This is a genomic window from Nocardia violaceofusca NBRC 14427, assembly GCF_963869435.1.
In the GTDB taxonomy this organism is placed as follows: Bacteria; Actinomycetota; Actinomycetes; order Mycobacteriales; family Mycobacteriaceae; genus Nocardia; species Nocardia aobensis.
In genome coordinates this window covers 1-56,328 of sequence record NZ_CAWMPM010000012.1, presented here as the reverse complement: position 1 = coordinate 56,328, position 56,328 = coordinate 1, and the positions used below count along the sequence as shown (strand labels likewise).

The window sequence follows — 56,328 nt, the reverse complement described above, 5'->3', positions numbered from 1 at the left end:
GTGCGGGCGGTGCGCGAGTTGTATCGGCGGCATCGCGCCGGCAACGCCGCGCCCGGACCGGGCGGGGTGCGGGCGGGAGAGTTCGCCGCGGCGGAAGTCTCGACGGCGGTGCAGGTTTCCGAGCAAGTCGCGGCCGCGCTGATCGATATCGGGCTGGCACTGGACGCGCTGCCGCATACGCGGGAGGCGTTCGGATCCGGCCGCATCGATCTGTCGCGGGTGCAGGTGATCGTCGACAATGCGCGCGGACTGTCCAGCGATCTGCTGGCCGATCTCGAAGTCCCGCTCGTCGAGGCCGCCGCACGAACCACACCGGCCCGGCTACGGCAGACCGCGCGGCGCTGGTTGAGCCGACTCGACGGCCCGGGTGAGCAGCGGCGGCGCGAACAGCGTGAGGACTGTCGCGATATCCGCCTGACCGCGGTCCAGGACGGCGCCGCGGTCGTGGCGGGTCTTCTGCCCGCGGACGGGGCAGAAACGGTCGCGATGCGACTGCGGGACATGGCATACGAGGTGTGCCCCGAGGACCCGCGCACCATGCCGCAACGCCGCGCGGACGCGCTCGTCGCCCTCGCCGAGGGGGCGCAGCGGCTCGACTGTGCCTGTGGACGCGGAAAGCGCTGTACCGCAACAGTTTCCGAGAACCTCGCGTCGGATGCGCTACGCACGGCCGGACGTGCCAGGACTCGCCGCCCGCTGATCCAGGTCGGCGTCAGCGCCGAAGCTCTGAGCGGGGAGAGCGAGGAACCCGCCTATCTGGCGGGCTACGGGCCGATCGACGCCGAGCTTGCGCGGCGGATCGCCGAGCGGGGCGAATCGGTCTCCGTGGCCGAATCCGCCGTGCGAATCGACGGCCTGTGCGCATTCCCGGGCTGCGTAATGCCCGCCGCGACAACAGACTTGCCCGTACCGGAGGGGAGCACGGGCAATACCGACGGGAGTCGGCCCGGTGGTGCCGCCGGCAGCCAGAAGAATCGGGATGTCGCGCCCGGAACGGAATCGCCGATCGGGAAATCCGCATACGCCCGCGGCAACGGCCGTACAGCAGCGGGGGCATCCCACGCGAGTTCGCTGAGCGGACAACGGTTTACGTTGTGTTCCCATCATTCCCGCTTGGCGCTGCTCACCGTGCAGCACAGGACCCGGTGGGAGGTGCGCCGGCTCGATGCGGACCGGGTGCGGTGGACGAGTCCGACCGGCGACGTGCACACCACGGTCGACGAGGTGGCTCGCTACCTGTTCCCGCATCGGGATACCGGGACGCCGATGGTCGGCTCGGGCCCGGTATCCACATCCGTTGCGGCATGGCCTGTTTCGACGCTCGACCCGGCATACCCGATCGGGGATCACGCCCTGGTGCATCGACGCCTCGCGGAGGGCACACCGGAGGACTGTCTCCTGGCCGGTGAAAGTTACCGGCGCTGAACATCTTTCGCACCACAACTGCACACACGAGTGATCGGAGGACACCGCGAACACCATGACTTGCCAGGATCGTCCACCCGCGCCGACCGTTATCGACGCCGGTGTGGAACGGGAACGGATCGCCGCGCTCGAGAAGTTGCGGCTCCGGCTGGAATCCGAACTCGACCGCACGGCCGCGGGCACCGGTTATGCCGCCATGGCAGGGCAATTGCGTGACACCGTGAACGCGATCGCGGACGCGCGCAATCGCATCTATGAGGTGCTACTCGGCGACGACGAGATCTGTTGAACGCCGGTACTACGACTCCGGCCCGGGCGGTTGGGGATACCGTCCGGGCCGGGACCTCGACAAGCGCGACAGTGCCGCGCGGAGGTGATCAGCTCACCAGCTTGGTGACCCAATCCGAATTCTCCACGTCGACGTTCTTGCCGCCGTCGAGCACAGTGGGGGTCTGCACCTGGCCGACCGCGTCCTTCAAGGCCGCGAGCGACGACTGGGCGTGGTTACGGGCCGAGTCCACCCGGTCCCCCTTGGCGATGCAGGATTGCACGTCGGCGGGCGCACCGGAATCCTTGGCGATCGCGGCCAATTGATCGTTGGTCAGATTGCCGCCGTCTTCGCTGGGCTGCTTCGTGGTGAACAGCGCCATGTGGAATTTCGAAAACACCGGGCCGTCACCGGCATCGGCCACACATTCGCCGGCGGCCACCGCGCGGGTGGAATAGTCCTTACTGCTCGACTTGGGATCCAGGAAGTTCACGAACCGGTAGCGCACCGCGAGCTTCCCCTGGTCTATCGCTTTGGCGATCTGCTGTCCGTAGTAATGCTCGAGCGCCCCGCAGGACGGGCACATCGGATCCTCGAACATATCGATCGTCTTCGCCGCGGCGGTCTTACCGAGCACGATCGCGCCGTCGGAATCCAGTAGCGCCTGCACGGCGGGATCGTGCGCGGCGCCGTAGCCGTCCTCCTGCACCGTCAGACCATGGTCGCTGTTCCAGCGCACGACGAGCACCACGATCACCGCGACGACGACCAGAGCCACCGCGCCCAGCGCATACGTGGTGCGGTTCGACATCGGTCGCGGTGTGTATTTCGAATCCGAGGAATTCACGGCGTCCACTCTGCCAAAACCGGTCCCTCGCCGGAATCCGGCCGTCCGATTTCCCGGCAACCGGATATCGCCGGCCTACGCCCGCGGTTCCTCCGCCTCGCCTGCGGGCACACCGACCAGTCCGTAGAGGACCAATTCCTCGAGCGAGCGGGCGAACCCCTCCGTATCGTCGATATCCCGGATACACATGGCGAACAGCGCGGCGCCGGCGATCATATCCAGCACGGTGTCCGAATCGACCCCGCCGCGGACGGCCCCGGAATCCAGATATCGCGCTAGTTCGCGCCGGGTCGGCGTATCAAGCCGTGCCGAAAGTTTCTGATACAGACCGGAATCCGCACGCATCTCGGTCATCAGCCCGGGCATCGCCTCGCGCGCGGGCCGCGCCCCGAAGAGCTGGATCGTGCCCCGGATCACCGTGCGGATCTCTTCGACCAGATCGGTCGCCACCTCTTCGCCGCCGACGTCCGGAAAGACCGCTCGCGCGATCAGATGCGCCTTCGACGGCCAGCGCCGGTAGATCGCGGGCCGGCTCACCCCGGCGCGGGTGGCGATCGCATCGATCGACACGGCGGCATAGCCCCGTTCCACCAGCAGCTCGCGGGCAGCCTCGAGGATCGCTCGATCCACCTCCGGATCGCGATGCGGCCCGAGTCGATGGCGAGCGTTCACGACACAACCGTCCTTGTCAGCGCGAGCATCAGTCGTTACAGTCTGTCACATCTGAGTCGTTACATTCTGTAACTGCTGAATTCGAGGAGACGTCGTGTCCACTACCGACCAGCCGATCGCCGCCACGGATACCTATCGGCCACTCCCCCTGCTCGAGGGCAAGGTCGTCGTACTGTCGGGTGTGGGCCCGGGTCTCGGCCGCGCACTGGGCGCCGAGGCCGCCCGGATGGGCGCGGATCTGGTGCTGGTCAGCCGCACCGAGCGCCGGCTGGAGAAGATGGCCGAGGTGGTGCGGTCCCACGGCCGCAAGGCGCTGGTGGTGCCCACCGACATCACCGACGAAGAGCAGCGCAGTGCGCTGGTCGAGCGGGCCCTCGCCGAATTCGGCCGAGTCGACTGCCTGATCAACAACGCCTTCGCCATCCCGCCGATGGAACCGATCACCGGGATCGAGCTGGACGCGCTGCGCACCGCGAACGAGACGAATGTCTTCGCGCCGCTGCGGCTTTCGACACTGTTCGCCGATGCGCTGGCCGCCACGCGCGGCTCGATCATCATGCTGAATTCCTGTGTGAGCTTCGATTCCGAGCCGATCTACGCCGGGTACAAACTGTCGAAGGGCACACTCGCCCATCTCGCCTCGTCGCTGGCCACCGAACTGGGCCCGCGCGGCATCCGGGTCAACAGCGTCGCGCCCTCCTACATCTACGAGGACGTGAACAAGGCCTACTTCGACTGGCTCGCCGCCCAGGACGGCGTCACCCACGAGGAGATCTACCGGCGCAAGGCCGAACCCACCGACCTCAAACGCCTCGCCGCCCCGGAGGAGGTGGCCCGCGCCGCCCTGTTCCTCGCCAGCGACCTCGCCTCCGCCGTCACGGGACAGATTCTCACCGTCGACTGCGGCGAATACCACAACTGAAATAATCACGGCTGCAAGGAGTTCCGGTGACCGACGCGAAGAAGCGAATCGTCCTATGGGGTACCGGAGTGGTGGGCTCGATGGTGCTCGCCGAGATCATCCGCCATCCGGTCTTCGAACTGGTGGGCGTCGGTGTCAGCAACCCGGACAAGGTCGGGCGTGACGCCGGACTGCTGTGCGGCGGCGGCGAAACCGGTATCCGCGCCACGGATTCGGTGGCGGAACTGATCGCGCTGCGCCCCGACGCGGTGGTGCACTACGGGCCGACCGCACAGTTCGCCGACGAGAACATCCGGGTCATCGGGTCGTTCCTGCGGGCGGGGATCGACGTGTGCTCGACCGCGATGACACCGTGGGTGTGGCCGGAGATGGCGCAGACACCCGCCGCCTGGCGCAATCCGATCACCGAGGCGTGCGCCGCTGGTGGCGCGTCCTGCTTCACCACCGGTATCGATCCGGGCTTCGCCAACGACCTGTTCCCGATGACACTGCTGGGCCTGTGCGGGGAGGTGGAGTCGGTGCGCGCCTCGGAGCTGCTCGACTACACCTCCTACGAGGGCGATTACGAAGTCGAGATGGGCATCGGGCGGCCGCCGGAATTCCAGGCCATGCTGGAGATCCCCGAGCTGCTGATCATGGCGTGGGGCGCCACCGTGCCGATGATCGCGACGGCCGTCGGCATCGAACTCGACACCATCACGACCACGTGGGAGAAATGGGTGACTCCCGTGGATCGGCCGTCCGCGAAGGGTGTCGTCGCGGCCGGCGACGTCGCCGCCATCCGGTTCACGATCAACGGGATCTACCGCGGCCGCGAGGTCATCACGCTCGAGCACGTCAACCGCATCGGCACCGACGCGGCTCCCGACTGGCCCGCCGGCACGAAGGACGATGTGTACCGGGTCGACATCGTCGGCTCGCCGTCCATCTCGCAGGAAACCTCCTTCCGGTTCACCGACGGATCGGGGCGCACCCCCGCGGTGGCCGGATGTCTCGCCACCGGGATGCGGGCCCTGAATGCCGTGCCCGCGGTCAACGCCCTGCCGCCCGGTTGGGTGACACCGCTGGACCTGCCCCTCGTCCCCGGCGTCGGCACCATTCGCTGAGATACCGGAAGGCGCTTTCCCGCAGCGTCTTTCGGGGGCAGCTCCGAATTCGCGCCGCAGGCCGAGTAGGCCGGCGACGCGAACTCGCAGCCTGTGCTCACTTCGCCGGCTGCCCCTTCGGGACGAACGGCTCGTTGATTGTGGTGAAGTACTGAATCACCGAGGCGACGGCCACCGGGGCCGCGACCAGCAAGGCGCCCGCGAAGGCGCCGATCCCCGCACCCACGGCGATCCCGGCCAGACAGCCCGCCAGGGGCCCCGCACCGAACAGCGCCGCGAGAATGCCGGTGACGACGGCGCCGACCAGCGCTCCGCCGACACATCCGGCGATACCGCCGATCGCGGTGCCGACCGCGGCGCCACCCGCGGCGGCGGTCGTAATCTGTAGCGCGGCACGGGAAAACGCCGCCTGCTCTCGCTCGTAGCGGGTACGCCACGGCGCCTCGTCCTCGAACGGCAGCGCGACCGGAGTGAGGGTGGCGGTGTGGTCACGAATCGATGCCTCGACCGGATAGGCGACGTCGTCGATACGAATCGTCAGCGGGATCCCCGCCAGCACCGCACCGGCGGCGGATCTTATCCGGAAGATCCCGTCCGAGACGTCCATCGAACCCGAATCGGTGGTGATCACCGCTGCGGCACCGGTATTCACGGCCCGGTAGTGCACGGCGCCGTCCGTGGCAGCACTGTTCGGTGCCGGCGCCGCGGTATCCGGCAGGGCAGGGTCGGCCGCGGCGTACGCGGACGAGGCGGTGACGGTCGCGATGGCGAGCGTGGTGGCGGCGACCCAGCGTTGAACCCTCATCGGTTCTCCTCTCGAAAATCACCGTGGCACTGCACAATTGCAGACATGGCCGACGGTGATACGCAAACAACATGCCTGTGGAACATGTCACAGCGTGGCGCGTGCAGGGAGCGGCCTCTCGTTCAGCGGGACACGGGCGGTGAACCGGGAATCCGCGCCGGATCACCGGCTGTCGGCACACTTCGGTCAGCGCACGACGAATCGCCGCCGACACGGGCCGGCGGCGAGACACTCTGTATCGCAGTGAGTTTCAGTGACCGCAGGAGGTGGCGGTCGGCTCGCCCGCCATCACCCGCGCCACGAAATCCTGAGCGTCGGCCAGTGACGCGGGCACACTGCCGCGATGATCCTGGCCGTCGTAGACCCGGTAGTCGATGCGAACTCCCCTGCCGCACAGCGTTTTCACCAGAGCGTCGGTACCCGGTTTCGCGACGGCGGCATCGGCCGTGCCCTGGGCGATCATCGTCGGCACGGTCGGGGTCACGCGGCTGGGGTCCTGCTCGTCCAGATAGCGGGTCAGCGGTCCGACGTCCGCGTTCGGCGCGAAGACCTGCGCCGGCGGCACCGGTGGCACCGCGCGGATCTGGGCGAGGCAGCCGGTCCGCGCGGCGGTGAGCAGCGGCGCGGCCTGCGGCGTCACCAACGCGTCCGGATCGATGGCCGGTTCGGCGGCGTGCGCGCCCAGCAGAATCACCGGCAGGAAAGCTTCGGCCCCTTCGGCGCCGGGGCGATTCGATCGCAGGTAGTCGACGGTCCCGCTCAGCCCCACCCCACCGGGCGCGATCGACACCGCACCCTTCAGCTCCAGTTCAGGCGCCCGCGCGGCCCCGGCCTGCGCGGTGAACAATGCCGCCTGCCCGCCCTGACTGTGCCCGGCGACGACCCAGCGCTTCCCGATCGTGGGATCCAGCGCCCGGGCCGCGCGCACGATGTCGACGACCGTATCGGCCTCGCTCGCGCCGTTGATGTACGGATGCCCGCCGGGAGTGCCGAGCCCTTCGTAATCGGTCTGAACCACGGCATAGCCCTTGGCGACCCAGCTGCCGAGGATCCGGTTCACCGGTCCCAGGTAGTCGTGATCCGGACCGTCCGCGGTGTCGGCGGAGGGCGCGCAGGTGTCGGCGTAGCCGGTGGTCCCGTGGGCCCAGCTCAGCACCGGCCAGCCGTCCTTCGGCGGTGCTCCCGCAGGCACCGCGACGGTGCCCGACACCACGATCGGCTGCCCGTGCGCATCGTCGGAGACATAGGTGATCAGGCGCGTGCTCGCCGCACCGGACAGGGCGGCGGCACTCGTCAGCGGCCGCGCGGTCAGCAACTGTCCCGCGCGCAGGGTGGCGGGATCGGTCTCCGAGGCGCCGGAGCAGGCGACGGCCGCCAAGCCCACTGCCAGGACACCGACGCCGATCCGAGCCGATTTCCGTATTCGACGAGCCGGCACGGTGATCTCCGTTCTGTGGATCCAGTAGGTCGGCCACAGGGTAGGGCGGTCTCGGCGATCGAAGGCCGATGCTCCCGCCAGGTAGGACCGCGCGGCCGACGTCGCGGCACTCAGTCGGCGGACGCGGTGACCAGATGCCTCCGCAGCGGCTCGCGCACCACCGTCCATCCGGCCGCGGCCACCACCAGCAGCGCACCGGTCACCGTGAGCGCGAATCTGAACGACACCCGCTGCGCCAGCCACCCGATGGCGATCGGCCCCACGACGGTGCCCAGATCGGCGGCCATCTGATAACCGGCCAGCACCGGGCCACCGCGCGCCCGCAGGCCGATCACATCGGCGACCGCAGCCTGCTGCGCGGGTGTGTACATTCCGGAGCCGAGACCGGCCACGAACGAGGCCCCCAGCAGCCACACCACATTCGGCGCGAGCCCCAGCGCGATCGTGCCCGTCGCGCACACCAGGGTGCCGGCGATCAGGAAGGGTCTGCGCCCCCATTGGTCCGACAAGCGGCCGGAGGCGAACAGCACCGCGGCATTCCCCGAGGCGAAGACCGTCAACGCCACCCCCGCGACTCCCGGCGACTCGCCGAGAACCTCCACAACCAGCAGCGGAACCAGCGCCATCCGCACGCCGAACACCGCCGCGCCGTTGGCGAAGTTGGACCACAGCACGGCCCGGTACACCGGATCGGCCAGTGCGCGACCGAAACTCACCACCGGCATCGGCTCGGCGCCCACCGGTTCGGCCAGATGCGAACCGCGCAGCTTCCAGAACACCACGCCACTCGCCGCCAGCAGGGCCACCGCGTAGATCGCGAACGGCGCACGCAGCCCCAGCCCGCTCAGCGCACCACCGAGCAGCGGACCGGCCAGCGAGCCGATCAGGAAACTGGTGGACCACAACCCGGACACCCGCCCCCGCTCACCGGGCGGCGACAGCCGGATGACCAGTCCCAGCGAGGAGACCGTGAACATGGTCGATCCGATCCCGCCCAGCGAACGCAGCACGATCAGCTGCCAATAGGTCTGTGCCAGCGCACACGCGCCGGTGGACAGGGCCACGACCAGCAGACCCGTGAGATACAGCGCGCGCTCACCGAACCGCTGCACCAGCCGCCCGCTCACCGGCGCGAACAGCAGGCGCATCAGCGCGAAACTGCTCACGATCGCCGAGGCGGCCGCGACATCGACGCCGAAGCTGCGGGCGAACTGCGGCAACGCCGGTGCGACCAGCCCGAATCCGAGCGCGATGATGAATGCCGCGCCGATCAGCACCCAGGTCTCGGCGGGCAGCCGGGAACCGGCACCGTGACTGTCGTTCACCACATGCCCGCGAATCAGTCGACCGCGGACTCCTCGATGCCGAGTGCGCGTCCGACCACTTCCTCCGCGGCCGCCTGCACCTGCGCCAGATGTTCGGGTCCCTCGAACGATTCGGCGTAGATCTTGTACTTGTCCTCGGTGCCCGACGGGCGGGCCGCGAACCACGCGTTCTCGGTGGTGACCTTGACCCCGCCCAGCGCCGCGCCGTTGCCGCGGGCGCGGGTCTGCACCGACAGCACCGATTCCCCGGCGATGTCGGTGGTGGTGATGTCGTCCGGTGTCAGTGCGGCCAGCCGCCGCTTCTGCTCGGCATTCGCGACGGCATCGATGCGCGCGTAAGCCGGTGTGCCGTAACGCTTTTCGAGTTCGGCGTAGCGCGCCGACGGACTCTGGCCGGTGACCGCGGTGATCTCGGCGGCCAGCAGCGCCAGCAGGATGCCGTCCTTGTCCGTGGTCCACACCGTGCCGTCGTGGCGCAGGAACGAGGCCCCGGCGCTCTCCTCACCGCCGAAAGCCAGGGAACCGCTGAACAATCCGGGGACGAACCATTTGAAGCCGACCGGCACCTCGTGGGTCTGCCGGCCCAGCACGCCGACCACGCGATCGATCATCGAGGAGGTCACCGCGGTCTTGCCGATCTTGGTCAGCGCGTCCCATCCCATCCGGTTGGCGACCAGATATTCGATGGCGACCGCCAGGAAGTGGTTGGGATTCATCAATCCCGCATCGGGTGTCACGATGCCGTGCCGGTCGGCGTCGGCGTCGTTGCCGGTGGAGATGTCGTAGTCGTCGCGGATCGCCACCAGCGAGGCCATCGCATAGCGCGAGGACGGATCCATCCGGATCTTGCCGTCGCTGTCGAGAGTCATGAACCGCCAAGTGGGGTCGACGAACGGATTGACCACCTCGAGTTCGAGGTCGTAGCGCTGGCCGATCTCCTCCCAGTAGTCGACGCTGGCGCCGCCCATCGGGTCCGCGCCCAACCGGATTCCGGCGCCGCGCACCGCGTCCAGATTCAACACGTTGGGCAGATCGGCGATGTATTGGTCGAGATAGTCGTAGCGCTGCACACCGGTGGCCAGCGCATGCTGCAGCGTGGTGCGTTTGATTCCGGCCAGCCCGCCACGCAGCAGTTCGTTGGCGCGCTCGGCGATGGCGTCGGTCGCGACCGTATCGGCCGGCCCGCCGTGCGGCGGGTTGTATTTGAAACCGCCGTCGCGGGGCGGATTGTGCGACGGCGTGACCACGATGCCGTCGGCCTGATGGCGGGTGCCGCCCCGATTGTGGCGCAGCACCGCGTGACTGAGCGCCGGGGTCGGCGTATAACGCCCGCGGCTGTCGATCACGGCGGTCACATCGTTGGCGGCCAGCACCTCCAGCGCGGTGGTCCACGCCGGTTCCGAGAGCGCGTGGGTGTCGCGAGCCAGATACACCGGGCCGGTGATGCCGCGGGTGGCGCGATACTCCACGATCGCCTGGGTGATGGCGAGGATGTGGGCCTCGTTGAACGCGCAATCGAGGCTCGAACCGCGATGGCCGGACGTGCCGAAGACCACCTGCTGGGCGGGTTCGGCGGGATCGGGGATGCGGCTGTAGTACGCCGTCACCAGATGCGGCAGATCCTCGAGATCGCTGGCCCGCGCCGGTCGGCCGGCTCGATCGTGGGCCATGCTCGGGCCTCCCTTCCTCGGCGCCTGCGCCCGGCTCGTCATCACAATCACGGCGACACCCCGCCCGACTGCCACACCTGGACCGCGGACAGGGTCACGGTCCCGGATTCGAAGAGTTCGGCGTTGGCCACCACGAAATCGCGCAGCAGCTGCGAATCGTCGATGATCATCACCATCACGGGCAGGTTCTCGGCGAGATCCAGCATGCGGCTGGTGTGGATGCGCGAGGAGACGCCGTAGCCCTCCATACCGCGCCAGACGCTGGCCCCGGCCAGGCCGCTGTCGCGCGCCCGCCGCACGATCTCGTGATAGCGGGGCCGATGCTTGTAGTGGTCGTCCTCACCGAGCAGCACCGTCAAGCGGGCCGCGGACCGCCAGCGTGGATCCGGCTGCCACGCATCGGCTTCGGTGACGATCTGCATCGCGGACTCGTCCGGTGCTTCACTCATCGCCAACCCCCTGTCGTCGTGCCGTACCAGTTGTCCGTTCTGCCGCGCCGCGCGCTGTCACCACCACCGCCCACCGATCCGAGCGGCGGACCCACCACACCCGATCCGTGCAGTCTAGAGCGTCGTCCGATCGGGCGGAGCAGCGGTCGCATATGCCACAGAGAGCTGTCCAGACTAACGGATTCGCTTGCGACGAGCAAAAACTCGTCCGGGCCACGCTCGGCCCCTCCGGCGTGACCACCACCGCGGCGCCGGTTCGCGAACCCACCTGGTGCACCTCCCTGCCCGACCGAATGTGTGAAGACATGCTAACTGTCAGCGATCGCGCCGCGGCCCGGCATCCGGGTCGCGCGGGCCCGCCACATCGACTGCGCGGCCCCGACCGGGCGATGTCCGGGCGACGGATTCGGCCTGCCCTGTTCGGCTCCCATCCGCGATCCGCCGGACCGCGCATGACTCGGCAGCCCCCGTCCCGAACCGCTTCACCAGCGCCGCCCTGCCGCTAGCCGTCGGTTTGCTCTCCGGCGGCACGGAGAGGAGTAACCGAATCCGCACCGGTCACTGCCCGGACGGGTGCCGGCGCATCGCGGCCCCGTCCACGGCAGTAGCCACCGAACGACGCTCGGGCGCGTCCCTCGTGTCGCCGCGGCCGGCCGGTGGCTCCGGCGACGAGACGACGCGGCCCGTGCCGTACGCACTCGGGACAGCGGCGGACCCGTTCGCGGACTTCACCCAGCGCGACCCGCACCGAGAGACGACGGTGCCCCGGACTCGTCGAGTCCGGGGCACCTATCCGATTGTCACGCAGGGTGATTCACCCTGTGGCCGCGGTCGTGCTCAGTGCGCCAGCACCGGCTCGCCCTCGGCCGGGGCCGGTGCGGTGCTGGGCATCAGCACCGCCGCGGCGACCGCGCCGACCACGAAAATCGCTGTCGCCCACCAGAAGCTGGTGGTGTAGCTCTTGATCAGCGATTCGGCGACCGCGAGCTGGGTGGGCTGGCGGCCGGACAGGTAGTTCGCCGCCGCCGAGGACGCGATGGTGCTCAGCAACGCGGTACCGATCGAGCCACCGACCTGCTGGCTGGTGTTCACCATCGCCGAGGCCACACCGGCGTCCTCGTGGTGCACACCGGCGGTCGACCCCTGGAAGGCGGTCGACATGGCGCCACCGAGACCCAGGCCCAGCAGGATCAACGCCGGGAGGATGTGCGAGGCGTAGCCGGTGTCCAGTCCGATCCGGGTCAGCCACGCCATCCCGGCGGCCGCGATCAGGAAGCCGGCGGCGACGGTGATCTTCGGTCCGATCCTGGGCAGCAGCAGCGAGGGCACCGTGGTCGAGGAGGCGATCATCGCCGCGATCATCGGCAGGAACGCGACGCCGGTCATGATCGGCGAGTACTTCAGCGTCAGCTGCATGTAGTAGGTCAGGAACAGGAAGATCGCGAACATCCCGATACCCATGACGAAGACCGTCATGTAGGAACCGGCCCGGGTGCGGTCGAGCAGGATCCGCAGCGGCAGCAGCGGGTGCTCGACGCGGGTCTGGAGCCACGCGAACACGCCCAGCAGCACCGCACCGCCGATGAGGAAGGTCAGGGTGAGCCCGTTGGACCAGCCGTGCGATTCCGCGTGCGAGAAGCCGTAGACGATGCCGAACAGGGCGGCACTGACCGTGATCGTGCCCGGGATGTCGAGCTTGGGCCGGTGCTCGGCGGTGTGCTTGGCCAGCAGCAGCACGGCGCCGACCAGCGCGACGGCGGCGAAGATCAGGTTGACGTACATCACCCAGCGCCACGAGGCCCATTCGGTGAGCGCGCCACCGAGCAGCAGGCCGAGCGCGCCACCGGTACCGGCGACGGCACCGAAGATGCCGAAGGCCTTGGCCCGCTCCGACGGTTCGGTGAAGGTCACCGTCAGCAGCGACAACGCGGCGGGCGCGAGGAGAGCGCCGAACACACCCTGGGCGACACGAGCCACCACGAGCATTTCGAAGCCGTTGGCCGCGCCACCGACCGCGGAGGCGACCGCGAAGCCGACCAGTCCGATGATGAAGGTGGTGCGTCTGCCGAACAGATCGCTCAGCCGGCCGCCCAGCAGCAGGAGGCTGCCGAAGGCCAGGGCATAACCGGTGACCACCCACTGGCGGTCGGCGTTGGAGAAGCCGAGGTCCAATTGGGCCTCGGGAAGTGCGATATTCACCACGGTCGCGTCCAGCACGACCATCAGCTGGGCGACGCCGAGCACGGCGAGCACCCACCAGCGCATTGCGTGCGAGCCACGGCGGCCCGCGGAGCCGGACGAATGCCTCGACGGCAGGTCCGACCGGCTCTTTTCGAGATCGATCGCGGAAGTCATGGGGTTCCTTGTCCGACGGCGGTTGAGGTGGAAGTTGAAGTGGAGGAGTCGCCTCCGCTTGCATGGAAAGCTATCACGATAACGGAGAGAGCGCCTCCGGTTAATCCCCGAACTTGGTAATATCGCAGTGTGAATCACGCCACGGCCGCTCCCGCTCCCCGGCGCCTGCGCGCCGATGCCGCCCGCAACCACGCGCGGATCCTCAGAGCGGCCAGAGACCTGTTCGCCGATCGTGGCCTGGAGGTGACCCTCGACGACGTCGCGGAGGCGGCCGGCGTGGGCGTGGGCACGGTCTACCGGCGCTTCGCGAACAAGCAGGAGCTCATCGGCGAGGTCTTCGACCAGACCGTCACCGATATGGCCGAGGCGACCGAGGCCGCCTATGCCGATCCCGACACCTGGCACGGACTGACCGTGCTGTTCGAGTGGTGCTGCGAACATATGGCCAGCAACCGCGGCTTCGGTGAGGTGATGCTCGAGCTGCCCGACGCCATGGAGCGCTTCGTCTCGGTTCGCGAACGGATCAAGCCGATGGTCACCAGGTTGTTCGACAAGGCCGCCGCCGAGGGCGTCCTGCGGCCCGGGATCGCCGCGTCGGACTTCTTCGCGATGATCAACATGGTGGAGGCGATCGCAAGCTTCGCCAAGCCGGTGAATCCCGAGGTCTGGCGCCGCTACATGGCCATCGTCCTGGACGGCGTGCGCGGCGACTGCATCCCGCGGCAACAGCTGACGGTTCCGCCCCTGAACGACGACGACGTCGATCAAGCGAAGGAAGCCGTATTCGCCTGCCGCAGAAGGTAATTCCCTGCCCGGCACCGTGCACCCGCCAACGTTACCGAGCGATCACCCCGCAACGTAAGTACCGCGTCCCGATCGCGGACGTGTGATCGGACACGTTCGCGCTCGAACGAGGGCTGGCGCACAGTTCGGCCATGTTCTAAAGTTGGACGCATGACCAATTCGTGGGTGAACTGGGCCGGCGATCAACGGTGCGCGCCGGCCACCTACGCCGCTCCGCGCACACGTGACGACGTCGCCGAACTTCTGGCCCGGGCCGAGGCCGAGGGCCATACCGTGCGCGTGGCCGGAGCCGGGCATTCGTTCACCGACACCGTGCTCACCGACGGCACCCTGTTGCAGCTCTCGCAGCTGAACCGGATTCTGCAGGTCGACCGCGCCACGGGCCTGGCGCGCGTGGAGGCGGGTGCGACGCTGAACGAGCTGAGTACCGCCCTGCACCCGCTCGGCCTGGCCTTCCCCAACCTCGGCGACATCGATGTGCAGTCGATCGCCGGCGCGACCGCGACCGCCACCCACGGCACCGGCGCGGCGCTGCAGAACATTTCCGCCGCACTGCATTCGGTGGAACTGATGCTCGCCGACGGGAGCGTGATCGAACTCGACGAACGCAGCGACCCCGACGGCTGGCGCGCGGCACGGGTGAACCTCGGCGCACTCGGTGTGGTGACCGCGGTGACGCTGCAGCTGGTGCCGTCGTTCGTCCTCGAGGGAGTCGAGCGGCCCGTTCCGGTCGAGGAGGTGCTGACCGATCTGGACGAATTCGTCGACGGCAACGAACATTTCGAGTTCTACATGTTCGCGCACAGCCCACTGGCGATGACCAAGCGCAACAACCGCGTCCAGCTCGCCGAACAGCCCCGCGCCAAGGCCGTGGACTGGTTCGCCGACATCCTGATGTCCAACCACACCTTCGACGCGCTGTGCCGCCTCGCCCGCCGGCAACCGAGCCTGATCCCGTGGATCCACCGCGGCGCGGCCTATGCCGGCAGCTACCGCCGCCAGATCGACCGCTCCTACCGAGTCTTCGCCTCCCCCAGGCTGTTTCGCTTCACCGAGATGGAATACGCCATCCCGCGCGAATACGCCGTCGACGCCATTCGCGAGATCAAAGCCGTTGGGCAGCACTTCGATTCGCCGATGCCGACCGAGGTGCGATTCGTGGCGCCCGACGACGCGTTCCTTTCCCCCGCCGGAGGTCGCGACACCTGCTACATCGCCGTGCACCAATACCGCGGCATGGACTACGAACCGTATTTCCGTGCCTGCGAAGCGATTTTCGATCGCTACCACGGCCGGCCGCACTGGGGTAAGCGCCACTTCCAGACCGCGGAAACACTGCGCGGGCGCTATCCGGAGTGGGATCGCTTCCAGGATGTGCGACGGCGGCTGGATCCGAAGGGCCGCTTCGCCAACGCTTATGTCGAGCGGGTGCTCGGTCCCCTCGACTGAACGGACCGCCTCGTCCGGCTCCGGGAAACGTTGGCGGCGAGGCTGTTTCGCCCGCTACCGCGCCCGCGCGGTGCGGCCGCGATCGGCGAGCCGCAACTCCAGCGACACCGGCACGGCGTCGACCTCCAGCGCCTGCCGCAGCCGGCCCACCGCATCGGAGAGAATGCGCCGGCGCAGCGCGGTCAGATCGGCGTCGGGCTCCGCCGTGACCACCAGGTGCAGTTCCGGTGCGCGACCCGGACCCGACAGCCTGGCCTGCGCCGACCGCACCTCCGGATAGGACTCGATATCGGTCGCCACCGGGGCGGCCGCGACATTCGAATCCATCAGCGTCTCACCGGAATTACCGACCGTGCCGATATGCCAGCGCATCCGTGCCGGCAGCCGCGCGAACTGGGCGGCCAGCCATCGCAGCGCCGCCAGGCCCACGACCACCGCGCCCGCCACCACCGCCACGAACACCCACTGCGACGGTTCGGCGGTGCCGGGTACCAGCGGCGCGTCCCGATCGACCCAGTGCAGCACCCCGGCGTACGCGAGAATGGCATAGGCGCCCGCGAGAATCAGCGCCAGCCCGATGAGCGCGAGCAACGCCCGATTGAGCCGTGCAGGACGATTGGCCGAGCTCGAACTCACAACACCTCCTGTGACCTGCGGGACACCCGCACCCGGTCGGTGTCGCGAGCCGCTGCGCGATTGTCGCTCACGACACCTCCTGTGACCTGCGGGACACCCGCACCCGGTCGGTGTCGCGAGCCGCTGCGCGATTGTCGCTCACAACACCTCCTTGCGAACATGCACTCGCTTGTCCACCCGCTCCGGCTGCTGCGCCGCGCGCAGGCGGGTGCTGACGGGTGGGGCGGATTTCGGGGCGATGCGGGCCAGGCGGTCGCCGACGGCGGCGTTGACCGTCTGCTCCAGATCGGCGTGGTCGGGGTGGGCGGCGCGGCCGGTGACCCGAATGTTCTTGCGGCCGCGGCGAACTCGCGCCGCTTCGAGGCCGGCGACCGAGCCCGCGGCATCGGTCAGGGCGCCGTCCAGACTGCGCCGGGTGATTCCGGCGTCCATCCCTTCCTCGGCGTCCAGCGCTTCCACCACGCGCCGGCCGGGCAGCAGCGCCGCGAGCAGCAGCACCGCACCGAGCACCACCAGCGCGATGCCGACACCGAGCACCCAGTAGCTGTGCCAGGTCGTGTCGTGCAGACGCACCGCGATGCTGTGGTAGGACACCAACTCCTTCGCGTTGCCCAGGTTCTGGATCAGCGACACCGCCACGAGGACCGCGATCACCAGCAACGCCAGTGCGACCAGTACGGCCGGGGTGATGCGCCGGGGCCTGCGGTTCATCGCAGCCGTCCGGTGGGTTCGATCGTGTTGACCAGTTCGGACACCTCGATGTCCACGCGTGGAACGACCAGTCCGGACAGTTCGTGGGTGCGCTGCATCAGATGCTCGCGGCACGCCTCGGTGACCACCGCGACCGGCGTCGGATAGCTGATCGGCAGGCGTACCCGCAGCACGGCGGTATCGGCCGTCACGCGCGCGGACACCTCGGGGCCGGCGGCGACACCGTCGACCTCACGCGCCGCCCGCGCCGCCAAGCGCCGCACCGCACGCTCGGACACGGTGGTGCGACCCCGGTACTCGGCCGCGGAGAGCAGCGGCGCCGGCGCCGTCTCCGCGGCGGCACTCATTTCCGGCCCCGATCCTGCGCCGAACGGATCAGGCCGGACAGGTCGACATGGCCGTCGAGCCAGCGGCCGATCACCAGTCCCAGCGCACCGAAGATCAGCACCACCGCGAAGGCCCCGAAACCGCCGAACGCCGCGGCGAAACCGAGGGAGAGACCGAAGATCAGGCAGATCGTGGTGGCGTTCATATCACTGCACCCGTTCGCGGGCCGGCGGCTGATCCTCGTCCTCTTCGATGAAGACGTCGTTGACGTTGATGTTCACCTCGACCACCTCGAGTCCGGTCATCTGCTCGATCGCGGTGATGACGTTGCGGCGCACCGCGCGAGCCAATTCGGCGATGGACACGCCGTATTCGACGACGATCTCCAGGTCCACCGCCGCCTGCGTCTCGCCGACCTCGACCGAAACCCCTTGTCCCACACTGGCCGAAGCACCGGGAATGCGATCGCGGAAGGCGCCGAACGCGCGCGCCGCGCCACCGCCGAGGTTGTGCACCCCGCGCACCTCGCGGGTCGCCAACCCGGCGATCTTCTGGACGACGGCATCAGCGATGGCGGTCGTGCCCTGATCGCTGACCAGCGCGCTGCTGGTCCGGGCGGGCGCTTTGGCCGCGGCTCCGCTCTGGCCCGCGCCGCCCCCGGTGTCCTTACCCGCTTCGGCCCTGGCGTTCTCCGCGCCCTTACCGGCTGTCGTGCTGGTCATGATTACCTCCAGTTCAGTTCCCTTGCGGTACAGCGGATAACGAACCTTCACTAGCTACGACACCGCCGACGGCGAAATGTCACGGGCGAGATCGATGATCTAGGTAATCGCGGTGTCGAACGCTTCGGCGTCCAGATCGGTGACCACGATCCGCAGTCGCGCACCGGCCCACCGGGTGGCGTCCTGCAGTTCGCCCACGGCCGCCGCGAGCTTGTCCAGCAGTGGCGGCAGCGGCAGCGCCGAGGCGATCACGCGGATCTCGACGACCTCGGCACTCACGTCCACCGCCGAGCGCGGACCCAGCCGCGGCACCCATTCGGCGAGGTCGACACCCGGCGGCACGGCCGGACGCAATCCCGCCACGGATTCGATCGCGGCGACGATGTCGCCGGCCAGCTCGTCCTCGCTCACGGCCGCCGTCACGACGCTCCCGGTGCGATATCGAGAATCGCCACCGACACCGCGTCGACGAGCATCCCGGTCTGTTGCGCGACCATCCGGACCACCTCCTGCTGTACCGCCTGCCCGACCTCGCCGACCTGGCATCCGCCCCGCACCGACAGGTCGACCTGCACCTTCAGCCAGCCACCGCTGTGGCGGACGCGCACGCCCGCACCGGGTGCGATGTCCTGGCTGCTCCACCACTGCCGTCCCGTCCGGGCCAGATGGCCGAGCAAACCGAGAACACCGGGCTCCAGCCGCGCCACCCCAGGAACCGAGGCCGCGGCCCGAGCCGCTACTGCGGCGATTACCGCATCCGAGGCGATATATTCCGCTTTCTCCGCGAATCCCGCGCTCACGGCTCCTCCTGGTAGACGTCCACCACGGTGATATCGAGCCGCTCCAGCGCCAGACCGGCCCGGGCCGTGGCCGCCGCCCGCACTCGTTCGCGCACCTGCGGAACGACGCGTTCGACCATGGTGTCGCCGTGCCGCAGCGAGATCGACAGCGCCACCGTGATCGCGTGGCGGCCGTCGGGATCGGCCCCGTGGTCGTCGATGCGGCAGCTGCGGGCGCGCACACCCGGCACGGTGTCGGCGGCATAGCGCAGCACCGCCGCGATGGCCTGTTCGCTCACCTCGATCGAGCCCGGATGCGGCGTGGTGAGGCTCACCATGCGTCCGCGCCGGACCTCGGCCCGTACCGCCGACATGATCCGGTCGAACATCGCGGGCGGCGGTGGATCCGGCTCGTCGACGAGTTCGCGGGTGGCGGCGCGCAGCGTGAGCAGACTCTCGCGCGCGGCTCCGCAGTGCGGGCACTCCGATTCGTGTTCGTCGGCCAGCCCCGCCTCCACGGCGTCGAGCCGGTCCCACACCTGTTCGACGCTGCGCCCGCAGGGCAGCGTGTAGTCGCTGTCGGTCATCTCCTTCAGCGCCACGGCTTCATCACCTCCGCCAATTGCGCCCGGGCCCGGGCGATCCGCCCCCGAACCGCGGTGGTGTTGGTGCCGACGATCTCGGCGATCTCCTCGTAGGAGCGGCCGTGCACCTCCCGCAGCAGCCAGCAGGCACGCTGTTCGGGTGTCAGCCGCTGCAACGCCGCGGTGAGCGCGGCCATCTCATCGTGCACCTGTGCCGCGTGTTCCGGCTGGGTCGCACGTTGCGGCGATTCGGTGGTGTCGAGATCCACGTCGGCGCGGTCCTGCCGGGACCGGATGACGTTGAGGCACCGATTGGTGGTCATCCGGTACAACCACCTCGGGAAGGCGCTGTCGTCCTGCAATTGAGCCAGGCGGCGCCACGCGGTGAGGAACACCTCCTGGATGACGTCCTCCGCCTCGGACCGGTCGGCCAGCATCCGCGCCGCCAACCGGAACATCGCTCCCTGATACCGCAGCACCAGTTGCTCGTAAGCCCGGACATCGCCGTCACGTGCGCGCCCGGTCAGGGTGGCGTCGTCCAGCGCTGCCTCGGGTGCCGTTGCCGCCTCGGTCACACAGCACCTCCTCCGCTGCTCGAATCGATAGACACCGGCCGGCAGGAATCCTCACGTTGGATTATGCGTGATCGGCGTCTCACGAGTCGCGGACCGCGGATTCCGTGTCCGGATCGACAGCTGAGCGGACTCGGGCGCGGAGGTTATTCGTTGACCAGTCGTAAGGCGGGGGTGCGCACGGCGCGCCGGTCGACCAGCCACACCTGCACACTCTGATCGATTGCCGGACTGAGTGTTTGGATCTCGACCTCTACCTCGCCGCGTTGCGGATGGTCGATGTGCAGCGCACCGGACCGGAATTCGGTGACCCGGTGTTCCCGCCAGCGGCAGGAGAATTCCGGAAATCGGTGCAATCCCTGGATCAGCGCGTCGAGCCCGGGATCGTCGGGCCAGTGGGTGCGCGCCGAACGCAGCGTCGACACCATCATCTCCGCGGCGACCGGCCAGTCCCGCCACCGCTGCGGCGCCTGCGGATGCGCGAAGAAGTAGGTGGCCAGATTGTGTTCGGCGACCTCGTCGAGCAGTCCCAGCGGTTCGGCGAAATCGCGCCACGCCGGATTCCAGGCGAGGATGTCGAGCCACCGGCCCACCACGAAGGCCGGGGTGGGATGCATCGCATCGAGGACGGCCTGCACGGTATCGGTGACCTGTTCCCGCGCCTGACCCGAGGACGGGCACTCACGCGCGTGTTCCATACCGACCGCGAGATTGCCGAAATGGTGGCGTTCGACCTCGTTGAGCCGCAGCGCCTCGGCCAGCGCACCCAGCACCGCCATCGAGGGGTTGGTATCGCGGCCCTGTTCGAGGCGGGCGAGATAATCGACACTCACCCCGGCCAGCGCCGCGACCTCTTCGCGACGCAGTCCGGGGGTGCGTCGCCGGCGGCCGACCGGCAACCCGACATCCTCGGGTTGCAGCTGCGCCCGCCGCGCGATGAGAAACTCGCCGAATTCCGATCGTGCCACCACACCATCCTGTATCTGTCCGGGCCCCCTTATCCACGCCCTGGCAGTCCCAGGATAACCGCGGTGTGGCTAACCGGACCACGGTCCGCAAATCTGGTGGACATGACCACTTCCGAGCAGACCACTCTCGCTACCGGCTCCTGGGCCCTGGACCCCGCCCACTCCTCGGTGAACTTCACCGTCCGCCACCTGGGCATCTCCAAGGTCCGCGGCCGCTTCAACAACTTCGAGACCAGCTTCGTCGTGGACGCCTCGGGTGCGGCCACCATCGAGGCCACCATCTACCTCGACTCGTTCGACACCGGCAACTCCCAGCGTGACGAGCACGTTCGCAGCGCCGAACTGCTCAACGTCACCGATCGCCCCACCCTGCATTTCAAGGCCGTCGAGCCGGTGCGGGTGGCCGAGGAGTTCGAGGTCACCGGTGAGGTGACCCTCGGCGGCGTGACCAAGCCCGTCACCCTCGACGTCGAATGGGGCGGCGTACAGCCGTTCGCGGACGGCAGCCGCCACGCCGGATTCACCGCCACCGGCGCCATCAAGCGCAGCGAATTCGACGTCGCGCCCGGCCTGCCCACCGCCATGCTCAGCGACAAGGTCGCCATCGAACTCGACATCCAGCTGGTCGAGCCGCAGGCCTAGTCCACACCGATCACGGTCACACCGCTACGGCCGCGTCGCCGGGCGGAACAGCATCTGCCGGTCCGGTTCTCCGGGCCGGCAGTCGCGTATCCGAGGCCGTTCAGCGTCGGACAGCATCACGGCAGCAGACCGCAGCGGCGCGCCCGGACCACCGCCTCGTGCCGGGTGTGGGCGCCGAGTTTCGTCATGGCACTGCGCAGATAACTTTTCACCGTTTCCGGACGCAGCGAAAGTCGCTGCGCCGCTTCGCTGTTCGTACAACCGAGGGCGACGTACGCCAGCACGTCGAGTTCGCGCGGGGACAGTCCGGGCGCGGCGTCGGCCGCGACGGGCTCATCGGACCCGCCCATCAGGCGCACCAGGGTGTCCGATACGGCGCGCAGCCGCTTGCGAGCCTCGGCGTCGGTGAGCGTCTGCGCGATCCCGCGCACCTCGGCGTGCAGATCCCGAAGTTGTTCCGCGACAACGGCATCCGGTGGCGTGGCGGTGGTGACTTCCGCAGTCCCGCGCGCCGCCTGCAGGCGCAGCCGCCGGTCCACCTCGTCGCGCACCGCCAGTTCCACCGCCAGCCGCCGGCTCGACCGCAGCACCAGCTCGGCGATCCGATCGCCGATCGGCCCCGGTTCGCGACTGGCGACGTAGAGCACGGCCCGGGAACTCCCGTCCACCACGACCGGTACCCCGACCACCGCGCGCAACCCCTCCATCGAGACCGGCGCGTCGTAGTGATGGGTGATGGTCGCCGCTGCCCGATAGTCCGCGACCGAGGTCGGACGCCGGCTCGCGACGGCCGCGCCACCCACCCCCGAGGTCGGCGAGACCACCAGTCCGCGCATCGCGGCGGTCCGGGTGCCGAAGAACTCGCTCAGGATCAGCGCCCCGTCGCAGACCTCTCCTCCGAACACCACCGGCATCCCGGACAGTGCCGAGACCTGCCGCAACTCGGCCCGCAACGCATCGGCGTCGCGCGGGCGGAGCAGATCGGCGGGAGCCATCGGCGCTACCCCTTTCCGGGGGTGGTGGAGAGCAAAGTGTGACGTGAATCCTATATCCGTGAGCGCGAGTATGGGCCGGGTCCGGCCGGTCAGTTATACGCACGGGGTATGGGATGTGCCGCTGCTGGGCGAGACGATCGGGGCGAATCTCGATCGCACGGTGGCCGCCCACGGTGATCGAGACGCACTCGTGGACCGGGTGACCGGAGTGCGCTGGACCTACCGCGAATTCGCCGCCGAGGTCGACGCCGTGGCACTCGGCCTACTGGAATCCGGAATCGGCAAGGGTGACCGGGTCGGCATCTGGTCTCCCAACCGTGCCGAATGGACGCTGGTGCAGTTCGCCACCGCGAAGATCGGCGCGATCCTGGTCAACATCAATCCCGCCTACCGCAGCGAGGAAGTGCGCTACGTGATCACCCAGGCCGGGATCCGGATGCTGATCTCGGCGCGGGCGCACAAGAGCTCGAACTACGCGGAGATCATCGGCCGGGTACGGCCCGAATGCCCGGAGCTGGAGCGGGTGGTCCTGTTCGACAGCGCCGAGTGGGAGGCGCTGGTCGCCGCCGGTCGCGCCGCCGATCCCGCGCGCCTGGCCGAGGCCGGAGCGGCACTCGCCGCCGACGACCCGATCAACATCCAATACACGTCGGGCACCACGGGTTTCCCCAAGGGCGCGACGCTGTCGCACCACAACATCCTCAACAACGGCTACTTCGTCGGAGAATTGTGTGGCTACACCGAGGCCGACCGGATCTGCATTCCGGTGCCGTTCTACCACTGCTTCGGCATGGTGATGGGCAATCTGGCGGCGACGAGTCACGGTGCGGCCATGGTGATTCCGGCGGCCTCCTTCGAACCGGGGGCCACCCTGGCCGCCGTCGCCGAGGAACGCTGTACCTCGCTGTACGGGGTGCCGACCATGTTCATCGCCGAACTGGCCGATCCAGACTTCGAATCCTTCGACCTGAGTTCGCTACGCACCGGCATCATGGCCGGCTCACCGTGCCCGGTGGAGGTGATGAAGCAGGTGATCGAGCGGATGGGCATGGCGGAGGTGTCCATCTGCTACGGCATGACCGAAACCTCGCCGGTCTCGACTCAGACCCGGCGCGACGACACCATCACCCAGCGCACCGCCACGGTCGGCCGGGTGGGCCCGCACCTCGAGATCAAGATCGTCGATCCCGAAACCGGGCTGACGGTCCCGCGCGGGGAACCGGGTGAGCTGTGCACGCGCGGCTATTCGGTGATGCTCGGCTACTGGAACGATCCGGACAAGACCGCCGAGGCGATCGACGCCGCCCGCTGGATGCACACCGGCGATCTGGCCACCATGGACGACGACGGCTACGTCGCGATCACGGGCCGGATCAAGGACATGGTGATCCGCGGCGGCGAGAACATCTATCCGCGCGAGATCGAGGAATTCCTCTACACCCACCCCGACATCCTCGACGCGCAGGTCGTCGGAATCCCGGATCCGAAATACGGTGAGGAATTGGTGGCCTGGATCCGGATGCGCGAGGGCGCGGCCCGGCTGGACGCGCAGACGCTGGCGCAGTTCTGCGGCGGACGCCTGGCCTATTACAAGATTCCGCGCTATGTCCACGTCGTCGACGAATTCCCGATGACGGTCACCGGCAAGGTGCGCAAGGTCGATATCCGCGCGACCTCGGTCCGCCTGTTCGGCGAGCCGGAGCAGGATCAGCAACAGACAGGAGTGCAGTGATGACGTCCAACACCGAGGTGTATCGCCAGGCGCGCGACCGGCTGGTCGACCTGGCGACCGACTACGACACCGCGGTGCGGACGTTTCACTGGCCCCGGCTGACGGGCGCGTTCAATTGGGCCGTGGACTGGTTCGACGTGATCGCACGCGGCAACGACCGCACCGCGCTGTGGATCGTCGAGGAGGACGGCAGTGAACTGCGGGTGAGTTTCGACGAGATGGCGCGGCGCTCGGATCGGGTAGCGACCTGGCTCGCCGGACTCGGTGTGCGCCACGGTGATCGGGTCATCCTGATGCTGGGCAACCAGGTCGAGCTGTGGGAGTCGATGCTCGCCGTCGCCAAACTCGGCGCGGTGGTCATGCCCACCACGGGCGCGCTCGGGCCGGCCGATCTGATCGACCGGATCACCCGGGGCGAGGTGCGTTTCGTCCTCACCAACGCTCGCGACACCGCGAAATTCGACGAGGTCCCCGGCGACTACCGGCGCATCGCGGTCGGCGGTCCGGTCGAGGGCTGGCACGACTACGCGGAGGCCGCCGCGGTGGAGTCCGCGGGCCCGTTCCCCACCGTGACGCAGGTGGGCGACGAACTGCTCGTCTATTTCACCTCCGGCACGACGAGTAAGCCGAAGATGGTGCAGCACAACCAGATCAGCTATCCGGTCGGACATCTGAGCACCATGTACTGGATCGGCGTCCGTCCCGGTGACGTGCATCTCGCGATCAGCGCGCCGGGCTGGGCGAAGCACGCGTGGAGCTGCTTCTTCGCGCCCTGGATCGCCGAAGCGACGATCTTCGTCTACAACTACGGCCGGTTCGACGCCGAGGCGCTGCTCGGTCAGCTGCGGCGTGCGGAGGTCAACACCTTCTGCGCGCCGCCGACGGTGTGGCGCATGCTGATTCAGGCCGACCTCGGCGAGCGTCCGTCCGGACTGCGCGAAATCCTCGGCGCCGGCGAACCGCTCAACCCCGATGTGATCGCCCAGGTGGAAAACGCCTGGGGACTGATCATCCGGGACGGATTCGGGCAGACCGAGACCACCCTGCAGATCGCCAATACCCCCGGACAACCGGTCAAGGCCGGCTCGATGGGCCGCCCCATGCCGGGGGTGCCCGTCGTGCTGGTCGATCCGGTCACCGGCAGGCCCGCCGACGAGGGCGAGATCTGCCTGGATCTGAGCGCCCATCCGGTCAATCTGATGAACGGCTACCTCCAGGACCCGGAACGGAACGCGGCGGTGATGGAGGGCGGCTACTACCACACCGGCGATGTGGCGGCCCGCGACGAGGACGGCTACATCACCTATATCGGCCGCACCGACGACGTGTTCAAATCCTCCGATTACAAGGTGTCGCCGTTCGAACTCGAAAGTGTGCTGATCGAACATCCGGCGGTGGTGGAGGCCGCGGTGGTGCCGCAACCCGACGACACCCGCCTGGCCGTCCCCAAGGCGTATGTCACGCTGGCCGCCGGCTGGGAGCCGGACCGCGAAACCGCAAGGGCCATCCTGGAATACGCGCGCGATCACCTCGCACCGTATCTGCGGGTGCGGCGGATCGAATTCACCGAACTGCCCAAGACGATCTCGGGCAAGATCCGCCGCGTCGAGCTGCGGCAGCGCGAGGAGGCCGCCCATGCCGCCGGCACTGGGATCGCGGCGGAATTCCGCTACGAGGATGTCCTTGCACAACCGACCGTTTAGCGGTTCGCCACAGCTTTGCCGATGAGTTGCTCGCCGCCGGAGGCTTGCCGGCGGCGCTACACTTTCGGTGAATAGTTTGGTCGAAACCGCCTGCGGGTACAGAATTCTCACGCAGATTCCTCGCGGCCGTCGAAATGTGAAAATGGCACATTTGCCCGGATGTGGCGCGTTCGGCGCTGGCCCGATTCCGACAGCGTGACAAGACTGACGAAGTACGCGCAGCGCGTTCCGGATGTGTAGCTACGACCGATGGGAGAGCACCGTGTTGTACACCTTCGAAACCGCCACCCAGTACGTGATCGCCGAACTGGAGGCCAAGGGCACGGCGACCCGCGAAGACTTCGATGTACCGGCCATCGTCGCCACCTCCCACGCCATCGCCGAGAGCTGGGATTTCCAGGCACTGGACCGGCATACGTTCTGGAGTATCGCGGCGAGCAATCTGCGGGCATAGCGCAGCCCGCGGTGCCGCTCGATCACCCACTTCGGCGTCGGTGCTACACCCGCACGCCGAGGCCGGTGATCGAACGAAGCGCTCCGCGGCTACGCAGCCCCGCGATCAGGGGCGCGTCCGGTGAACTAGGCCTGACAGTCGGCCGATCCCGCAGTGCGCGTGTGCGCCACCATCGACCAGCGCCGCGCCGCACGCCGCATCGAGCCGGCGTCCGCATAGCCGAGCAACGCCGCCTGCCGCTCCCGGCTCAGCGGTCCCGCGGCCTGGGCCCGGGCCAAGCGGGCCCGATCCAATTCGCGCCGCCATGTGGTCCCCGCCTCGGACAGCCGCCGCTGCAGAGTGCGCGGACTGATGGCGAGCCGCCGCGCCACCTGCTCGAGCGAGACCTCGCCCTCCGCGAAGGCGTCGGCCAAGGCCCGCGAAACCCGCTCCGGCCAGGCGGAGGCCAGCGGCGGTGGCGGCGGCAGCGCGGCGGCCAGCGGTTGCAGCACATCCGCGAGCACCGGATCGGCGGTGGTCAGCGGCAGATCCATATCGGCCGACCGAAAGGTCATCGAATCCACCGGGGCACCGAATTCCACGTCGGCCGAACCGAATACCTCGGCGAACGCCTCCAGCCGACGCGGTGCCGGCTGTCGCAGGGATACCCGGGCCGGGTCCAGCGGTGCCGCCACAACGCGACGGGCACGGGTCAGCACGGCGACCAGTCCCCACAGTTGCACCAGTTCGCGGCCGCGACCCTCACCCTCGATCATGTCCAGGTAGAGGGTGGTTTCGGCCTCGTTCTCCGCCACCAGATCGAAACGGTGATTGGTGGTCACGGCCGTGACATACGGGCCGCAGGTCGCCAGGCCGGCGCCCACGGTCGGCGCGCTCGCGAACAGATAGTCGTAGAGCCGCGTGGCGGCCAGCTGATATCTGCTGGCCACGTGCAGCGCCACGTCGGGGTCGTCGAGCCAATTCTCCCCGATCTCCCATAACCGGGAAAAGACCCGCGCGGGCACATGAACGCCTTCGCCGGCCAGTGTCCATTCCGGTAGTTCGCATTCGCGCAGCAGTCGGTCACGATCGATCCCGGCGTCGGTCATCTGCGAGATCACGAAACGATGCAGCAATGTCTGGTCGGTACCCATTTCCCTCCTGCCCTCATTCGCGTCCCCGAACACGTTGGAGGAAACGCTAATCACTCGGACCAGCGTTTCGACCTAAATTCACTCCGATTGTGGTGGTCAGCACGTTGCGGTTATAGATTGATCCTGGTCACCAGGCTTTCGATCCCGAATTGTGACAAAACCAGCCACGCCGTCCGATTCGTTCAAGACGGCACCCCCGGCGGCGCTCTACGGTGACGCCATGGCACCTCAACTCAACGCAATCGGCGTGGTCGTCTCCGATCTGACGGCCGCGCTCGGCTTCTACCGGCGGCTCGGTCTCGAATTCGGCGAGGTCGTCGGGGGTGGGCACGTGGAAGCGCCGCTGCCGGGCGGATTCCGGCTGATGCTCGATTCCGAGGAGAACATCGCCCAGGACGTCGGCGGCGATCGGCGCTGGAACGCGGCGGCGGGCCGGATCGGATTGGCCGTCGAATGCGGTTCGGCGGCCGAGGTCGACGCGGTATTCGATGATCTGGTCGCGGCCGGATACCACGGGGAGACGAAGCCCTTCGACGCCGTGTGGGGCCAGCGCTACGCCACCGTGCACGACCCCGACGGCAACGGCGTCGATCTCTACGCGCCGCTGGGCTGAGCGTCCCCGGGGCGCGCGGCGGCTCCTCGGATACGACCGGGAGATCGCCCGGTCAACGCCCGGACCTCGCGGGTCATATGGGCCTGATCCGCATATCCGGCCAGCGCCGCGGTCTCGGCGAAACCCACGCCCGTGCGAGTCAGATCCAGAGCCCTGCGCATCCGCAGCACGCGGGCCAGCATCTTCGGCCCGTATCCGAAGGCCGAAACCGAGAGCCGATGCAGCCGCCGCGCACCCAGCCCCAGTGCGTCGGCGGTGGCCGCGACCGTCTCCCCCGCATCCAGCCGGCGCACGATCTGCGCCACCACCGGGTCGGGCGGGGTGGTCGCCGCCGCGCAGCGACGAGCCACCTCCTCGAGTCCGCGCAGCGGATCCGGCGCCGCCGCGACCACGTCGGTCATGACGCGGGCCCGCCGCGCCGACCACAGCTCGTCCAGCTGGGCGCGGCGATCCAGCAATTCCGGCGCACGCACGCCGAGCAGTCCCGGCGCGGTGCCCGGCGCGAAACGAATCCCGTACACGGTCTGTGCGGCAGCGCCGCTGTGGTAGGCCCGGGTATCCGGCCCGGCCACCACCAGCCGGCCACCGAGCCACAACAGATCCATACAGCCGTCCGGCAACACCGTGGCCGACTCCCCCGTCACCTCCCGCTGCCACACCATCGCGCCCGCGGACGCCCGCGAGCGGCGTTCGCGATAGAGCTCCGGCGAATTCTCGGCCACGCCGGAAAGGTTATCGTCCGGGACCGACGGATTCGGATCCGAACACGTGATCGAGCCCACAACGAGTTGCTGCTGGTTCGCTGCTCGCCGTTAGACTGCCGGTCCGAGACAGCGTTGATGTGTTCGGATCGATCGTGAGGCTGACATGCTCAAAGGGTTCAAAGACTTCCTGATGCGCGGCAACGTCATCGAATTGGCGACCGCGGTGGTGATGGGCACGGCCTTCACCGCGATCGTCACCTCGGTGACGAAGGGAATCGTCGAGCCGCTGCTGGCGGTCGTGGGCACCAACGGGCAGCTCGGATTGGGCGTGCAACTGGTCGCCGGAAAACCGGCCACGTTCATCGCCCTCGGACCGATCATCAGTGCGGCCGTCAATTTCCTCATGGTGGCGACGGTGCTGTATTTCGTGCTCATTCTTCCGATGAACACCTTGCAGAAACGGTTCAGCCGCAAGAAGAAGGCCGTGCCGACCCAAACGGAATTGTTGATCGAAATCCGCGATCTGCTCGCCGGCCGGAACGAAACCGCCACCACCGACGCTGTCGTCGACACCGATGCGACAGAAGCGCAGCGCCGGGTGGCCGAGATGGTTCACGAGCGCTGAGCCGAATATCGGTGTCGTCGTTACATTTTCGCTCCCACGAAGTCGACGGTGGCGACCATCTGCCGGGCCAGCAGTTCGGGATCGGCGCCGCCGAGTTCGGAGTCGGTGAGCGCACCCTCGCGCCACAGTGACGCGAAGCCGTGCACGAGCGACCAGGCCGCCAGTTCGGTCGCCGGTCGCGCGGATTCCGCGACGCCCAGTTGGGCTACGCCGGAACGCAACTCCTCGCCGGAGACGGTGCGCGCCGCGATCAGCTCCGGATCGTCGGCCCGCAGCAGGTCGTGCCGGAACATGACGTCGAAATGCCCGGGATGGCGGCGCGCGAAGCGGATGTAGGCGACCGCCATCTCCCGGAAATCGTCGCGGGCGCCCCGCAATTCGTCGGCCAGCAGCTCGTATCCGCGGATCGCGAGCGCGGTGAGCAAACCCTGCCGATTGCCGAAATGGTGGGCGGGCGCGGCATGTGAGACGCCGGCGCGCTGGGCCAGTGCTCGCAGCGACACCGCGTCGACGCCGTCGGCAGCGATCTGCTCGGCCGCCGCCGTCAGCAGCGTGGCGCGCAGATCTCCGTGGTGATAGGAGCTCTTGGTCACCCCACGATCGTGGCGCAGGGACCGGGTCCGCGTCCACCAACACGCCCGGAGCGAGCGCACCGTGAACCGACAGCGTTCTACCAACCAGCCCTCGAGCTGTACACAGCTGCGCGCGGTTTCTGGAGGATATGAACACTCCGTCCGGCCGTCCGCGCCGGCGCGCACTGGCTGTCGCGGCATTCGCTGTGGTACTCGCGATTTCGGGAATCGCGGTGGCACATGTGGCGACCGGAACCGCCGCGGCACATCCCGGTTCCGGCACCGCCGCCGCGGCGGCAGCCACCGTAGGCGCCGATGCCCCGGCGACCACCGCTGTGGCCCAGCCGATTTCGTCGAATCCGGTGGCGCAGCAGATGCAGAACGCGATCCTCACCGCCGAACCCGGCAGCCGGGTGGGTATCGACGTGGTCGACACCACCACCGGAACCACCCTCGTGGCACTGAACACCGATCGGCAGTTCTACACGGCGTCGGTGGTCAAACTGCTGATCGCCCTGGACGAGTTGAAAAGCCTGGACTGGCAGCCGGATTCGGATACCGCCGCGCTGCTGTCGCAGATGCTGTCGGCCAGCGACGACGATATCGCCGACGCGCTGTGGGATACCGACGGCGGCCCCGGCATCGTGTCCCGCGTCGCGGCGGACATCGGACTCGGCGCCACCCAGCCACCGGACGATCCGGCTCAGTGGGGTGAAACACTGACCACTCCGGCTGATGTGGTGCGGATCTATCACTACATCGCTGCCGAGATCCCGCAATCGGCCCGCGATCTGATAGTCACGGCGCTGCATCAGGCGAGCGCGACCGCCGCCGACGGAACCGATCAGTACTTCGGAATCCCCGACGCCCTCACCGGGACGGACTGGGCGATCAAACAGGGCTGGATGACGCTCGACGACTCCACGACGCTGAATACCACCGGTCTGGTTTCCACCGATCCGGCCCAGCCCGGCCGCTACGTGGTCGTCGTACTCACCACCCAGCCCGCCGGAACCGCGTGGACCACCGGCGGCGCGGCCGTCACCGCCGCGGTCACCGCCCTGCGGCAGACTCTCGCGCCGACCTCGGCGGTTGCCGCCGCTTCCGTCGAAACTGTAACATGTTCTAGCGTGTGCCCGGTCGGCTAAAAGTAGCGAACTCGGCAGAACATCAAGGTCGCGCGACCAGCACGCAACGTCCTGGATGGATCGCTGTGAGCTGGTATAACAAAAGAACCAATCGCGGATCGCCTCCTGCTTCATCGTGAACAGAGAGGCGAACCGCTATTTACTTATGGGTGGTGCGGCGACTAGTCTGACGCCGATACCGATCAGAAAGGACCTCGTATGAAGCTCGAGAATGCGGTCGCCGTGGTCACCGGTGGCGCGTCGGGTCTGGGCCTGGCCACGGTGAAGGAACTGCACGGCCAGGGCACCAAGGTGGTGATCATCGACCTGCCGTCGTCCAACGGTGAGGCGATCGCCAAGGAGCTGGGCGACGGTGTGGTCTTCGCCGCGACCGACGTCACCAACGAGGAGCAGGTGAGCGCCGCGCTGGATGCCGCCGCGCAGCTGGGCACCCTGCGGATCGCGGTGAACTGCGCCGGTATCGGCAATGCGATCAAGACGGTCAGCAAGAAGGGCGCGTTCCCGCTGGCCGACTTCACCAAGATCATCAACGTCAACCTGATCGGCACGTTCAACGTGATCCGGCTGGCCGCCGAGCGCATCGCGGCCACCGAGCCCGAGGGTGAGGAGCGCGGTGTCATCATCAACACCGCCTCGGTCGCGGCCTTCGACGGCCAGATCGGTCAGGCCGCCTACTCCGCCTCCAAGGGCGGCATCGTCGGCATGACCCTGCCGATCGCCCGCGACCTGGCGAGTGTGAACATCCGCGTGAACACCATCGCGCCGGGCCTGTTCCACACCCCGCTGTTCGCCACCCTGCCCGAGGAGGCCATCAAGGCCCTCGGCGCGCAGGTCCCGCACCCCGCCCGCCTCGGCGACCCCACCGAATACGCGGCCCTGGCCCGCCACATCGTGGAGAATCCGATGCTCAACGGCGAGACCATCCGCCTCGACGGTGCGATCCGCATGGCGCCGCGCTGATTTCGTACGCGAAGGCCCGGCTTCCTCGGAAGCCGGGCCTTGTGTGCGCTACGGCTCAGCTGCGGTGTCGGGCGCGCACACCACATCGGTCGCGGGTAACAGGCCATCGGCGAAGTATCCGTTGATCGCCGCGCCGACGCAGCGGCTGAGGCCGGGGCGAAACGTCATGTGAATCCGCACATCCGCCAGTGTGACGAGGCGGGACGCGCTCAGATCGCGATGAAGTGCGACGGCGTGATCGTACGGGGTGCGGGGGTCGCCGGTCGCCTGCACGATCAGCGCCGGTACCGAATTCCGCACCGTGGTCATGCTTTCCACGGGCCGGGGCCAGAAGGCGCAGGGCTGAATGTTGGCCGCCAGCGCGCCGAAGATCGGCTGCGTGGCGCGGCGGCGTTCGATCTCCGACCGGTAGTGCACCGGATCCTCGGGCGCGGCATCGTCACCGCAGGCGATGAACGCCAGCGCCGAATCCTCGTACTGCCGAAGGGAATCCAGCGTATCCGTCAGCCAGGGCGTGTGGCCGGCCGGCGGCATTCCGCCGGCCGCGGCCCGCAGTTCGGCGACGGTGTCGGCCATCTTCTCGTTCAGCCGGAAGTTGCCCAGCAGATTGTGCAGCAGGAACGGCAGCCAATGATCGTCGATGACGAAGTCGTTCACCGTAATGGGCTGTCGGGCAATGTCGTTCAACAACTCCTCGACCGCACCGCGTACCTGTGCGGCCGTAGTGCCGAAGTGATAGTCAGGGTCGCGGAGAGCGGCCCATCCGGCCCAATCGTCCAGTGCCGCTTCGTCGGCGGCACCCCAATCGTGCACCATCGCGTTCCAGTATCGGTCGGGATCGATCGCACTGTCGAGCACCATGCGATCGACCGACCGCGGAAACATCTGCGCGAACACGGCGCCCAGATAGGTGCCGTAGGAGACGCCGTAGTAGCTCAGCGACGGTTCCCCGAGGACGCGCCGGATCACCTCCATATCGCGCGCGGTGTTGCGGGTCGTCAGTTGCCGCAGTGAGGCGGAATCGCCTGTCAGACAAGCCATTGCCAGACGCGCGGCGCGGGCGGTGTCGGTGAGGAATCCGTCCGGTCCGACGCCGGCGGAGCGGATCATCTCGCCGATCGGCCAGCCGCAGGTCCGGCCGCCGTCGGACCGCCCGACGCCGCGGGGGTCCATTCCGATCAGGTCGTACTGTGCCCGGACCTCCGGCGCGAGAACATCCCCTAGCAGATCGACGGTGTCCAGCCCGGACGCTCCCGGCCCGCCGGGATCGGCCAGCAGGACACCACGCCTGCGGTCCGGGTCGGTCGCGGGCACCCGGGATATCGCGATGTTCAGGGTGCGGCCGTCGGGATCGGCATAGTCCAGCGGTACCCGCACCGCCGCGCAGGATCCTCCGGCGGCGTCCAGCGTCTCCATTGCGCAAGGCTTCCACTTCGGCTGCTGCCGGTAGAAGCGGTCCATGCCGGTGACGGGCGACGGGACCGCCGCGCCGGACGTGACGAGGACGGCCGCCACCGCCAGCACTGCCGCACCCCAGCGAAACACTCTCGACATCAACAGCTTCCAGCGCCACACTCGTCCACGTCGTCACGGTAGCCGAGGGATTCGAAAGTCACCCGTGGCGGGAAGAAGCGCAGCGGCCCGCCCGCTACCGGTTGCCGATCAGCAAGGTCTGGGTGCTGCGGCCGACCGGGCCCTTCTCGTCGTAGAGCCGGGATTCGGCCATCCCGATGCCGCTGCGTTCCGGATAGGTGACCGCGTCCAGGCAGACCCACTCCCCCACGGGTTCACGATGCAGCGTGACGGTGAGGTCGGTGTTGATGAAAAGGTAACGCTCCCAATCCAATACCGCACTCACGCCGTTACCGGAGTCGGCTGCCGCGAGGGCCCGCTCCAGCGGGCTCGGCGTGGTTCCCGCGACGATCGGATACCGCAGCTTGATCCAGCACACCGCCGGTCCGGGCTGCTGGAAGGAGCCGGCGACGAAGCGGTAGTCGATCCCGGTGTGGAATCCGACGGGCTGGTTGCTGGGAAACTCCCCGCTGTGCGGCACGGTCTCCGGCCCGGGGTACGCGCCGACGGCGACCGCATCCGCCGGCACCTCGACCTCCGGGTCCGCAACTCGCAACCGCCACGCGTTCGCCTTCAACACCGGACCGCGGTCGGTGGCGACGGTGGCCTCGATCAACTCCACACTGCGCCCCGGCCGCACCACCCGCGCCTCGGCCCGCAACGGCGCGATGGGAACGGGCCCGAGAATTTCGACCGCCACGCGGCCGACCCGGAATCCCGGCCGCGGCTCACAGCGCTCGATCACATGCCCGAGCAGCGCCGACGGCGGCCCCGCGTGCTGCGCATCCGGCGACCACGGACCGCGGGTCAGCTCGGTGGAGTGGAACAGCGCGGGATCCGTGGGATCGGGTCGATAGAAGGCCTCCATGGATCCTTACTACCGCACGGGTACCGTACCGATTCGCTCGCCCTGACCTGCGGGACAATTCACCACATCCGGCGCTGCCGCTTCTCGTCGTCGCTCTCGGTTCCGGCGGGACCGCCGCCCGTTACCGCTCGGCACGTATTGCAATGCGTAGGAGTTGTGGAGAGATTCCGACGGCGCCGATCGTGGCGCTACTCCGTTGCCGGTGTGTGCAGGCACGCACTGAGGAACGCGAGAATCTCGTCGCGGGCCGCGCGGGTCGGGTGGCCCTCCTCGTCGACGAAGTGCGCCGTGACGATGCTGTGCGGGGTCTGGACGATGTCGCGGAAGAACGGCGGCGGGGCGGGGTTGGCGGAATCGCCCGCCAGCACGCGGCCGTCGAAGGCGTCGCCGAGCAGTGCCCGATAGGCGGCGAAGCGGCGGCCGGTGCACCAGCGGTCGTTGTCGAAACGGTAGGCCAGGACCGTGAGCCCGTCGCGGCGGATACGGTCGCGGATCGCGGCCGCGTCCTCGTCGCTCATCTCGAGCCCGGCCGGATCGTCGAGCGGCAGCGAGGGATGATTCACCACCGGCGCGACGACGGCCGGTTCGAGGGTCATGGTGAGCGCGAAATTGCCGGTGAAACACAGCCCGAGCGCGCCGACTCCGGGACCGCCGCATTCGTCGTGGGCCAGCCGCGCGAGTCCGCGCAGCCATCGGGTGACGGGACTGGTGCCCCCGCCCGCGAAGGCACGGAATTCGGCACTCACGCAGGCGCGCCGCACGACTTCGGCGCCGTCGTCGACTGTCGGATAGGCGCCGTCGACGCCGAACAGCGACGGCAGGTACACGGTGAACCCCGCGTCGCGGATCCAGCGCGCGAGCCGCAGAACGTCGGGGCTGATGCCCGGCATCTCCGGCATCACCACGACGGCCGGGCCGGATCCGGCCGTGTAGACGGTCTTGCTCACCCCGTCCACGTCGACGAGACGAGGCTCGAAGGCGGCGATCGGGTTGTCGTCGATAGTCATTCGGTCAGCGTCGGCCGGACCGGTCGGGAAAGCGATCGGCGAAATCGCCAGATCGAGGGGTAATCTCGCCATCGGACGAGGAGGCGGGTCGTGAGCGCGTATCGGGTCGGTGTGCTGGCATATCCGGGCTGCTTCGCGTCCGAGGTGTTCGGGATTCCCGATCTGCTGACGATGGCCGCGCATGTCGCGGGTCCGGACCGCGCGGGGTACGAGGTGACGGTGGTCTCGCCGCGGCGCCGAGTGGTGGCCTCCGGCGGTGTGGCACTGTCGGTTTCGCCGTTGCGGGAGGTCGACATCCTCGTGGTGCCGGGCTTCGAACTCGTTCCGGGGCTCGATCCGGATGCCCGGCTGCCACCGCTCACCGCCGAGATCGCCGCGATCCGCGACCATGCCGCCGCGGGGGGCGCCGTCGTATCGATCTGTGTGGGTGCCTTCCTGCTCGCCCGGGCGGGCCTGCTCGCGGGCCGGCAGGCGACGACGGCCTGGTTGTTCGCCGACGAACTCGCGCAGCAGTGTCCGGAGGCCGATATCCGGTCCGATCGGCTGGTCGTCACCGACCGCGGTGTCACGACGACTGCCGCGTTCAGCGCCATGTACGACTTCGCGCTGGACTTGATCGCACGCCACAGCGGCCCACGGGTCGCGCGGACCACCGCCCGGATCGCCCTCGTCGACGACGCCCGCTCGTCACAGACCCCGTATGTCGACGCCCGCCTGCTGCCGCAACCCGGAAATATGTTCTCCCGCAGGGTGATGCGTCACCTCGACCGCCATCTCTCCACTCGCTACGACCTCACCGCACTGGCGAACACCTTCCACGTGAGCACTCGCACACTCCTGCGGCGCTTCGCCGACGAGACCGGGCACAGCCCGCTCGACTATCTGCGGTCCGCGCGCGTGCGCCGCGCCCGCCATCTGCTCGAAACCACCGACCGCACGGTCGCCGACATCTGCGGTGCCGTCGGGTACCGAGATCCGGGCACCTTCGCCGCCCTGTTCGCCGCACACACCGGACAACGCCCCGGGGACTACCGCACCACCTTCCGTCGCAGCCGTTCGTGAATCGACCGATGAGTTCCGGAGCGAAGCCACGTCTGTATCTACAGCTCGCAATCCGGGAGAACGGTCAGGGAGGACCCATGAGCACCACAGCACTGCCGCCCGTCGTCGACGCCGAGACCTGGCAGCGTGAACTCGACGCGCTGCGGGTGCGAGAGAAGGCGGCGACTCGGGAACTCGACGCGATCGCGGCCGCGCGTCGCCGCCTGCCGATGGTGAAGATGCCCGAATACACCCTCGAGGGCGAGGAGGGGCCGGTTCGGCTGGCGGACGTCTTCGACGGCAAGTCGCAGCTGATCGTCTACAACCACATGTGGTTCCCGGGCGAGACGTGGCAATGCCCCGGTTGCACCGGATTCACCTCGCAATTCACCCGATTGGAGTTCCTGGACAACTGGGACGCCCGCTTCGTCATCGTCACCCAGGGACCGATCGACGAGGCACTGGCCTACAAGCGGCGCGTCGGCAACGCGATGACCTGGTACTCGACCGCGAACAGTTCCTTCGGCGCGGACGTCGGCGCACCTCCCGGCGGCGGCTTCGCGGTCAACGTCTTCCTCCGCGACGGCGACACCGTCTACCGCACCTGGCACACCGACGGCCGCGGCACCGAACAACTCGGCTACAGCTTCGCCCTGATCGACCTGCTGCCCTACGGCCGCCAGGAGGAATGGCAGGACTCCCCCGAGGGATGGCCGCAATCGCCCACCTACAGCAAATGGAGCGGGTCGAAGGAGATCGCGGCGGCCTACGGCGAACCCGGCGCCTGAGCGGCTACAGCACCGGCGGGCGCTGATCGTCGGCCTCGGCCCGGACCGCCTCCTCGAACCCCGACTCGTACTCCTCGCAGTACAGCAACCGGCAGCCGCGGATCGCGTCCAGCAGGTCTTCCAGCAGGTCGACCGCCGGGCGGGCCGGGTCGAGGCACGAGATCCGGAATTCGTCGGTGAGCGCGGTCAGGCCCTCCTCGTCGAGTTCGTCTCCGCGCAAACGCCTTTCGATCGCCTCGGCCGCTTCGATGATCCGGGCCGGGTTGCGCACCCGGCCCTCGGCGGCGGCGAGCGCGTCCGCGATCAGATCGACCACCACCGCGGTCGGGCTCTCGCCGGCGCACAACCGCTCCAGCACCAGTGTCGGTGTCTCCACCCGGAGCGCCTCCAGATTGTCCGCTTCCGCGACCACATGCACCGGATGCACCTCCGCGGCCTCGGCCGCGACCTGCGCGGCGAGGTACAGCCAGCGCGCGGCGGCCACCGCGGCGGCGGCCGGGTCGATATCGGTGAACCGGTCGATGGAGGCGAGCGGGTCGGCGTAGAGCAGCGCATCGGCCGCGTGCGCCTGCACCGGCGAAATGTCGGCCCGCGACAACTCCACCGCCTGCCGCGCCCGTCCGGACAGATCGCCCAGCTCCGCCGCCTCGATCGCCGCCTGCTCGGTGCGCACCTCGGCGACCAGGGCATCCACCAGCGTCGCGTCGCCGATCAGATGCGCCACCCGCCCGATCCGATGCGCCGCCTCCTCGATCACGCTGTAGGAAACCGCCATCATCCCGTCCGCGTCCGGCAGATTCGGTTCCCGCACGGCCGCCGCGACCTCCGGGAACCGATTGCGCTCCTCGGCCCGGTGCCACGCCACACTGTTCGGCACCTCCGGATCCCCCGCCGCCGACGCCGGATGCGTGTAGGTCCGCCACTGATACTCCGACAGTTTCGTCAGCGCCGCCGCCAGCGCGAGGGCGACCTCCGCCTCCACCGTCCTCGGCAGAGTCGCGATCGTCTCGGCCACATCTCCCCGGCCGGTCCCCCAACTCGCGACAAGTGCGCCGGCCCCCTGCTCATATGCATACCGCGTCACGCTGTCAGTTCTACCCTCGCCGACAGCCGCAAGCCGAAAGTTGCGATCGCGGCGTTCGGTGTGGACCCCCGGCATGCCGGTTACCCCGGTGGCACCCACCACGGGTACTTCCTGCCGGGCGAAGGTGCGAGCGACAAGGCGCTGGCACTGTTCAGCTTTCCGAGCCTGGCGGCCCACGAGCAATACCGCACCCGCTTCGGTGTCGATCCCGACTTCGTCGAAGCCGATCGCATCCGCGACGACAGCGGATGCGTCCTGCGCTACGAGCGCACCTTCATGCGTCCACTGCTTCCCGCGCATGAAAAAAGCCCCTCACCTGGGGCTCAGGTGAGGGGCCCTGGTGGAGCTGCCGGGAATTGAACCCGGGTCCTCCGCCGCTTCTTCAGGGCTTCTCCGTGTGCAGTTCGCTAGGCCTCTACTCGGATCTCTCGGTCACGCGAACAAGCCGAGATGACGATCCCAGTCGCTGTTTGCTGTCCCGTACGACTCCGCGACCGAGCCGGACGGTGAAGCTCTCTAGCTGATGCCAGTACCCGGGCCGAGAGCAAACCCGGACTGACAGACACGCTCTACTGCTTAGGCAGCGAGAGCGTAGTCGCGCTGATGAGAATCGGCGCTTATTGGGTTACAGCGACGCTTACGGTGGTCTCCTGCCTGCACCGACACGCTTCCCCTGAATCGACGTACGCAGTCGAAACCGATCAGCCCCGTAGTCAACTCAGTTGAACACCCGGCTGGTGGGCCGGGCTGTTCATACTAACATCACTTCGCCTTCATCCATTCCCGCCGGTCAGCGCATGCCTTTCACGCGCCGGCCGAGTTCGCGCGTCACCTCACGCTCCGCGGTGCGGCGGGCCAGATCGTGGCGCTTGTCGTAGTCCTGCTTACCCTTGGCCAGCGCCAGTTCGACCTTCACCTTGCCGTCGGTGAAGTACATCGACAGCGGGACGAGGGTCTGCGAGCTCTCCTTGGTCTTACCGGTGAGCTTGTCGATCTCGCGACGGTGCAGCAGCAGTTTGCGGGTGCGGCGCGGGGCGTGGTTGGTCCAGGTGCCGTGCCCGTATTCGGGAATGTGCAGGCCACGCAGCCACACCTCACCGTCGTCGATGGTGGCGTAGGCGTCCACCAGCGACGCCTTACCCTCCCGCAGGCTCTTCACCTCGGTACCGACCAGCGCGATCCCCGCCTCGAAGATGTCGAGGATCGTGTAGTTGTGCCGCGCCTTGCGGTTGGTGGCGATGACCTTGCGCCCCTTCTCCTTCATGAACACCTTTCCCTCGACTCCGCGCAGCTCGGCGGCGCTCCACGCTGTCATTGTGCCTCGATGCCCGCTGAGCGTACGGACCTGTCCGGTTTACACGGCCGCCGAACAGAAGGAAAACGAAATTCCGGCCCGGAACATGCCGTGATCCGGCTCACGGTCGGCTGACTTCCGGCAACCGGCCCCGGCCGCCCGGAGGCCGGCGCCGCGGGGACGAACCACCGCACCGGAGGGCGTCGGCTGCGGACGAATGCGGACATCCCCACCGCCGGGAACCGATTCCGTGTGCCCTTCGCCGCGCGAGCGCGCAAAATGGTTGCGTGACAACGGTACCCAGATTCAGAGTGAGCACCGCCTCGGATCGTGTACTCGACGACCCGACCGATGCGCAACTACACGACCTCCTGGCCGAGTTGGATTATCGAGAACCCCAACTCGTCGTCGAACGCCCGGGTTCGCCTGCGGCCCAACACTATCTGCGCGTCGAGATGGATCGGCGCATCGATCCCGACGACGGTCGCGGCTATATCGTCGAGTACGGCGGGGGCGGGCCGGGTATGCAGTTCCGCGCCAGCGTGCGCGACACCGCGCGCTGGGGAACTCCGCACTCCCCCGCCTTCGAACTCGTCGCAAAGACCGTGCAGGACTGGGCCTTTCAACGCTACGGCTGGCACGAAGCGATGATGTGGGAGCGGGTCGGCGCCGACCGCTGACGCGCGGTCAGCCGCCGGGCCGGACCTGCAGATACAGAATCAGCAGGGCGATCCACGCGAGTAGCAGCACCACGGTCGTCACCCGCGGGCGACCAGCGGGTTCGCGTGCGGACGCAGCCACCCGGCCTCGACCGAATCCGCGCGGGTGCGGCGAGGTCCGGGTTTCGCGGCGTCCGGCGGGTCGCCGCCGGGGCCGGAATCCGACGACTGATCGGAGCGGTCGTCGTGATGGTCGTGGGACATAGCGGCACGCTACCGCTATCCGCCGGGCCGCACCGCCAGATAGAGCGCCAAAACGGCAATCCACACGGTAATCAGTGCCAGCGTCGACGGCCGCATCCCGGCGCGGGCTCGTCGCAGCCGCCGGGGCACACCGATCCGGCCGACGGGTCGCACCCGAATCCGGGAAGGATCCGGCTCCGCGGACACGGCCGAATCGGTGCCCGACGCCGTGTCGTGGCTTGCCGGCAACCCGTTGCTCTCGATCAGTCCGTCCTGGCCATGCGTCACGGCGAGACGGTTACCCTCGCCGCGCGGCTGGATAAACGTGGGACTGGTGAGCGCGCAGATCGGCTCGCCCGAACGCTCAGTAGAAGTCGTCCGGCGGGGGCTCGAAGTCCGCCTCGGGGACGTCCCAGTTCATCGAATCACTCGGGGGCGCCGGTTCCGCGGCCTCGAACCGCGACCGGGTGGCCGGACGAGCCCGTTCGGTGTGCGAGCGGGCACTCGACGTGCCTCCGCGTGGGGCGGCCGGTCGCTCGGGCCGGCTCGGACGCGACGTCGGCTCGCTCGAGCTCCCTCCATCGAATCCCGCGACCACCTCGAGGACACCCTCGCCGTACTTCGCGAGCTTGTTCTCACCGATGCCGCTGATGCCGCCGAGTTCGGCCAGGTTCGCAGGGGCCCGGCCGGCGATATCGCGCAGGGTGGCGTCGTGGAAGACGACGTAGGCGGGAACGCCCTGCTCCTTGGCGACCGAGGCACGCCAGGTGCGGAGCTGTTCGAACAGTCCCGCCGCGGCGGGTGCCAGCTCGGCCGCGGCGAGGCGGGACGCCTTCGCCTTGGCGGCGCGCGGCGGCTTCACTCGTTCCGGCTCGCGGCGCATGTGGACCGTGCGCTTCTTGAACAGCACCTCGTCGCTTGCTTCGGTGAGGGTCAGCACGCCGTATTCACCGTGCACCGCGAGCAGGCCCTGGGCGAGCAATTGGCGAATCACGCCGCGCCATTCGGTATCGCGCAGATCGGCGCCGACGCCGAAGACCTTCAACTCGTTGTGCTTGTGCTGCAACACTTTCGGATTCGACTTGCCGAGCAGGATGTCGACGATATGGCCGGCGCCGAAGCTCTGCCCACGTTCGCGTTTGAGCCGCAGCACCGTCGAGAGCACCTTCTGCGCGGCGACCGTGCCGTCCCAGGATTCCGGCGGGTTCAGGCAGGTGTCGCAGTTGCCGCAGGTGTCACCGGACTGGCCGAAGTAGTTGAGCAGCTGGGTGCGCCGGCACTGCACGGTCTCGCACAGCGCGAGCATCGCGTCCAGATGCAGTTGCAACTGCCGCCGGTGCGCCGCGTCGCCCTCGGAGGAGTCGATCATCTTACGTTGCTGCACAACATCATTGAGTCCGTAGACCATCCAGGCGGTGGACGGCAGTCCGTCGCGGCCGGCGCGGCCGGTCTCCTGGTAGTAGCCCTCCACCGACTTGGGCAGATCCAGATGTGCCACGAACCGCACATCGGGTTTGTCGATGCCCATGCCGAAGGCGATGGTGGCGACGACGATCAGACCGTCCTCGCGCAGGAACCTGGACTGATTGGTGGCACGGGTGCGCGCGTCCAGGCCGGCGTGATAGGGCACCGCATCGATTCCGTTGCGGCACAGGAATTCCGCGGTGCGCTCGACCGAGTTGCGGGACAGGCAGTAGACGATGCCCGCCTCCCCCGGATGTTCGGTGCGGATGAAGGACAGCAGTTGCTGATCGGCGCGATTCTTCGGCTCGATCCGGTACTGGATATTGGGCCGGTCGAATCCCGCGACGAAATGCTTCGCCCCGGTGAGGTCGAGCCGTTCGGCGATCTCGCGACGCGTGGCCTCGGTGGCGGTGGCGGTCAAGGCGATCCGGGGCACGTCCGGCCAGCGTTCGTGCAGTACCGAGAGCGCCAGATAGTCGGGCCGGAAGTCGTGGCCCCACTGCGAGACACAGTGCGCCTCGTCGATGGCGAAGACCGACATCTTGCCGCGATCGAGCAAATCCGCCGTCGACTCGAGCTTCAACCGCTCCGGCGCCAGATACAACAGGTCCAGCTCGCCCGCGACGAACTGCGCCTCGACCGTGCGCCGCTCGTCCGGGTATTGGGTGGAGTTGAGAAAGCCGGCCCGCACCCCGAGCGCGGTCAGCGCGTCGACCTGGTCCTGCATCAGCGCGATCAACGGTGAGATGACCACACCCACCCCGGGCCGCACCAGCGCCGGAATCTGATAGCACAGCGACTTGCCGCCGCCGGTGGGCATCAGAACGAGCGCATCGCCACCGGAGACGACCTGTTCGACGATCTCGCGCTGTAATCCCCGGAAACTGTCGTACCCGAATACGCGCTGCAGAACCTGTTGCGCCGCATCGGTTTCCACAGTGCGCGACGAAGCGTCGGCCGTCTCGAGCGTCTCCGGGGAATTCACGCCAGCCATCCTACGGACCCCCACCGACGATCCGAACCCCCAATCCACAGCCGCACCCCGTACACGAGACGCCCGGGCCGATCGGCATCGACCTGCTCTGCTCCGGCTGGAACCCGGAACGAGCCTATTCGCGCACGTAGTAACGCAGCGTGCCGTAGGCCGTCAGCGCGGCGAACACGATGCCCACCGGCACCACGGTCAGCGCCACCACCGCGATGTCGTCGCCGGTGATGCGGGGGAAGACCTTCGAGGCGAACAGATCACCGAGGGCCCGGTCGATGACCAGCGGTCGCGCGACCATCAGTCCGATCACCGCCAGCACCGACCCGGCCAGCGCCGCGACCACCGCCTCGAGCAGGAACGGCAGCTGGGTGTACCAGCGCGTCGCACCGACCAGGCGCATGATGCCGACTTCCTCCCGGCGGGTGAACGCCGCGATCTGCACCATATTCGCGATCAGCAGCAGGGCGGCCAGGGCCTGCAGCACGGCCAAGCCGAAGGCCGCGTTGCGCAGGCCGTCGAACAGGCTCACCAGCCGGTCGACGATGTCCTTGTCGTTGCGCACGAATCCGACGCCGGGCTTGCCCTGGAAGTCCTTGAAGATGCGCGGGTACTGCGCGGCGTCGGTCATCTTGACGCGCAGCGAGGCCGGCAGCGGCGACTCGCTGACGTATTTGGCCAGCTCGGGCTGATCCTTGAAGGTCTTCTCCTTCGCCTCGCGGACCGCCTCCTCGCGATTGAGGTACTGCACCGATTCCACGCCGGGCTCGGATTTGAGCGACGACATCAGCGCCTTGCACGGGTCCTGCGAGCAGTCCGGATCGTTGGCCGAGACGTCCTCGGTCAGGTACAGCCGCACCTCGAGCCGGTCCAGGAAGTACTGCTCGGTCTTGTCGGCCATCCGGACGGCCAGCATGCCGCCGCCGAGCATGGTGAGCGAGACCGCGGTGGTGAGGATCATCGCGATGGTCATGGTGACGTTGCGGCGTAGGCCGTTGAAAACCTCACCGAACAGGAAGCTCGCGCGCATTACCGGCCCACCCCGTACACGCCGGTGGCCTCGTCGCGGACCAGGCGCCCGCGATCGAGTTCGACCACGCGCCGTCGCATGGCGTCGACGATGTGGTTGTCGTGGGTGGCCATCAGCACCGTGGTGCCCGTGCGGTTGATGCGTTCCAGCAACATCATGATGTCCTGACTGGTGTCGGGGTCCAGGTTGCCGGTGGGTTCGTCGGCGAGCAGCACCAGCGGCCGGTTCACGAACGCGCGTGCGATCGCGACCCGCTGCTGTTCACCGCCGGACAGCTCGTTCGGCAGGCGGTCCGCCTTACCGGACAAACCCACCAGGTCCAGCGCCTCCGGCACCGCCCGATTGATGAATTTGCGATTCTTGCCGATCACCTCGAGCGCGAACGCCACGTTCTGCTCGACCGTCTTCTGCTGCAGCAATCGGAAATCCTGGAAGACACAGCCGAGGCGCTGGCGCAGCTTGGGCACCCGCCGGCCCGGCAACCGGTCGACCCGGAAATCGGCGACATGCACTTCGCCGGTGGTCGGCTTGACCTCTTTCAGCAACAGTTGCATGAACGTCGATTTACCCGACCCGGACGGTCCGATAATGAAGACGAACTCGCCCTTGTCGACCTCGACCGAAACATTGTCCAGCGCGGGTCTCGTCGAGGTTTTATAAGACTTGGTGACGTTCCGCAGGGTGATCACGAGGTGCCAGTGTAGCCAGCGAAGTCGGAGCACACTCCGGCCCACTCCGCGGCATGCGACTTGTCACAGAGAGGTCAGCGGGCGGGCGCGGTCGTCAGCGCGGAACCGGAAACGGTATTCGCGATGTTGAAACCTGAATGATCCGGTGTGGCCGGTTTCACGAACAGATACAACACGAGCGTCGCGACCCAGACACTGAGCAGGATCGCGGTCGATTTACGCGGTTTCACTCAAACCCTCCCGACGCAGCGCCGCGGCGACACGCACACGCAGCTCACGTCCGACGTCGAATTGTTTACCCGGCAGTGTGCGGGCCACCATCCGGATGTTCATCTGATCGACGGTGAGATCTTCCAGACCCATCACCGTAGGTTCGTCCAGCAGTAGCGATTTCAGGCGGCGATCCTGAAATGCCTTGGCGCCCACCTCGTGCAGGATTTCGTTGACCTTGGTGATGTCGGCGGTGGCGGGCACCGGCACGTCGATCGCCGCACGGGCCCAATCCTTCGACAGATTGGTCACTTTCACGATCTGCCCGTTGGGCACCGAGATGACCTCCCCGTCGGGATTGCGCAGTGTGGTGATCCGCAGCGTGACGTCCTCCACGGTACCTTCGGCCGGCTCTGATTGCCCCGTGACCGCGATGCGCACCACATCACCGAATCCGTACTGCCGCTCGGTGATCAGGAAGAATCCGGCGAGCAGGTCCTGCACGATGCGCTGGGCGCCGAAACCGAGCGCGGCACCGAGCACCGCCGCCGGCGCGACCAGCCCGCTGAGCTGGAAGCCCAAGCGCCGCAACACTTCCAGCGATACCAGGAAGTACACGATCACCAGCACCACCCAGGTGATGACCTGGGCCAGGGCGTGCCGATGTTTGGCGGCCTCGGTGCGCACCAGCGAATCGCTGCTCTGGAAGCCGGAGTCGATGCGGCGGGTGATCCGGTCGCGCACGAAGGTGGCGAAGCGGCTGAACAGCATCGCGCCCACGATCAGCAGCACGATCTCGAGGCCGCTGCCACGCAGCCAGGAGGTGAATTCCGCCCCGGTTCCGGCAGCGAGAGTCGTCGTCATCGGCGCATCCTTTCCGGTATCAACCGTGCACCGACACAAGCCATTCTGCCGCCCGAACACACGCCAGACAGGTTACTACGACCGCTCGCCGACCGATATGCCGTGATTGTGCCGTGATAGGCGGGTTTCACGCGTCCTGGCGCATCCGCCAGCGGATTCCCTCTTCGATGAAGCCGTCGATATCACCGTCGAGAACGGAGGACGGATTGTTCACCTCGAAGTTGGTCCGCAGGTCCTTGACCATCTGATACGGGTGCAGAACGTACGAGCGCATCTGATTCCCCCAGGAGGCACCCTCGTTGGTCTTGAGCGCATCCATCTCGGCGCGCTCCTCCTGACGTTTGCGCTCGAGCAGCTTCGCCTGCAACACGCGCATCGCCGAGATCTTGTTCTGCAGCTGCGATTTCTCGTTCTGGCAGGTCACCACGATGCCGGTCGGGATGTGGGTGATCCGCACCGCCGAGTCGGTGGTGTTGACGCTCTGACCACCCGGGCCCGACGAGCGGTACACATCGACGCGGATCTCCGATTCCGGGACCTCGATGTGGTCGGTGCCCTCGACCACCGGCAGCACCTCGACCTCGGCGAAGGAGGTCTGGCGCCGGCCCTGGTTGTCGAAGGGGCTGATCCGCACCAGGCGGTGGGTTCCCATCTCCACCGAGAGGGTGCCGTAGGCGTAGGGCACCTTCACCGCGAAGGTGGCGCTCTTGATGCCGGCCTCCTCGGCGTAGGAGGTGTCGTAGATCTCGACCGGATACTTGTGACGCTCGGCCCAGCGCACGTACATGCGCATCAGCATCTGTGCCCAGTCGGCGGCGTCCACCCCGCCCGCGCCCGAGCGGATGTTGACCAGCGCCTCGCGCTTGTCGTATTCGCCCGAGAGCAGGGTGCGAACCTCCATCGCCTCGACGTCGGCGTGCAGCGCGGCGCGTTCGGCGTCGGCATCGGCCAGCGCGGACGTGCGGGCCTCGCCCTCTTCGTCTTCGGCGAGTTCGTAGAGCACCGGCAGATCGTCGAGGCGCTGGCGCAGTTCGGTGACGCGGCGCAGCTCACCCTGGGCGTGCGACAGCTCGCTGGTCACCTGCTGGGCGTGTTCCTGGTTGTTCCACAGCTCCGGGTCGGCGGCCTGATGTTCGAGCTCGTCGATGCGACGGCGCAGCTCGTCGACGTCGAGCACCGACTCGACAGTCTTCAACGTGGTGTCGAGTTCGGCGAGATCAGCGGAAACGTCAGGATGCACGGTTGTCCAATCTACCGCTCGCGCAGGTGGCGGTGAAATGCGGCGAGGCGCCGGCAGCCGCGGCTCAGCCCGATACCGCCCGCAGTCCACCCGGGCGGCGGCCCAGCAGCGCGTCGAGGGCCGCGGCGGTCGCGTCGTCGGCGGGCAACTGGACCTGGATGTACTGGTCGTCGTCGGCGGACAGGTCCAGCCGTTCGTACGCCAGCCGCAGCGGGCCGGCCTCGGGATGGTCCATCCGGCTGATGCCGCTGGTATCGGGCAGTCCGGCGATGTCGGCGACGCGACGGGTGAATTCGGCACCCGCCAGCAGCGTCAGCTCGTCGGCGAGCGCGGCGATGGTCGGATCCGAGCGGAAGGGACCGGCCTTCAGATTCGCCACCGCCAGATCGGCACGACGGTCCCACTCCGGGTACACGACGCGGGCCCGCGGATCGGTGAACAGCCAGCGCGGGTAGCCCGCGGGCAGGCCGTGGTCGAGCAAGCCGGTGCCTCCGACCAGCGCGCGGTAGCCATCGGTGCAACTCAGGATCTCACCGAGACGATTGACGACGGCCGCGGGCGCCGGGGCGAGACGGTCCAGAATCGCCTGCACCGCGGGCCGCACCAGGCGATTGGGCAGCGCCCCACCGGTGCAGCTGAATCCTGGGTCGGCGGACTTGACCAGCCGATGCAGCTGGACGCGCTCGCTCGGACTCAACCGGAGGGCGTCGGCCAATGCGGACAGCACCGCCGTCGACGGACGGCGGTCGCGGCCCTGTTCCAACCGGATCAGATATTCGACGCTGACTCCGGCGAGTGTCGCCAGTTCGGCGCGGCGCAGTCCCGGGGTGCGGCGGCGGGGCCCGGCCGGGAGCCCGACCTCGGCCGGGGTGACCGCCTCCCGCCGAGTACGCAGGAAAAGCCCCAGCTCGTTATCGCTCACAGATCGACGCTAACAGCGCGGGGCGCGCCGAGGGTATCCCTCTCACTACCACCCTCACAGCGGGCTCCCTGGCCGCGCGCCCGGACGGCAGAGTCGACGTCAGCGAACGACGCTTTCCGAAGGAGATCCGAAATGTCCAGCAGCACAATGCGGCTCGCAGTTGTCATCGCCAGCGTTCGGGAGGGCCGCTTCGGGCCGGTGGTCGGTGAGTGGTTCGCCGAGCAGGCCCGGCGGCACGACGGCTTCGAGGTCGATCTGATCGATCTCGCCGACGCGGATCTGCCCGTCGCGCTGCCGGCCGTCTCACCGCGGATCGAACCGAATCCGCAGCGTCCGGCCGGAATGCTCGATCTCACCGCGCGCTTGGACGCCGCCGACGCGATGGTCGTCGTCACGCCGGATATCAACAACAGCTACCCGGCCTCGATCAAAACCGCGATCGACTGGCACTACACGCAGTGGGACCGCAAGGCGATCGGCTTCGTGGGCTACAGCGGGGCGAGCGGCGGGCTGAACGCCATCGCGCATCTGCGGCAGGTGTTCGCCGAGCTGAACGCGCACACGATCCGGGACTATGTGTCCTTCCCGCGGTACTACCAGCAGTTCGACGCCGAGGGACGATGGACCGCACCGGGCGAATCCGAAGCGGCGGCCGCGGGAATGCTCGACCAATTGCATTGGTGGGCGAGTGCTTTGGCTGCGGCGCGGGTTGCGGCGTGAACCACGGCCGACGCGGGCTCGAGGTCCGTGCAGGGTGAACTAATCGTGCAAACCTCGACGAAAGAACGCGAAAACCGCCCGATGCGGCCTGGTTTGCACGATTAGTTCAGCGACGACGAGCCGATGGAGGTCGCCCTACCGACGAATCAGTGCCGTGGTGGTCTCGGCGGCCGGCCGCACGCAGTCCGGCAGGCCCGCTCAGCGGAACGGAACACCGCACGACCGGTCCCGGCCACTAGCCTCGATTTCGAAGTCGGATTCGCGGTTTCATCCAGCCGAAACAGGAGGGTCGATGGGGACCATCGCCGTAACCGGGAGCGCGTCGGGGATCGGGGCGGCCGTCGCCGCCCACCTGGAGAAGGAAGGGCACCGGGTGATCGGTGTCGATCTGCGCGACACCGAAGTGACCGCCGACCTGGCCACGGCCGAGGGCCGGGCGCACGCGGTCGCCGAGGTCACCCGGATCAGCGAAGGCCGGCTGGACGGACTTCTGCCGTTCGCCGGGGTCGCGGCCGCGACGGGGCGTCCCGGTGGGCTGGTGGTGTCGGTGAACTATTTCGGCGCGATCGCGCTGCTGGAGGGGCTGCGGCCGCTGCTGCGCGAATCCGGCAACGCCTCGGTGGTACTGGTGTCGTCGAATTCCACGACGACACAACCGCTCTGGCCGGTGGAACTGGCCGACGCGTGCCTGGCCGGCGACGAGGACCGGGCCCGCGGCATCGCCGAATCGTTCGGCGACCTGGGCGCGATCCAGGCCTATCCGGCGACGAAGGCGGCCCTGGCCTGGTACGCCCGCACCAAATCGGCGGAATACATCGCCGACGGCATCCGCCTCAACGCCATCGCGCCCGGCATCATCGACACCCCGATGACCCAGGAGGGCAGCAAGGACGCGCTCACCGGCGAGGGGATGAAGCAGTTCCTCGCCATGACCCCGATCGGGCGGCCGGGACGCCCCGAGGAGATCGCCGACCTCGCGGCCTTCCTGCTGTCGGACAAGGCCGGCTTCTTCGTCGGCTCGGTGATCTTCTGCGACGGCGGTATCGATGCGGCCTTCCGCGGTAAGGATTGGCCCGCGGTCTGGAATCCCCAGCAGTAGACGGGCCGCCGCGAGGCCGAATGGCTCCGATCGGATGCGCCGATTACGGTTGCCCTGTGAGCGATCATGCCGGCGATCTCGAACTTGCCCTGCTGTTGGCCGATGCGGCCGATGCGATCACCCGTGATCGTTTCGGCGCCCTCGACCTGAAGGTGAACAGCAAACCGGATCTGACTCCCGTCTCGGACGCGGATCTGGCGGTGGAGCGGGCGCTGCGCGAAATCCTCGTCGAGCGACGCCCGCACGACGCCGTGCTGGGTGAGGAGTTCGGCGGCGAGGCCGAATTCGTCGGACGGCAGTGGGTGATCGATCCGATCGACGGCACCAAGAATTTCGTGCGCGGAGTTCCGGTGTGGGCCAGTCTGATCGCGCTGCTGCAGGACGGCGTTCCGGTCGTCGGCGTCGTCAGCGCGCCCGCGTTGAGCCGACGCTGGTGGGCCGCAACGGGTTCCGGCGCGTGGACCCGCTTCGAGGCCGAGGAGCCGAAGCCGATCACGGTCTCCGCGGTCGGCGGATTGAATTCGGCCAGTCTCGCGATCTCCAGCTTGTCCGGCTGGCGGGACCTGGGCCTGCGGGATCAGCTGATCGAGCTGACCGATCAGGTGTGGCGCACCCGCGGCTACGGCGACTTCTTCGGCTACTGCCTGCTCGCCGAGGGCGCGGTGGATATCGCCAGCGAGCCGGAGGTCTCGCTGTGGGATCTGGCGCCCCTCGATGTGCTGGTGCGCGAGGCCGGCGGGCGCTTCACCGCCCTGGACGGAACCCCCGGACCACATCACGGTAGCGCGGTCGCCACCAACGGGTTGCTGCACGACTCGGTACTCGCCGCGCTGCGCCCCTGACGACGGCGGCCGGCACCGTCTCGTCCTGCCGGCCGCCACCCGGCGAGCGCACCTCTAGAACAACTCCCGGAATCCAACACCCTTCCAACACCCCACGGAACCGAACGCCGCATCGCGCCGAAGACCGGCCGATGCGGCGTTCGCCGTTCGGCCGCGTTCGGCTCGTCCTCACCTGGGTACTCGGTGGCAGTCCTGGTCAATTGCCCTGCTTGTGCGGGGCGGTTGCCGAGGCGGCGATGGGATCGAGATCACGGCGATATGCGCAGCCTCTCGACTGCGTTCTTACTCTGGAGTAAGATAGACTTACTCGAAAGTAAGATCCTGGGACCGATCACCCGACACCCACACCCGAGAAGACTGGTGACTATGAGCACTCGAGACACCGCAACGGAGCGACGTCCGGATTCCGCCGTCGGCCTCAACCCGGTCAAGCGCGACTGGATGGGCGCGGCCATGCGGGTCATGACGACCATTACCGGTTCCGAACTGGCCGAGAAGTACAACCTGCGCAAGCCCATCGAACGGCTGACCTACGAGGGCACCAAGACCGGCTTCCGCACGCTCGGCGCCGCGACCCGCGCATTCGGCAAGGTATCCGGTGGTGGTAAGCCGAAGCGCTTGCCCGCCAACGAGTCCCGCAGCAAGGACTACTTCGACCTCACCCCGACCGACGAACAGCAGATGATCGTCGAGACGGTGCGCGAATTCGCCGCGGAGATCCTGCGCCCGGCGGCCTACGAGGCCGACGGCGCGGCCCAGGCGCCCAAGGATCTGCTCGAGCGCGCCGCCGAACTGGGCATCACGCTGATCAACGTGCCCGAGGAGCTCGAGGGTGCGGCCACCGAGCGTGGCGCCGTCACCAACTCGCTGGTCGCCGAGGCGCTGGCGCACGGCGATATGGGCCTGGCGCTGCCGATCCTGGCCCCGTCGGGTGTGGCCGTCGCGCTGTCGCAGTGGGGTTCGGACGCACAGCAGCAGACCTACCTGGGCGCCTTCACGGGTGAGAACGTGCCGCAGGCCTCGGTCGTGATCAGCGAGCCGCGCGCGCTGTTCGATCCGTTCGCGCTGCAGACCAAGGCCACCCGCTCCCCCAGCGGCTACCGGATCAACGGTGTCAAGAGCCTGGTTCCGGCCGCCGCCGACGCCGAGCTGTTCATCGTCGGCGCCGAAATCGACGGCCGCCCCGCGCTTTTCATCGTCGAATCGGATACGCCGGGTGTGGTGATCGAGGCCGATCCGAGCATGGGCCTGCGCGCCGCCGGCCTGGGCCGGCTGATCCTGGACAACGTCGCGGTTCCGGCCGAGGCCATCCTGGGTGACGGCGACGCCGCGCAGCGCGCCGAGGAGTACGCCGACGCCGTGCGGCTGGCCCGCCTGGGCTGGGCATCGCTCGCGGTCGGCACCAGCCAGGCCGTGCTGGACTACGTCAAGCCGTATGTGAAGGAGCGCGAGGCGTTCGGCGAGCCGATCGCGAACCGGCAGGCGGTGGCGTTCATGGTCGCCAATATCGCCATCGAACTCGACGGCCTGCGGCTCGTGACTCTGCGGGGTGCGTCACGCGCGGAGCAGGGACTGTCCTTCTCCCGAGAGGCGGCGCTGGCCCGCAAGTTCGCCACCGACAAGGGCATGCAGATCGGCCTGGACGGCGTGCAGCTGCTCGGCGGTCACGGCTACACCAAGGAACACCCGGTCGAGCGCTGGTACCGCGATCTGCGGGCGATCGGCGTCGCCGAAGGTGTGGTCCTGATCTGATCCGGGTCTCCTCGACCCCCTGAACCGTATTGATGGAGACATTCCGATGATCAATCTCGAACTCCCCAAGAAGCTGCGGGCCAGCGCCAACCAGGCCCACCAGGTCGCCGCCGAGATCTTCCGCCCCATCTCGCGCAAATACGACCTGGCCGAGCACGAGTACCCGGTGGAGCTCGACACCATGGCCGCCATGGTGGAGGGCCTGGCCGACTCCGGCACCCAGGACATCTCCGGTGCCACCGGCGGCCGCAAGGCCAAGTCGGGCGACGAGGCCGGCGACAGCCACGCCACCGAACTGCTCGGCAACAGCAACGGCGGCAATATGTCGGCACTGCTCAACGCGCTCGAAACCTGCTGGGGCGACGTCGGTTTGATGCTGTCGATCCCCTATCAGGGGCTCGGCAACGCGGCCATCGCCGCGGTCGCCACCGACGAACAGCTCGAGCGCTTCGGCAAGGTGTGGGCGGCGATGGCCATCACCGAACCGTCCTTCGGTTCGGACTCCGCAGCCGTGTCGACCACCGCGGTGCTCGACGGCGACGAGTGGGTTCTCAACGGCACCAAGATCTTCGTGACCGCCGGTTCCCGCGCCACCCACATCGTGGTGTGGGCCTCGGTCGACAAGTCCAAGGGCCGCGCGGCCATCAAGTCGTTCGTGGTGCCGCGAGATGCCAAGGGCCTCACCGTCGCTCGCCTCGAGCACAAGCTCGGCATCAAGGCCTCCGATACCGCCGAACTGCGTCTCGAGGACTGCCGCATTCCGGCCGACAACATCCTGGGCAGCCCGGAAGTCAACGTGGAGAAGGGTTTTGCCGGGGTCATGCAGACCTTCGACAACACCCGCCCGCTGGTGGCCGCCATGGCCATCGGCGTCGGCCGCGCCGCGCTCGAGGAACTGCGCACCATCCTCGAGGAGTCCGGCGTGGAGATCTCCTACGACATCCCCGCCAACAATCAGTCCGCCGCCGCCGCGGAATTCCTTCGCATGGAATCGGATTGGGAAGCCGCCTACCTGCTCGCCCTGCGCGCGGCGTGGATGGCCGACAACAAGAAGCCCAACTCCCTCGAAGCCTCCATGTCCAAGGCCAAGGCCGGCCGCATGGGCACCGACGTGACCTTGAAGGCCGTCGAACTCGCCGGTGCGGTGGGTTACTCCCAGCGCACCCTGCTGGAGAAGTGGAGCCGCGACTCGAAGATTCTCGACATCTTCGAAGGCACGCAGCAGATCCAGCAGCTGATCGTGGCACGGCGTGTGCTGGAGCTGAGCAGTGCGCAGCTGAAGTAGGTTCGGGACAACGAAAAACCGGTGTGGGTTCACGACCCACACCGGTTTTCTCGTCTGCGGGCAGGACGTTCCCGCTCTCGGGACGTATCCACGGTCGAGCGCGCACGTCTGTGGCTGCCGTCGAGCAGGCGTGCGCGGAACGACGGCCCACCGGTCTTTCGCGGGTGCGTCAGGTCTTGGTGGGTGGGGGGTTGGAGCCGTTCGCGGGGCCGGTGGTGGCGAGTCGCTGCCAGGGGTGCGAGCCGGGTGGGGAGACGCCGAACTGCCAGCGATCCCCAGGGCGATAGTTCGCCGGGACGGCGGTGGGCTCGGCGACGGGATTCGAGTCGGCACTCGAATTCGCCGCGTCGGCACCGGGATTCGCGGTCTCGCCGGAACCGGAGCTGTGCGCCGAGGTCGTGCCCGATCCGTGGCCGGAAGCCGAGGTAGTGCCGGAGCCGGACCCCGACGCGTCACCGGAGCCGGAACCCGAGGCATCGCCGGAACCGGAGGCCGAACCGTCACCCGAACCGGACCCCGAAGCATTGCCGGAACCGGAGGCCGAACCGTCACCCGAACCGGGCCCCGAAGCATCGCCGGAACCGGAACCGGAGCCGGATCCGTGACCGTGGCCCGAGCCCGATCCCGAACCGTGGCCTGAGCCAGAACCCGAACCGTCACCGGAGCCTGAACCCTCGCCGGAGCCGGACCCCGAACCCTCACCGGAACCAGAACCCGAACCCTCACCGGAACCAGAACCCGAACCGTCACCGGAACCGGAGCCCTCACCCGAACCGGAACCAGAACCCTCCCCCGAACCGGACCCGGAACCCTCACCAGAGCCGGAACCAGAACCCTCGCCAGAGCCAGAACCCTCACCGGTGTCGGCGGCGGGTGCGGGGGCCGGCGCGGGTTGCGGCGCTTGCGCGACGGCGCTGTCGTCGTAGTAATACGGGTCCTGGCCGCTGTCGTCCGGTCCCATGCCGGATCCCATGGACATCATGGTCATGGCGGCCATCGCGGCACCCAGCAGGTTTCCCATACCGCCCATCGGATCGGCACTCATGCCGCCACCGCCGAAAACGCCGCTGCCGAGACCGGTCCCCGGGGACAGTTGGCTGGGATCTTGGGCGAGGCTGCCGGAACCATCGGAGGAAGAACCGTTGTCCGGGAGCGAACCGGGGGTGGTCGGCTCGGAACCCGGCGTGGTCGGATCCAGGGAGGTCGGGTCGTTCGACCACGCGCCGTCGTTCGGTGCCGACCCCGACGAGGACGGGCCCAGCTGTGTCGGCGTCAGAGCAGAGGGCGAAGTCGGCGTATACGAGTAACCGGAGGGCGCGGTCGGGCTCAGCAGAGTCGGCTCGGTAGCCGTACTCGGAACGGTCGGGGTGATCGGCGCCGGAGACCCCGAACCGGATCCGGATCCCGAACCGGAGCCGCTGCCTTCACCCGATCCGTCGCCCGACCCACCGTCGTCGCCCTGGTGCCCCCACGGCGACCAGTGGTTCGAGGCGAAATAGCCGACGGCACCGATGGCAGCGGCCCCCAGAAGAAGCTTCTTGCCCTTGCCCATCTTCTTCTTGTCGGGGTCGTCGTCATCGTCGTCGGACTTCTTCTTGTTCTTGTCGTCCTTGTCCTTGTCATCGGCGGCCTTGTCATCGGTGCCTTCGGACTTGTTCGCGCTTTCCGCGTCGCCGGAGTCCTTCTTGCCCGAGTCGTCCGCACCGTCCTTCGCCGAACCGTCGACATCGTCCTTGTGCCGTCCGGCCGCGTTGTAGCCGTTTTTGTCGTAGCCCTCCCGGTTGAACCCCGCCCGGTTGTATCCGTCTTTGTCGAAGCCGTTCGGGTCGTATCCGTTCTCGTCGTAGCCGTCTTTATGGGCACCGGCCCGGTTGTATCCGTCTTTGTCGAAACCGCCCCGGTCGTACCCGTCCTTGTCGAAACCGCCCCGGTTGTACCCGTTCTTGTCGTACCCGTCCCGGCTGTACCCGCCACGGTCGAATCCGGCCCGGTCGTACCCGTTGGGGTCGTATCCGTTCTCGTCGTAGCCGTCCTTGTGGGCACCGGAGCGGTCATACCCGTCTTTGTCGTACCCGCCTCGGCTGTAGCCGTCTTTGTCGTACCCCGCTCGGTTGTACCCGTCCTTGTTGTACCCCTCCCGGCTGTACCCGTCCCGATCGAATCCGTCCTTGTCGTAGCCATCTTTGTCATAGCCGCCCTCACCGTCCCCAGCGGAGTCGTCGGCCTTCTTCCCGGACTCGTCGGTCGACCTATCAGCGCCTTCGCCGGAGTCACCCTCATCAGGATTGGCCTCCTCGTCCCTGGGGCGGCCGTGCAGGTCGTATCCCCCCCGGTTGTATCCGTCTCTGTCGAATCCGCGCCAGTCGTATCCGTCGCGGTCATATCCGTCCCGGTCGAATCCGCGCCAGTCGTATCCGTCGCGGTCATATCCGTCCCAGTCGAATCCGCGCCGACTGTATCCGTCCTTGCCGTATCCGAGCCGGTCGAATCCGTCCTTGTCGTACCCGTCCCGGTCGAACCCGTTGTGGTCGTACCCCTCCTCGTCGTAACCGCCC

At 68.1% G+C, this 56,328-nt stretch carries 60 protein-coding genes, 1 other RNA gene and 1 pseudogene (1 of these 62 only partly in view); 23 read left to right on the top strand and 39 right to left on the bottom strand.

Features of this window, described 5'->3' with window-relative positions:
- Both AC5592_RS10040 and AC5592_RS10035 read left to right on the top strand, forming a co-directional pair.
- A protein-coding gene (locus AC5592_RS10040; RefSeq protein WP_084506526.1) for a DUF222 domain-containing protein crosses the window boundary here: on the top strand, positions 1 to 1,425 show its 3' portion. 99 nt of this gene lie to the left of the window's left edge; the window shows 1,425 of its 1,524 coding nt (coding positions 100–1,524); its start codon lies off the left edge, out of view; it ends in the stop codon at positions 1,423 to 1,425.
- Between the two features lie 103 nt (positions 1,426 to 1,528).
- Entirely contained in the window at positions 1,529 to 1,714 is a 186-nt protein-coding gene (locus AC5592_RS10035; RefSeq protein WP_036509821.1) for a hypothetical protein, read from the top strand.
- Positions 1,715 to 1,802: 88 nt separating this feature from the next.
- On the opposite strand, the gene AC5592_RS10030 is transcribed toward AC5592_RS10035, so the two are convergent.
- Both AC5592_RS10030 and AC5592_RS10025 read right to left on the bottom strand, forming a co-directional pair.
- A complete protein-coding gene (locus tag AC5592_RS10030; RefSeq protein WP_063064177.1) occupies positions 1,803 to 2,504 on the bottom strand; it encodes a DsbA family protein in 702 nt (233 codons plus the stop codon).
- A 111-nt stretch (positions 2,505 to 2,615) separates the two neighbouring features.
- On the bottom strand, positions 2,616 to 3,212 hold the full coding sequence (locus AC5592_RS10025) for a TetR/AcrR family transcriptional regulator (protein WP_036509825.1): 597 nt from the start codon (positions 3,210 to 3,212) through the stop codon (positions 2,616 to 2,618).
- A gap of 94 nt (positions 3,213 to 3,306) precedes the next feature.
- On the opposite strand from AC5592_RS10025, the gene AC5592_RS10020 reads away from it, so the two are divergent.
- Together AC5592_RS10020 and AC5592_RS10015 are read left to right on the top strand one after the other, a co-directional pair.
- Entirely contained in the window at positions 3,307 to 4,134 is an 828-nt protein-coding gene (locus tag AC5592_RS10020; protein WP_232329285.1) for an SDR family oxidoreductase, read from the top strand.
- 80 nt (positions 4,135 to 4,214) lie between these two features.
- Complete coding sequence (locus AC5592_RS10015) at positions 4,215 to 5,240, top strand: NAD(P)H-dependent amine dehydrogenase family protein (protein ID WP_063064176.1); 1,026 nt, start codon at positions 4,215 to 4,217, stop codon at positions 5,238 to 5,240.
- Positions 5,241 to 5,337: 97 nt separating this feature from the next.
- Here AC5592_RS10015 and AC5592_RS10010 read toward each other — a convergent pair whose 3' ends face one another.
- The 6 genes from AC5592_RS10010 to AC5592_RS09985 form a co-directional block, all read right to left on the bottom strand.
- On the bottom strand, positions 5,338 to 6,045 hold the full coding sequence (locus tag AC5592_RS10010; protein WP_063064015.1) for a DUF8020 domain-containing protein: 708 nt from the start codon (positions 6,043 to 6,045) through the stop codon (positions 5,338 to 5,340).
- Positions 6,046 to 6,295: 250 nt separating this feature from the next.
- Positions 6,296 to 7,489: an alpha/beta hydrolase family protein gene (locus AC5592_RS10005; protein WP_371507202.1), complete on the bottom strand. Its 1,194-nt coding sequence runs from the start codon at positions 7,487 to 7,489 to the stop codon at positions 6,296 to 6,298.
- A 104-nt stretch (positions 7,490 to 7,593) separates the two neighbouring features.
- Entirely contained in the window at positions 7,594 to 8,808 is a 1,215-nt protein-coding gene (locus AC5592_RS10000; protein WP_198163800.1) for an MFS transporter, read from the bottom strand.
- A 14-nt stretch (positions 8,809 to 8,822) separates the two neighbouring features.
- Complete coding sequence (pgm, locus tag AC5592_RS09995) at positions 8,823 to 10,478, bottom strand: phosphoglucomutase (alpha-D-glucose-1,6-bisphosphate-dependent) (RefSeq protein WP_036509833.1); 1,656 nt, start codon at positions 10,476 to 10,478, stop codon at positions 8,823 to 8,825.
- 47 nt (positions 10,479 to 10,525) lie between these two features.
- Positions 10,526 to 10,927, bottom strand: coding sequence for a DUF190 domain-containing protein (locus AC5592_RS09990; protein WP_083871489.1), 402 nt, complete (start codon positions 10,925 to 10,927; stop codon positions 10,526 to 10,528).
- A gap of 837 nt (positions 10,928 to 11,764) precedes the next feature.
- The gene (locus tag AC5592_RS09985; RefSeq protein ID WP_084506524.1) at positions 11,765 to 13,282 is read right to left on the bottom strand and encodes an MFS transporter; all 1,518 of its coding nucleotides are present in this window, start codon (positions 13,280 to 13,282) and stop codon (positions 11,765 to 11,767) included.
- 129 nt (positions 13,283 to 13,411) lie between these two features.
- Here AC5592_RS09985 and AC5592_RS09980 point away from each other — a divergent pair, with 129 nt between their 5' ends.
- Positions 13,412 to 14,086, top strand: a complete 675-nt coding sequence (locus AC5592_RS09980) for a TetR/AcrR family transcriptional regulator (protein ID WP_036509835.1) — start codon at positions 13,412 to 13,414, stop codon at positions 14,084 to 14,086.
- 150 nt (positions 14,087 to 14,236) lie between these two features.
- A complete protein-coding gene (locus AC5592_RS09975) occupies positions 14,237 to 15,535 on the top strand; it encodes a D-arabinono-1,4-lactone oxidase (RefSeq protein ID WP_036509837.1) in 1,299 nt (432 codons plus the stop codon).
- A gap of 54 nt (positions 15,536 to 15,589) precedes the next feature.
- On the opposite strand, the gene AC5592_RS09970 is transcribed toward AC5592_RS09975, so the two are convergent.
- The 10 genes from AC5592_RS09970 to AC5592_RS09925 form a co-directional block, all read right to left on the bottom strand.
- Positions 15,590 to 16,171, bottom strand: a complete 582-nt coding sequence (locus AC5592_RS09970; protein WP_036509839.1) for a hypothetical protein — start codon at positions 16,169 to 16,171, stop codon at positions 15,590 to 15,592.
- A gap of 138 nt (positions 16,172 to 16,309) precedes the next feature.
- Positions 16,310 to 16,882, bottom strand: a complete 573-nt coding sequence (locus AC5592_RS09965; protein WP_051025544.1) for a DUF6286 domain-containing protein — start codon at positions 16,880 to 16,882, stop codon at positions 16,310 to 16,312.
- Positions 16,879 to 17,229 (bottom strand): hypothetical protein, encoded by a 351-nt coding sequence (locus tag AC5592_RS09960; RefSeq protein WP_063064014.1) that lies wholly within the window; start codon positions 17,227 to 17,229, stop codon positions 16,879 to 16,881. The genes AC5592_RS09965 and AC5592_RS09960 overlap by 4 nt, the downstream gene beginning before the upstream one ends.
- A complete protein-coding gene (locus AC5592_RS09955) occupies positions 17,226 to 17,414 on the bottom strand; it encodes a hypothetical protein (protein WP_030515548.1) in 189 nt (62 codons plus the stop codon). Before AC5592_RS09955 ends, AC5592_RS09960 begins: the two co-directional genes overlap by 4 nt.
- 1 nt (position 17,415) lies before the next feature.
- Positions 17,416 to 17,931, bottom strand: a complete 516-nt coding sequence (locus AC5592_RS09950) for an Asp23/Gls24 family envelope stress response protein (protein WP_036509943.1) — start codon at positions 17,929 to 17,931, stop codon at positions 17,416 to 17,418.
- A gap of 99 nt (positions 17,932 to 18,030) precedes the next feature.
- Entirely contained in the window at positions 18,031 to 18,354 is a 324-nt protein-coding gene (locus tag AC5592_RS09945; protein WP_232329284.1) for a hypothetical protein, read from the bottom strand.
- Positions 18,351 to 18,731, bottom strand: coding sequence for an Asp23/Gls24 family envelope stress response protein (locus AC5592_RS09940; RefSeq protein WP_036509844.1), 381 nt, complete (start codon positions 18,729 to 18,731; stop codon positions 18,351 to 18,353). Before AC5592_RS09940 ends, AC5592_RS09945 begins: the two co-directional genes overlap by 4 nt.
- A complete protein-coding gene (locus AC5592_RS09935) occupies positions 18,728 to 19,312 on the bottom strand; it encodes an anti-sigma factor family protein (protein WP_198163799.1) in 585 nt (194 codons plus the stop codon). The genes AC5592_RS09940 and AC5592_RS09935 overlap by 4 nt, the downstream gene beginning before the upstream one ends.
- Entirely contained in the window at positions 19,303 to 19,869 is a 567-nt protein-coding gene (locus AC5592_RS09930) for an RNA polymerase sigma factor (RefSeq protein ID WP_084506520.1), read from the bottom strand. The genes AC5592_RS09935 and AC5592_RS09930 overlap by 10 nt, the downstream gene beginning before the upstream one ends.
- 143 nt (positions 19,870 to 20,012) lie before the next feature.
- Positions 20,013 to 20,834, bottom strand: coding sequence for a helix-turn-helix domain-containing protein (locus tag AC5592_RS09925; protein WP_036509958.1), 822 nt, complete (start codon positions 20,832 to 20,834; stop codon positions 20,013 to 20,015).
- A 102-nt stretch (positions 20,835 to 20,936) separates the two neighbouring features.
- Between AC5592_RS09925 and AC5592_RS09920 the strand changes: the two genes are divergently transcribed.
- Positions 20,937 to 21,476 (top strand): YceI family protein, encoded by a 540-nt coding sequence (locus AC5592_RS09920; protein WP_036509847.1) that lies wholly within the window; start codon positions 20,937 to 20,939, stop codon positions 21,474 to 21,476.
- Positions 21,477 to 21,592: 116 nt separating this feature from the next.
- Here AC5592_RS09920 and AC5592_RS09915 read toward each other — a convergent pair whose 3' ends face one another.
- The gene (locus AC5592_RS09915) at positions 21,593 to 22,471 is read right to left on the bottom strand and encodes a helix-turn-helix transcriptional regulator (protein ID WP_063064013.1); all 879 of its coding nucleotides are present in this window, start codon (positions 22,469 to 22,471) and stop codon (positions 21,593 to 21,595) included.
- 70 nt (positions 22,472 to 22,541) lie between these two features.
- Between AC5592_RS09915 and AC5592_RS09910 the strand changes: the two genes are divergently transcribed.
- The 3 genes from AC5592_RS09910 (at position 22,542) to AC5592_RS09900 (ending at position 26,360) form a co-directional block, all read left to right on the top strand.
- A complete protein-coding gene (locus AC5592_RS09910) occupies positions 22,542 to 24,203 on the top strand; it encodes an AMP-binding protein (protein WP_063064012.1) in 1,662 nt (553 codons plus the stop codon).
- Positions 24,203 to 25,906 carry an AMP-binding protein gene (locus AC5592_RS09905; RefSeq protein WP_063064011.1) on the top strand — a complete coding sequence of 568 codons (1,704 nt, stop codon included), beginning with the start codon at positions 24,203 to 24,205 and terminating at the stop codon, positions 25,904 to 25,906. The genes AC5592_RS09910 and AC5592_RS09905 overlap by 1 nt, the downstream gene beginning before the upstream one ends.
- A gap of 262 nt (positions 25,907 to 26,168) precedes the next feature.
- Positions 26,169 to 26,360 (top strand): hypothetical protein, encoded by a 192-nt coding sequence (locus AC5592_RS09900; RefSeq protein ID WP_030515537.1) that lies wholly within the window; start codon positions 26,169 to 26,171, stop codon positions 26,358 to 26,360.
- Positions 26,361 to 26,485: 125 nt separating this feature from the next.
- On the opposite strand, the gene AC5592_RS09895 is transcribed toward AC5592_RS09900, so the two are convergent.
- Positions 26,486 to 27,493: an AraC family transcriptional regulator ligand-binding domain-containing protein gene (locus AC5592_RS09895; RefSeq protein ID WP_036509860.1), complete on the bottom strand. Its 1,008-nt coding sequence runs from the start codon at positions 27,491 to 27,493 to the stop codon at positions 26,486 to 26,488.
- Between the two features lie 220 nt (positions 27,494 to 27,713).
- Here AC5592_RS09895 and AC5592_RS09890 point away from each other — a divergent pair, with 220 nt between their 5' ends.
- Positions 27,714 to 28,106 (top strand): VOC family protein, encoded by a 393-nt coding sequence (locus AC5592_RS09890; protein WP_083871495.1) that lies wholly within the window; start codon positions 27,714 to 27,716, stop codon positions 28,104 to 28,106.
- Here the strand turns inward: AC5592_RS09890 and AC5592_RS09885 are convergent.
- Positions 28,088 to 28,828 (bottom strand): helix-turn-helix domain-containing protein, encoded by a 741-nt coding sequence (locus AC5592_RS09885; protein ID WP_232329283.1) that lies wholly within the window; start codon positions 28,826 to 28,828, stop codon positions 28,088 to 28,090. The two genes, AC5592_RS09890 and AC5592_RS09885, sit on opposite strands and share 19 nt — an antisense overlap.
- 145 nt (positions 28,829 to 28,973) lie before the next feature.
- On the opposite strand from AC5592_RS09885, the gene mscL reads away from it, so the two are divergent.
- Positions 28,974 to 29,435, top strand: a complete 462-nt coding sequence (mscL, locus tag AC5592_RS09880; RefSeq protein WP_036509865.1) for a large conductance mechanosensitive channel protein MscL — start codon at positions 28,974 to 28,976, stop codon at positions 29,433 to 29,435.
- Between the two features lie 20 nt (positions 29,436 to 29,455).
- Here mscL and AC5592_RS09875 read toward each other — a convergent pair whose 3' ends face one another.
- Positions 29,456 to 30,028, bottom strand: a complete 573-nt coding sequence (locus tag AC5592_RS09875) for a TetR/AcrR family transcriptional regulator (RefSeq protein ID WP_036509868.1) — start codon at positions 30,026 to 30,028, stop codon at positions 29,456 to 29,458.
- Between the two features lie 128 nt (positions 30,029 to 30,156).
- Between AC5592_RS09875 and AC5592_RS09870 the strand changes: the two genes are divergently transcribed.
- Positions 30,157 to 31,155, top strand: a complete 999-nt coding sequence (locus AC5592_RS09870; protein WP_063064010.1) for a serine hydrolase — start codon at positions 30,157 to 30,159, stop codon at positions 31,153 to 31,155.
- Between the two features lie 198 nt (positions 31,156 to 31,353).
- A complete protein-coding gene (locus tag AC5592_RS09865) occupies positions 31,354 to 32,115 on the top strand; it encodes a 3-hydroxyacyl-CoA dehydrogenase (RefSeq protein ID WP_063064009.1) in 762 nt (253 codons plus the stop codon).
- Positions 32,116 to 32,163: 48 nt separating this feature from the next.
- Here the strand turns inward: AC5592_RS09865 and AC5592_RS09860 are convergent, their stop codons facing one another.
- The 3 genes from AC5592_RS09860 to AC5592_RS09850 form a co-directional block, all read right to left on the bottom strand.
- Complete coding sequence (locus AC5592_RS09860) at positions 32,164 to 33,669, bottom strand: alpha/beta fold hydrolase (RefSeq protein ID WP_063064172.1); 1,506 nt, start codon at positions 33,667 to 33,669, stop codon at positions 32,164 to 32,166.
- A 94-nt stretch (positions 33,670 to 33,763) separates the two neighbouring features.
- Positions 33,764 to 34,555, bottom strand: coding sequence for a thioesterase family protein (locus AC5592_RS09855; protein WP_063064008.1), 792 nt, complete (start codon positions 34,553 to 34,555; stop codon positions 33,764 to 33,766).
- Positions 34,556 to 34,743: 188 nt separating this feature from the next.
- A complete protein-coding gene (locus tag AC5592_RS09850; protein WP_063064171.1) occupies positions 34,744 to 35,562 on the bottom strand; it encodes a dienelactone hydrolase family protein in 819 nt (272 codons plus the stop codon).
- A 90-nt stretch (positions 35,563 to 35,652) separates the two neighbouring features.
- On the opposite strand from AC5592_RS09850, the gene AC5592_RS09845 reads away from it, so the two are divergent.
- Positions 35,653 to 36,624: a GlxA family transcriptional regulator gene (locus AC5592_RS09845; protein ID WP_063064007.1), complete on the top strand. Its 972-nt coding sequence runs from the start codon at positions 35,653 to 35,655 to the stop codon at positions 36,622 to 36,624.
- A 77-nt stretch (positions 36,625 to 36,701) separates the two neighbouring features.
- Complete coding sequence (locus AC5592_RS09840; protein WP_036509882.1) at positions 36,702 to 37,391, top strand: DUF899 domain-containing protein; 690 nt, start codon at positions 36,702 to 36,704, stop codon at positions 37,389 to 37,391.
- A 4-nt stretch (positions 37,392 to 37,395) separates the two neighbouring features.
- On the opposite strand, the gene AC5592_RS09835 is transcribed toward AC5592_RS09840, so the two are convergent.
- Positions 37,396 to 38,406: a hypothetical protein gene (locus AC5592_RS09835; RefSeq protein WP_051025548.1), complete on the bottom strand. Its 1,011-nt coding sequence runs from the start codon at positions 38,404 to 38,406 to the stop codon at positions 37,396 to 37,398.
- 129 nt (positions 38,407 to 38,535) lie between these two features.
- Between AC5592_RS09835 and AC5592_RS09830 the strand changes: the two genes are divergently transcribed.
- Entirely contained in the window at positions 38,536 to 38,835 is a 300-nt protein-coding gene (locus AC5592_RS09830) for an NIPSNAP family protein (RefSeq protein WP_157121717.1), read from the top strand.
- Here the strand turns inward: AC5592_RS09830 and ssrA are convergent.
- Both ssrA and smpB read right to left on the bottom strand, forming a co-directional pair.
- Positions 38,814 to 39,184, bottom strand: a transfer-messenger RNA (tmRNA) gene (ssrA, locus tag AC5592_RS09825). The two genes, AC5592_RS09830 and ssrA, sit on opposite strands and share 22 nt — an antisense overlap.
- 81 nt (positions 39,185 to 39,265) lie before the next feature.
- Positions 39,266 to 39,739: an SsrA-binding protein SmpB gene (gene smpB / locus AC5592_RS09820; RefSeq protein WP_036509978.1), complete on the bottom strand. Its 474-nt coding sequence runs from the start codon at positions 39,737 to 39,739 to the stop codon at positions 39,266 to 39,268.
- 341 nt (positions 39,740 to 40,080) lie between these two features.
- Between smpB and AC5592_RS09815 the strand changes: the two genes are divergently transcribed.
- Positions 40,081 to 40,449 carry a hypothetical protein gene (locus tag AC5592_RS09815; RefSeq protein ID WP_039780101.1) on the top strand — a complete coding sequence of 123 codons (369 nt, stop codon included), beginning with the start codon at positions 40,081 to 40,083 and terminating at the stop codon, positions 40,447 to 40,449.
- A gap of 7 nt (positions 40,450 to 40,456) precedes the next feature.
- Here the strand turns inward: AC5592_RS09815 and AC5592_RS09810 are convergent, their stop codons facing one another.
- From AC5592_RS09810 to AC5592_RS09765, 10 genes are all read right to left on the bottom strand, one after another.
- Entirely contained in the window at positions 40,457 to 40,519 is a 63-nt protein-coding gene (locus AC5592_RS09810) for an Rv3103c transmembrane domain-containing protein (protein ID WP_498974567.1), read from the bottom strand.
- Positions 40,520 to 40,527: 8 nt separating this feature from the next.
- The gene (locus AC5592_RS09805) at positions 40,528 to 40,692 is read right to left on the bottom strand and encodes a hypothetical protein (RefSeq protein ID WP_157121715.1); all 165 of its coding nucleotides are present in this window, start codon (positions 40,690 to 40,692) and stop codon (positions 40,528 to 40,530) included.
- Between the two features lie 15 nt (positions 40,693 to 40,707).
- The gene (locus AC5592_RS09800; RefSeq protein WP_036504250.1) at positions 40,708 to 40,959 is read right to left on the bottom strand and encodes an Rv3103c transmembrane domain-containing protein; all 252 of its coding nucleotides are present in this window, start codon (positions 40,957 to 40,959) and stop codon (positions 40,708 to 40,710) included.
- A 76-nt stretch (positions 40,960 to 41,035) separates the two neighbouring features.
- Positions 41,036 to 43,129: a DNA helicase RecQ gene (recQ, locus tag AC5592_RS09795; protein ID WP_063064006.1), complete on the bottom strand. Its 2,094-nt coding sequence runs from the start codon at positions 43,127 to 43,129 to the stop codon at positions 41,036 to 41,038.
- A gap of 115 nt (positions 43,130 to 43,244) precedes the next feature.
- Positions 43,245 to 44,150: a permease-like cell division protein FtsX gene (gene ftsX / locus AC5592_RS09790; protein ID WP_036504252.1), complete on the bottom strand. Its 906-nt coding sequence runs from the start codon at positions 44,148 to 44,150 to the stop codon at positions 43,245 to 43,247.
- Complete coding sequence (ftsE, locus tag AC5592_RS09785; protein ID WP_036504253.1) at positions 44,150 to 44,839, bottom strand: cell division ATP-binding protein FtsE; 690 nt, start codon at positions 44,837 to 44,839, stop codon at positions 44,150 to 44,152. The genes ftsX and ftsE overlap by 1 nt, the downstream gene beginning before the upstream one ends.
- 74 nt (positions 44,840 to 44,913) lie before the next feature.
- A complete protein-coding gene (locus tag AC5592_RS09780) occupies positions 44,914 to 45,069 on the bottom strand; it encodes an Rv3103c transmembrane domain-containing protein (RefSeq protein ID WP_157104419.1) in 156 nt (51 codons plus the stop codon).
- On the bottom strand, positions 45,056 to 45,913 hold the full coding sequence (locus AC5592_RS09775; RefSeq protein WP_036504254.1) for a mechanosensitive ion channel family protein: 858 nt from the start codon (positions 45,911 to 45,913) through the stop codon (positions 45,056 to 45,058). The genes AC5592_RS09780 and AC5592_RS09775 overlap by 14 nt, the downstream gene beginning before the upstream one ends.
- Positions 45,914 to 46,040: 127 nt before the next feature.
- Positions 46,041 to 47,153 (bottom strand): peptide chain release factor 2, encoded by a 1,113-nt coding sequence (prfB, locus tag AC5592_RS09770; protein WP_063064005.1) that lies wholly within the window; start codon positions 47,151 to 47,153, stop codon positions 46,041 to 46,043.
- A gap of 64 nt (positions 47,154 to 47,217) precedes the next feature.
- Positions 47,218 to 48,075: a helix-turn-helix domain-containing protein gene (locus tag AC5592_RS09765; protein ID WP_036504257.1), complete on the bottom strand. Its 858-nt coding sequence runs from the start codon at positions 48,073 to 48,075 to the stop codon at positions 47,218 to 47,220.
- A gap of 132 nt (positions 48,076 to 48,207) precedes the next feature.
- Between AC5592_RS09765 and AC5592_RS09760 the strand changes: the two genes are divergently transcribed.
- From AC5592_RS09760 to AC5592_RS09740, 5 genes are all read left to right on the top strand, one after another.
- Positions 48,208 to 48,795: an NADPH-dependent FMN reductase gene (locus AC5592_RS09760; RefSeq protein ID WP_063064004.1), complete on the top strand. Its 588-nt coding sequence runs from the start codon at positions 48,208 to 48,210 to the stop codon at positions 48,793 to 48,795.
- Positions 48,796 to 49,087: 292 nt separating this feature from the next.
- Entirely contained in the window at positions 49,088 to 49,894 is an 807-nt protein-coding gene (locus tag AC5592_RS09755; RefSeq protein WP_063064003.1) for an SDR family oxidoreductase, read from the top strand.
- A 56-nt stretch (positions 49,895 to 49,950) separates the two neighbouring features.
- Positions 49,951 to 50,736, top strand: coding sequence for a histidinol-phosphatase (gene hisN / locus AC5592_RS09750; RefSeq protein ID WP_232329281.1), 786 nt, complete (start codon positions 49,951 to 49,953; stop codon positions 50,734 to 50,736).
- A 366-nt stretch (positions 50,737 to 51,102) separates the two neighbouring features.
- The gene (locus AC5592_RS09745; protein ID WP_036504263.1) at positions 51,103 to 52,488 is read left to right on the top strand and encodes an acyl-CoA dehydrogenase family protein; all 1,386 of its coding nucleotides are present in this window, start codon (positions 51,103 to 51,105) and stop codon (positions 52,486 to 52,488) included.
- Between the two features lie 46 nt (positions 52,489 to 52,534).
- Positions 52,535 to 53,773, top strand: a complete 1,239-nt coding sequence (locus tag AC5592_RS09740; RefSeq protein WP_036504265.1) for an acyl-CoA dehydrogenase family protein — start codon at positions 52,535 to 52,537, stop codon at positions 53,771 to 53,773.
- 169 nt (positions 53,774 to 53,942) lie between these two features.
- On the opposite strand, the pseudogene AC5592_RS09735 reads toward AC5592_RS09740, so the two are convergent.
- Positions 53,943 to 56,328 (bottom strand): annotated as a pseudogene (locus tag AC5592_RS09735) (hypothetical protein); the annotation flags it as partial.

Bases quoted from the DNA above. Each gene is read 5' to 3' on its own strand.
- AC5592_RS10030 (WP_063064177.1), bottom strand. From the start codon at position 2,504: ATGTCGAACCGCACCACGTATGCGCTGGGCGCGGTGGCTCTGGTCGTC.
- AC5592_RS10015 (WP_063064176.1), top strand. From the start codon at position 4,215: ATGGTGCTCGCCGAGATCATCCGCCATCCGGTCTTCGAACTGGTGGGC.
- AC5592_RS10010 (WP_063064015.1), bottom strand. From the start codon at position 6,045: ATGAGGGTTCAACGCTGGGTCGCCGCCACCACGCTCGCCATCGCGACC.
- pgm (WP_036509833.1), bottom strand. From the start codon at position 10,478: ATGGCCCACGATCGAGCCGGCCGACCGGCGCGGGCCAGCGATCTCGAG.
- AC5592_RS09990 (WP_083871489.1), bottom strand. From the start codon at position 10,927: ATGAGTGAAGCACCGGACGAGTCCGCGATGCAGATCGTCACCGAAGCC.
- AC5592_RS09985 (WP_084506524.1), bottom strand. From the start codon at position 13,282: ATGACTTCCGCGATCGATCTCGAAAAGAGCCGGTCGGACCTGCCGTCG.
- AC5592_RS09975 (WP_036509837.1), top strand. From the start codon at position 14,237: ATGACCAATTCGTGGGTGAACTGGGCCGGCGATCAACGGTGCGCGCCG.
- AC5592_RS09965 (WP_051025544.1), bottom strand. From the start codon at position 16,882: ATGAACCGCAGGCCCCGGCGCATCACCCCGGCCGTACTGGTCGCACTG.
- AC5592_RS09960 (WP_063064014.1), bottom strand. From the start codon at position 17,229: ATGAGTGCCGCCGCGGAGACGGCGCCGGCGCCGCTGCTCTCCGCGGCC.
- AC5592_RS09955 (WP_030515548.1), bottom strand. From the start codon at position 17,414: ATGAACGCCACCACGATCTGCCTGATCTTCGGTCTCTCCCTCGGTTTC.
- AC5592_RS09950 (WP_036509943.1), bottom strand. From the start codon at position 17,931: ATGACCAGCACGACAGCCGGTAAGGGCGCGGAGAACGCCAGGGCCGAA.
- AC5592_RS09920 (WP_036509847.1), top strand. From the start codon at position 20,937: ATGACCACTTCCGAGCAGACCACTCTCGCTACCGGCTCCTGGGCCCTG.
- AC5592_RS09915 (WP_063064013.1), bottom strand. From the start codon at position 22,471: ATGGCTCCCGCCGATCTGCTCCGCCCGCGCGACGCCGATGCGTTGCGG.
- AC5592_RS09910 (WP_063064012.1), top strand. From the start codon at position 22,542: ATGGGCCGGGTCCGGCCGGTCAGTTATACGCACGGGGTATGGGATGTG.
- AC5592_RS09905 (WP_063064011.1), top strand. From the start codon at position 24,203: ATGACGTCCAACACCGAGGTGTATCGCCAGGCGCGCGACCGGCTGGTC.
- AC5592_RS09895 (WP_036509860.1), bottom strand. From the start codon at position 27,493: ATGGGTACCGACCAGACATTGCTGCATCGTTTCGTGATCTCGCAGATG.
- AC5592_RS09890 (WP_083871495.1), top strand. From the start codon at position 27,714: ATGGCACCTCAACTCAACGCAATCGGCGTGGTCGTCTCCGATCTGACG.
- mscL (WP_036509865.1), top strand. From the start codon at position 28,974: ATGCTCAAAGGGTTCAAAGACTTCCTGATGCGCGGCAACGTCATCGAA.
- AC5592_RS09870 (WP_063064010.1), top strand. From the start codon at position 30,157: ATGAACACTCCGTCCGGCCGTCCGCGCCGGCGCGCACTGGCTGTCGCG.
- AC5592_RS09865 (WP_063064009.1), top strand. From the start codon at position 31,354: ATGAAGCTCGAGAATGCGGTCGCCGTGGTCACCGGTGGCGCGTCGGGT.
- AC5592_RS09860 (WP_063064172.1), bottom strand. From the start codon at position 33,669: ATGTCGAGAGTGTTTCGCTGGGGTGCGGCAGTGCTGGCGGTGGCGGCC.
- AC5592_RS09855 (WP_063064008.1), bottom strand. From the start codon at position 34,555: ATGGAGGCCTTCTATCGACCCGATCCCACGGATCCCGCGCTGTTCCAC.
- AC5592_RS09850 (WP_063064171.1), bottom strand. From the start codon at position 35,562: ATGACTATCGACGACAACCCGATCGCCGCCTTCGAGCCTCGTCTCGTC.
- AC5592_RS09840 (WP_036509882.1), top strand. From the start codon at position 36,702: ATGAGCACCACAGCACTGCCGCCCGTCGTCGACGCCGAGACCTGGCAG.
- smpB (WP_036509978.1), bottom strand. From the start codon at position 39,739: ATGAAGGAGAAGGGGCGCAAGGTCATCGCCACCAACCGCAAGGCGCGG.
- AC5592_RS09805 (WP_157121715.1), bottom strand. From the start codon at position 40,692: ATGTCCCACGACCATCACGACGACCGCTCCGATCAGTCGTCGGATTCC.
- recQ (WP_063064006.1), bottom strand. From the start codon at position 43,129: ATGGCTGGCGTGAATTCCCCGGAGACGCTCGAGACGGCCGACGCTTCG.
- ftsX (WP_036504252.1), bottom strand. From the start codon at position 44,150: ATGCGCGCGAGCTTCCTGTTCGGTGAGGTTTTCAACGGCCTACGCCGC.
- AC5592_RS09775 (WP_036504254.1), bottom strand. From the start codon at position 45,913: ATGACGACGACTCTCGCTGCCGGAACCGGGGCGGAATTCACCTCCTGG.
- AC5592_RS09760 (WP_063064004.1), top strand. From the start codon at position 48,208: ATGTCCAGCAGCACAATGCGGCTCGCAGTTGTCATCGCCAGCGTTCGG.
- AC5592_RS09755 (WP_063064003.1), top strand. From the start codon at position 49,088: ATGGGGACCATCGCCGTAACCGGGAGCGCGTCGGGGATCGGGGCGGCC.
- AC5592_RS09745 (WP_036504263.1), top strand. From the start codon at position 51,103: ATGAGCACTCGAGACACCGCAACGGAGCGACGTCCGGATTCCGCCGTC.
- AC5592_RS09740 (WP_036504265.1), top strand. From the start codon at position 52,535: ATGATCAATCTCGAACTCCCCAAGAAGCTGCGGGCCAGCGCCAACCAG.